General features: G+C 64.4%; 55 protein-coding genes, 1 tRNA gene and 3 pseudogenes (2 of these 59 running past the window's edge). 26 read left to right on the plus strand and 33 right to left on the minus strand.

Going from position 1 to position 55,420, the window contains the following annotated elements:
- The 5 genes in view from E5P3_RS21000 to E5P3_RS21020 are tightly spaced (at most 44 nt apart) and all read right to left on the minus strand, a layout consistent with a single transcriptional unit that may run on beyond the window.
- Positions 1–347: the 5' end (the start) of a CaiB/BaiF CoA transferase family protein gene (locus E5P3_RS21000; RefSeq protein ID WP_162587739.1), read on the minus strand. The gene continues 844 nt to the left of window position 1, outside the view; 347 of the gene's 1,191 nt are visible here — the first part of the coding sequence; its start codon is at positions 345–347; its stop codon lies beyond the left edge, outside the window.
- Position 348: 1 nt separating this feature from the next.
- Positions 349–1,299 carry a Bug family tripartite tricarboxylate transporter substrate binding protein gene (locus E5P3_RS21005; RefSeq protein WP_162587740.1) on the minus strand — a complete coding sequence of 317 codons (951 nt, stop codon included), beginning with the start codon at positions 1,297–1,299 and terminating at the stop codon, positions 349–351.
- Positions 1,300–1,343: 44 nt separating this feature from the next.
- Positions 1,344–2,123: an SDR family NAD(P)-dependent oxidoreductase gene (locus E5P3_RS21010; RefSeq protein WP_162587741.1), complete on the minus strand. Its 780-nt coding sequence runs from the start codon at positions 2,121–2,123 to the stop codon at positions 1,344–1,346.
- An 11-nt stretch (positions 2,124–2,134) separates the two neighbouring features.
- On the minus strand, positions 2,135–3,271 hold the full coding sequence (locus tag E5P3_RS21015) for a thiolase family protein (protein ID WP_162587742.1): 1,137 nt from the start codon (positions 3,269–3,271) through the stop codon (positions 2,135–2,137).
- 4 nt (positions 3,272–3,275) lie between these two features.
- Positions 3,276–3,632, minus strand: coding sequence for a Zn-ribbon domain-containing OB-fold protein (locus E5P3_RS21020; RefSeq protein ID WP_162587743.1), 357 nt, complete (start codon positions 3,630–3,632; stop codon positions 3,276–3,278).
- A 188-nt stretch (positions 3,633–3,820) separates the two neighbouring features.
- Between E5P3_RS21020 and E5P3_RS21025 the strand changes: the two genes are divergently transcribed.
- Both E5P3_RS21025 and E5P3_RS21030 read left to right on the plus strand, forming a co-directional pair.
- Entirely contained in the window at positions 3,821–4,963 is a 1,143-nt protein-coding gene (locus tag E5P3_RS21025; protein WP_162587744.1) for a PrpF domain-containing protein, read from the plus strand.
- Between the two features lie 67 nt (positions 4,964–5,030).
- Positions 5,031–5,810: an SDR family oxidoreductase gene (locus E5P3_RS21030; protein ID WP_162587745.1), complete on the plus strand. Its 780-nt coding sequence runs from the start codon at positions 5,031–5,033 to the stop codon at positions 5,808–5,810.
- A gap of 67 nt (positions 5,811–5,877) precedes the next feature.
- Here E5P3_RS21030 and E5P3_RS21035 read toward each other — a convergent pair whose 3' ends face one another.
- Positions 5,878–6,714 carry an AraC family transcriptional regulator gene (locus E5P3_RS21035; RefSeq protein ID WP_162587746.1) on the minus strand — a complete coding sequence of 279 codons (837 nt, stop codon included), beginning with the start codon at positions 6,712–6,714 and terminating at the stop codon, positions 5,878–5,880.
- Between the two features lie 220 nt (positions 6,715–6,934).
- Between E5P3_RS21035 and E5P3_RS21040 the strand changes: the two genes are divergently transcribed.
- The 6 genes from E5P3_RS21040 to E5P3_RS21065 all read left to right on the plus strand — a co-directional run bounded on the left by E5P3_RS21040 (position 6,935) and on the right by E5P3_RS21065 (position 12,691).
- Positions 6,935–8,965, plus strand: coding sequence for an FUSC family protein (locus tag E5P3_RS21040; protein WP_162587747.1), 2,031 nt, complete (start codon positions 6,935–6,937; stop codon positions 8,963–8,965).
- Complete coding sequence (locus E5P3_RS21045) at positions 8,965–9,168, plus strand: DUF1656 domain-containing protein (RefSeq protein WP_443083256.1); 204 nt, start codon at positions 8,965–8,967, stop codon at positions 9,166–9,168. Before E5P3_RS21040 ends, E5P3_RS21045 begins: the two co-directional genes overlap by 1 nt.
- Positions 9,169–9,209: 41 nt before the next feature.
- Entirely contained in the window at positions 9,210–10,193 is a 984-nt protein-coding gene (locus E5P3_RS21050) for an efflux RND transporter periplasmic adaptor subunit (protein ID WP_162587749.1), read from the plus strand.
- Positions 10,190–11,650 (plus strand): efflux transporter outer membrane subunit, encoded by a 1,461-nt coding sequence (locus E5P3_RS21055; RefSeq protein ID WP_162587750.1) that lies wholly within the window; start codon positions 10,190–10,192, stop codon positions 11,648–11,650. Before E5P3_RS21050 ends, E5P3_RS21055 begins: the two co-directional genes overlap by 4 nt.
- Positions 11,651–11,732: 82 nt before the next feature.
- A complete protein-coding gene (locus E5P3_RS36480; protein ID WP_443083290.1) occupies positions 11,733–12,077 on the plus strand; it encodes a LysR family transcriptional regulator in 345 nt (114 codons plus the stop codon).
- Entirely contained in the window at positions 11,990–12,691 is a 702-nt protein-coding gene (locus tag E5P3_RS21065; protein ID WP_443083257.1) for a substrate binding domain-containing protein, read from the plus strand. Before E5P3_RS36480 ends, E5P3_RS21065 begins: the two co-directional genes overlap by 88 nt.
- Here E5P3_RS21065 and E5P3_RS35830 read toward each other — a convergent pair.
- A pseudogene (locus tag E5P3_RS35830) lies at positions 12,669–12,886 on the minus strand (IS110 family transposase); the annotation flags it as partial. The gene E5P3_RS21065 and the pseudogene E5P3_RS35830 overlap by 23 nt on opposite strands.
- Positions 12,887–12,920: 34 nt before the next feature.
- Here E5P3_RS35830 and E5P3_RS21070 point away from each other — a divergent pair.
- A pseudogene (locus E5P3_RS21070) lies at positions 12,921–13,058 on the plus strand (IS5/IS1182 family transposase); the annotation flags it as partial.
- Between the two features lie 167 nt (positions 13,059–13,225).
- Here the strand turns inward: E5P3_RS21070 and E5P3_RS21075 are convergent.
- Positions 13,226–14,086 (minus strand): DMT family transporter, encoded by an 861-nt coding sequence (locus E5P3_RS21075; protein WP_162587753.1) that lies wholly within the window; start codon positions 14,084–14,086, stop codon positions 13,226–13,228.
- A 7-nt stretch (positions 14,087–14,093) separates the two neighbouring features.
- Complete coding sequence (locus tag E5P3_RS21080; RefSeq protein ID WP_162587754.1) at positions 14,094–14,978, minus strand: MurR/RpiR family transcriptional regulator; 885 nt, start codon at positions 14,976–14,978, stop codon at positions 14,094–14,096.
- Positions 14,979–15,053: 75 nt separating this feature from the next.
- Between E5P3_RS21080 and E5P3_RS21085 the strand changes: the two genes are divergently transcribed.
- Both E5P3_RS21085 and E5P3_RS21090 read left to right on the plus strand, forming a co-directional pair.
- Complete coding sequence (locus E5P3_RS21085; protein ID WP_162587755.1) at positions 15,054–15,950, plus strand: oxidoreductase; 897 nt, start codon at positions 15,054–15,056, stop codon at positions 15,948–15,950.
- Between the two features lie 253 nt (positions 15,951–16,203).
- Positions 16,204–16,632 carry a hypothetical protein gene (locus E5P3_RS21090; RefSeq protein WP_197893979.1) on the plus strand — a complete coding sequence of 143 codons (429 nt, stop codon included), beginning with the start codon at positions 16,204–16,206 and terminating at the stop codon, positions 16,630–16,632.
- 157 nt (positions 16,633–16,789) lie between these two features.
- On the opposite strand, the gene E5P3_RS21095 is transcribed toward E5P3_RS21090, so the two are convergent.
- The 8 genes from E5P3_RS21095 to E5P3_RS21130 all read right to left on the minus strand — a co-directional run bounded on the left by E5P3_RS21095 (position 16,790) and on the right by E5P3_RS21130 (position 25,309).
- The gene (locus E5P3_RS21095) at positions 16,790–18,448 is read right to left on the minus strand and encodes a long-chain-fatty-acid--CoA ligase (RefSeq protein WP_162587756.1); all 1,659 of its coding nucleotides are present in this window, start codon (positions 18,446–18,448) and stop codon (positions 16,790–16,792) included.
- 12 nt (positions 18,449–18,460) lie between these two features.
- Positions 18,461–19,390 carry a Bug family tripartite tricarboxylate transporter substrate binding protein gene (locus tag E5P3_RS21100; protein ID WP_162587757.1) on the minus strand — a complete coding sequence of 310 codons (930 nt, stop codon included), beginning with the start codon at positions 19,388–19,390 and terminating at the stop codon, positions 18,461–18,463.
- A gap of 128 nt (positions 19,391–19,518) precedes the next feature.
- On the minus strand, positions 19,519–20,670 hold the full coding sequence (locus E5P3_RS21105) for an acyl-CoA dehydrogenase family protein (protein WP_162587758.1): 1,152 nt from the start codon (positions 20,668–20,670) through the stop codon (positions 19,519–19,521).
- A 13-nt stretch (positions 20,671–20,683) separates the two neighbouring features.
- Complete coding sequence (locus tag E5P3_RS21110; protein WP_162587759.1) at positions 20,684–21,880, minus strand: acyl-CoA dehydrogenase family protein; 1,197 nt, start codon at positions 21,878–21,880, stop codon at positions 20,684–20,686.
- A 46-nt stretch (positions 21,881–21,926) separates the two neighbouring features.
- On the minus strand, positions 21,927–22,844 hold the full coding sequence (locus E5P3_RS21115; RefSeq protein ID WP_162587760.1) for an SDR family NAD(P)-dependent oxidoreductase: 918 nt from the start codon (positions 22,842–22,844) through the stop codon (positions 21,927–21,929).
- A 14-nt stretch (positions 22,845–22,858) separates the two neighbouring features.
- Positions 22,859–23,731, minus strand: a complete 873-nt coding sequence (locus E5P3_RS21120) for a MaoC/PaaZ C-terminal domain-containing protein (RefSeq protein WP_162587761.1) — start codon at positions 23,729–23,731, stop codon at positions 22,859–22,861.
- Positions 23,728–24,138, minus strand: coding sequence for a Zn-ribbon domain-containing OB-fold protein (locus tag E5P3_RS21125; RefSeq protein ID WP_162587762.1), 411 nt, complete (start codon positions 24,136–24,138; stop codon positions 23,728–23,730). Before E5P3_RS21125 ends, E5P3_RS21120 begins: the two co-directional genes overlap by 4 nt.
- 4 nt (positions 24,139–24,142) lie before the next feature.
- Positions 24,143–25,309, minus strand: coding sequence for a thiolase domain-containing protein (locus E5P3_RS21130; RefSeq protein ID WP_162587763.1), 1,167 nt, complete (start codon positions 25,307–25,309; stop codon positions 24,143–24,145).
- Positions 25,310–25,637: 328 nt separating this feature from the next.
- Between E5P3_RS21130 and E5P3_RS21135 the strand changes: the two genes are divergently transcribed.
- The 3 genes from E5P3_RS21135 (at position 25,638) to E5P3_RS21145 (ending at position 28,391) form a co-directional block, all read left to right on the plus strand.
- Positions 25,638–26,348, plus strand: a complete 711-nt coding sequence (locus E5P3_RS21135; RefSeq protein WP_162587764.1) for a GntR family transcriptional regulator — start codon at positions 25,638–25,640, stop codon at positions 26,346–26,348.
- Between the two features lie 118 nt (positions 26,349–26,466).
- Entirely contained in the window at positions 26,467–27,345 is an 879-nt protein-coding gene (locus E5P3_RS21140) for an alpha/beta fold hydrolase (RefSeq protein ID WP_162587765.1), read from the plus strand.
- Positions 27,342–28,391: a leucyl aminopeptidase gene (locus tag E5P3_RS21145; RefSeq protein ID WP_174263086.1), complete on the plus strand. Its 1,050-nt coding sequence runs from the start codon at positions 27,342–27,344 to the stop codon at positions 28,389–28,391. Before E5P3_RS21140 ends, E5P3_RS21145 begins: the two co-directional genes overlap by 4 nt.
- Positions 28,392–28,395: 4 nt before the next feature.
- On the opposite strand, the gene E5P3_RS21150 is transcribed toward E5P3_RS21145, so the two are convergent.
- The gene (locus E5P3_RS21150; protein ID WP_162587766.1) at positions 28,396–29,124 is read right to left on the minus strand and encodes an IclR family transcriptional regulator; all 729 of its coding nucleotides are present in this window, start codon (positions 29,122–29,124) and stop codon (positions 28,396–28,398) included.
- Between the two features lie 181 nt (positions 29,125–29,305).
- Between E5P3_RS21150 and E5P3_RS21155 the strand changes: the two genes are divergently transcribed.
- The 10 genes and pseudogenes from E5P3_RS21155 to E5P3_RS21200 all read left to right on the plus strand — a co-directional run bounded on the left by E5P3_RS21155 (position 29,306) and on the right by E5P3_RS21200 (position 38,940).
- Positions 29,306–30,271: a Bug family tripartite tricarboxylate transporter substrate binding protein gene (locus E5P3_RS21155; protein ID WP_162587767.1), complete on the plus strand. Its 966-nt coding sequence runs from the start codon at positions 29,306–29,308 to the stop codon at positions 30,269–30,271.
- A 31-nt stretch (positions 30,272–30,302) separates the two neighbouring features.
- A complete protein-coding gene (locus E5P3_RS21160) occupies positions 30,303–32,600 on the plus strand; it encodes a xanthine dehydrogenase family protein molybdopterin-binding subunit (RefSeq protein ID WP_162587768.1) in 2,298 nt (765 codons plus the stop codon).
- Between the two features lie 10 nt (positions 32,601–32,610).
- Entirely contained in the window at positions 32,611–33,453 is an 843-nt protein-coding gene (locus E5P3_RS21165) for a CoxG family protein (protein WP_162587769.1), read from the plus strand.
- On the plus strand, positions 33,453–34,316 hold the full coding sequence (locus tag E5P3_RS21170) for an FAD binding domain-containing protein (protein ID WP_162587770.1): 864 nt from the start codon (positions 33,453–33,455) through the stop codon (positions 34,314–34,316). The genes E5P3_RS21165 and E5P3_RS21170 overlap by 1 nt, the downstream gene beginning before the upstream one ends.
- Positions 34,313–34,825, plus strand: coding sequence for a (2Fe-2S)-binding protein (locus E5P3_RS21175; protein WP_232073247.1), 513 nt, complete (start codon positions 34,313–34,315; stop codon positions 34,823–34,825). The genes E5P3_RS21170 and E5P3_RS21175 overlap by 4 nt, the downstream gene beginning before the upstream one ends.
- Positions 34,822–36,042, plus strand: a complete 1,221-nt coding sequence (locus E5P3_RS21180; protein ID WP_162587771.1) for an FAD-dependent oxidoreductase — start codon at positions 34,822–34,824, stop codon at positions 36,040–36,042. Before E5P3_RS21175 ends, E5P3_RS21180 begins: the two co-directional genes overlap by 4 nt.
- Positions 36,043–36,046: 4 nt before the next feature.
- Positions 36,047–36,763: an isochorismatase family protein gene (locus tag E5P3_RS21185; protein WP_162587772.1), complete on the plus strand. Its 717-nt coding sequence runs from the start codon at positions 36,047–36,049 to the stop codon at positions 36,761–36,763.
- Between the two features lie 43 nt (positions 36,764–36,806).
- A pseudogene (locus E5P3_RS21190) lies at positions 36,807–37,603 on the plus strand (Bug family tripartite tricarboxylate transporter substrate binding protein).
- A 379-nt stretch (positions 37,604–37,982) separates the two neighbouring features.
- Positions 37,983–38,492: a hypothetical protein gene (locus tag E5P3_RS21195; RefSeq protein WP_162587773.1), complete on the plus strand. Its 510-nt coding sequence runs from the start codon at positions 37,983–37,985 to the stop codon at positions 38,490–38,492.
- A gap of 109 nt (positions 38,493–38,601) precedes the next feature.
- The gene (locus tag E5P3_RS21200) at positions 38,602–38,940 is read left to right on the plus strand and encodes a helix-turn-helix transcriptional regulator (protein ID WP_197893980.1); all 339 of its coding nucleotides are present in this window, start codon (positions 38,602–38,604) and stop codon (positions 38,938–38,940) included.
- A gap of 233 nt (positions 38,941–39,173) precedes the next feature.
- On the opposite strand, the gene E5P3_RS21205 is transcribed toward E5P3_RS21200, so the two are convergent.
- From E5P3_RS21205 to E5P3_RS21225, 5 genes are all read right to left on the minus strand, one after another.
- Positions 39,174–40,013 (minus strand): HpcH/HpaI aldolase/citrate lyase family protein, encoded by an 840-nt coding sequence (locus E5P3_RS21205; RefSeq protein ID WP_162587774.1) that lies wholly within the window; start codon positions 40,011–40,013, stop codon positions 39,174–39,176.
- Positions 40,014–41,195, minus strand: coding sequence for a CaiB/BaiF CoA transferase family protein (locus E5P3_RS21210; protein ID WP_162587775.1), 1,182 nt, complete (start codon positions 41,193–41,195; stop codon positions 40,014–40,016).
- Between the two features lie 271 nt (positions 41,196–41,466).
- Entirely contained in the window at positions 41,467–43,014 is a 1,548-nt protein-coding gene (locus E5P3_RS21215) for an AMP-binding protein (RefSeq protein ID WP_162587776.1), read from the minus strand.
- Between the two features lie 24 nt (positions 43,015–43,038).
- Positions 43,039–43,983: a Bug family tripartite tricarboxylate transporter substrate binding protein gene (locus E5P3_RS21220; protein WP_162587777.1), complete on the minus strand. Its 945-nt coding sequence runs from the start codon at positions 43,981–43,983 to the stop codon at positions 43,039–43,041.
- A gap of 160 nt (positions 43,984–44,143) precedes the next feature.
- A complete protein-coding gene (locus E5P3_RS21225; RefSeq protein ID WP_162587778.1) occupies positions 44,144–45,103 on the minus strand; it encodes a LysR substrate-binding domain-containing protein in 960 nt (319 codons plus the stop codon).
- Between the two features lie 143 nt (positions 45,104–45,246).
- Between E5P3_RS21225 and E5P3_RS21230 the strand changes: the two genes are divergently transcribed.
- Together E5P3_RS21230 and E5P3_RS21235 are read left to right on the plus strand one after the other, a co-directional pair.
- Complete coding sequence (locus tag E5P3_RS21230; protein ID WP_162587779.1) at positions 45,247–46,263, plus strand: polysaccharide deacetylase family protein; 1,017 nt, start codon at positions 45,247–45,249, stop codon at positions 46,261–46,263.
- A 16-nt stretch (positions 46,264–46,279) separates the two neighbouring features.
- A complete protein-coding gene (locus tag E5P3_RS21235; RefSeq protein ID WP_162587780.1) occupies positions 46,280–47,194 on the plus strand; it encodes an enoyl-CoA hydratase in 915 nt (304 codons plus the stop codon).
- A 544-nt stretch (positions 47,195–47,738) separates the two neighbouring features.
- On the opposite strand, the gene E5P3_RS21240 is transcribed toward E5P3_RS21235, so the two are convergent.
- The 10 genes from E5P3_RS21240 to thrS form a co-directional block, all read right to left on the minus strand.
- Positions 47,739–48,548, minus strand: coding sequence for a tyrosine-type recombinase/integrase (locus E5P3_RS21240; protein ID WP_232073250.1), 810 nt, complete (start codon positions 48,546–48,548; stop codon positions 47,739–47,741).
- Between the two features lie 194 nt (positions 48,549–48,742).
- A tRNA-Pro gene (locus E5P3_RS21245) sits at positions 48,743–48,819 on the minus strand.
- A gap of 26 nt (positions 48,820–48,845) precedes the next feature.
- A complete protein-coding gene (locus tag E5P3_RS21250; RefSeq protein ID WP_162587781.1) occupies positions 48,846–49,310 on the minus strand; it encodes a MerR family transcriptional regulator in 465 nt (154 codons plus the stop codon).
- Between the two features lie 64 nt (positions 49,311–49,374).
- Positions 49,375–49,746 carry an integration host factor subunit alpha gene (locus tag E5P3_RS21255; RefSeq protein WP_162587782.1) on the minus strand — a complete coding sequence of 124 codons (372 nt, stop codon included), beginning with the start codon at positions 49,744–49,746 and terminating at the stop codon, positions 49,375–49,377.
- Positions 49,743–52,181 (minus strand): phenylalanine--tRNA ligase subunit beta, encoded by a 2,439-nt coding sequence (gene pheT, locus E5P3_RS21260; protein WP_162587783.1) that lies wholly within the window; start codon positions 52,179–52,181, stop codon positions 49,743–49,745. The genes E5P3_RS21255 and pheT overlap by 4 nt, the downstream gene beginning before the upstream one ends.
- Positions 52,182–52,203: 22 nt before the next feature.
- Positions 52,204–53,280: a phenylalanine--tRNA ligase subunit alpha gene (gene pheS / locus E5P3_RS21265; RefSeq protein ID WP_162587784.1), complete on the minus strand. Its 1,077-nt coding sequence runs from the start codon at positions 53,278–53,280 to the stop codon at positions 52,204–52,206.
- Positions 53,281–53,410: 130 nt separating this feature from the next.
- Entirely contained in the window at positions 53,411–53,770 is a 360-nt protein-coding gene (rplT, locus tag E5P3_RS21270) for a 50S ribosomal protein L20 (protein ID WP_028253492.1), read from the minus strand.
- A 23-nt stretch (positions 53,771–53,793) separates the two neighbouring features.
- Positions 53,794–53,997 (minus strand): 50S ribosomal protein L35, encoded by a 204-nt coding sequence (rpmI, locus tag E5P3_RS21275; RefSeq protein WP_028253491.1) that lies wholly within the window; start codon positions 53,995–53,997, stop codon positions 53,794–53,796.
- 153 nt (positions 53,998–54,150) lie between these two features.
- Entirely contained in the window at positions 54,151–54,756 is a 606-nt protein-coding gene (infC, locus tag E5P3_RS21280; RefSeq protein WP_269474008.1) for a translation initiation factor IF-3, read from the minus strand.
- Between the two features lie 107 nt (positions 54,757–54,863).
- Positions 54,864–55,420, minus strand: partial view of a threonine--tRNA ligase gene (thrS, locus tag E5P3_RS21285; RefSeq protein ID WP_162587786.1) — the 3' end only. 1,351 nt of this gene lie beyond the right edge of the window; 557 of the gene's 1,908 nt are visible here — the last part of the coding sequence; the start codon falls outside the window, past its right edge; it ends in the stop codon at positions 54,864–54,866.

A 55,420-nucleotide genomic window follows, 5' to 3' on the forward strand; every position in this document is an offset into this window, starting at 1 on the left:
TGGTTTTCAGCAGAGACCGAGGCGTAGTCCAGCCCGAACCGGGCCATCACGCCCGGGCGAAAGCTCTCCACCACGACATCGGCTTCGGCGATCAGATCCAACGCCACCTGCCGGTGCAACGGCTGCTTGAGATCCAACACGATGCTGCGCTTGTTGCGATTGAGCGCAAGAAACGGAACGCCCTCGCCATGGACCCAGGGCGAGAGCGCACGCGAGAGATCGCCTGCAGGTGCCTCGACCTTCACGACATCAGCGCCGAGATCGGCCATGCACAGTGTGCAGGTCGGCCCGGCCATCACCTGGGTGAAGTCGATGACCCTCAAGCCCTCAAGAGAGTTTGCCAGCATCCTACGAACCCATTTGGATATGGTTGGCGCGGATGATCGGCTCCCATTTGGCTCGTTCCGCTTGCAGCATCCGTTGGTACTCGTCCTGTGTGACGGCCATAGGTTCGAGCCCCGCCGCGGTGAGCGTTTTCCGAACCTCGGTGTCCTGCAGGGCCTGGGTGACCTCCGTATGCAGGCGTCTCACGACGGCCTTCGGGACACCCTTCGCAACACAAATGTCATACCAGTAGCTTGCGTCGTACCCCTTCACTCCGGCCTCTGCCAGCGTCGGGATCTCAGGTGCCAGTTCGGAGCGCTTTGCGCTGCCCACGCCCAAAACCTTCAACTGACCGCTTCGGGCAAATTGGATTGCGGTCGACAACCCGATGATCGCAAGTGGTAGATGCCCACCGATGACGTCTTGAACGGCGGGAGCCGTGCCGCGATAGCCGACATGGGTCATTTGCAGTCCAGCCATTGAGGCGAGCAGCACTCCGGCCAAATGATGCGGAGTCGCAGGACCAGGCGTGCCATAACTCATACCCGGGTTCTGCTTGACATGGGAGACCAGTTCGGCCATGTCTTGCGCAGGAACCTTGTTGCTCGCGATCAGAACAATCGGCACGCTCGCCAGAGGGGCTACTTGCACCAGGTCCGTGGCGGCATCGAATGGCAACTTGCTATTCAGGAGATTCAGTAGCGATGTAATACCGGAGCCTGTCGTCAACGTGTATCCGTCAGGCTTGCTACGCAAGAGTTCGGTGTAGGCTAGTGCGGCTCCCGCTCCAGGCTTGTTCTCTACGACGATCGGCTGGCCCAACTGCGCACTTAACTTCTTCATCACGATTCGTGCTGCGAGATCAGTGCCCCCTCCAGCGGTGTAGGGGACGAGCAATCGGAGTTGCCGAGACGGATACTCCTGCGCGAACACTGATGCGGTCGATACTGGCCCCAGTGCCGCGACGAAGTTCATGAATGTCCTGCGTTTCACCACGGCTGTCACGTCGTTGGTTGGTATCAAACAGACGGACTGCTCAGGCTGCGGCCACCGCAGACGTAGAGAAGCTGTCCGGTGACGTAGCTCGAGCCGGGTTCCGCGAAGAAGCGGACGGCGCGACCAATGTCTTCCGGCTGACCGATCCGCTCCATTGGAACGGTCTTGTGAAGGCCCTGCCGCACCTCTTCTGTCAGCGTTTCAAACAGGGGGGTCTCGACGATGCCGGGCGCGATGGCATTCACGGTGATGCCCTTGCGCGCGTATTCGAGCGCCAGCGAGCGGGTCAGGCTGACCACGGCGCCCTTGGATGCGGAGTAGGCCGCCTGGCCGCGATTGCCCAGCCAGGCGCGGGAGCCAATGTTGATGATGCGCCCGAAGCGGTTCTCCGCCATCTGCGCCAGCACTGCCTTGGCGCAGATGAACTGGGAATGCAGGTTGATCTCGATCACCCGGCTCCAGAATGCGAGATCCATCTTGGAGACCAGTTTGTCGCCGCCGATGCCGGCGTTGTTGACCAGGATGTCAATGCGCGCATGGGTTGCCAGCAGTTGGGCTACGGTCGCCTCCACCTGCTCCATGGAGCTGACGTCGACCTTGAAGGTCTTCACGTCCACTCCTTCACTGGTGAGGATGCGTTCGGCCCCCTGCAGCGCCCCTTCGTCGAAGTCCCAAAGCGCAATGCGGCAGCCGGCCGACGCCAGTTCGCGGGCGATGCCAAAGCCAATGCCTTTTGCACCGCCGGTGACGACGGCAACAAGGCCCCGCAGCGAGGCGGGCGCGGTCGTGCTTGTCTGGTTCATGCTGCTTGCCTTCAGAGCGAAAGAATGTTGATCGAGCAGGCCGCGTGGTCCACTCCCCAGATGCCGCCGCCGGTCACCTGCGTGAGGCCTATCCGCGCGCCCTGCACCTGCCGCGCTCCCGCACGGCCTTGCAGTTGTTCACACACCTCCACGATTTGTGCAACGCCGGTCGCACCCGGGGGATGCCCCTTGGCGATGAGCCCACCACTCGGGTTGACGGGTACCCGCCCGCCCAGTGCAGGCGCGCCGCTTTGCAGGAAGCCTGCGGCGTCGCCACGGGCGCAAAGCCCCAGCGCTTCGTAATAGAGCAGCTCGGAAATGGTGAACGCGTCGTGGACCTCAAGAAGGCTCAGGTCCTGCGGCCCGATGCCGGCCTGCTCATAGGCGAGTCGGGCGGCGCGGGCCGTGATCTCGGCCTCGGTCATGTCCACCGGCGCGGTTTCGAACAGGCCGGACTGCACCACGGACGCCAGCACCCGCACCGGCTTTGCAACACCCTTCGGAGGTTGGGTGCTGAGCACGATCGCCGCCGCCCCGTCCACTACGGCGGGACAGCACTGCAGCAGCGTGAGCGGATCGGCCACGGGGCGCGAAGCAAGTACCTCCTCGCGCGTGGCCTGTTTCGCAAACTTGGCGATGGGATTCAGCGCCCCGTGCTTTCGGTTCTTGACCGAGATATCCGCCAACGTCTCCAGCTTCAGGCCATGGTCGTGCATGTAGCGCTTCGCGCGCATGGCGTACAGAGCCGGCATGATCATGCCGCGCCTGTTGTTCCAGTCCTTCTGGCTAAGCTGCAACGGCCCGCCGCCGAGGCTGCTCAGCTGGTCCATGCCGAACACCACCACGGTGTCGTACTGTCCGACCTTGAGCGCCTGCAAGGCGAGGTTGAGCGCGGTCGCACCGCTGGAGCAGGCGTTGTCCACGTTGTAGACCGCGCCGCCGTTGACATGCAGCTCACGCAATGCGCGCTGCCCCGGCAACGAGGCGCCGAGCGCGTTGCCGCAGTAGAACGCCTGCACCTCGGAGATCTGCGTGCCTGCGTCGGCCAGGGCGTCCAGAATGGCCGACTGCGCCATGGCCTCTTCGGTCAATTCCGGGAAGCGGCCGAAGTCGGTGATGCCCACGCCAGTGATCAGGGGTTGCTTCATGGCATCACTCCTGGAAAGCGTAGTCGGGCGTGCCGTCGGGCAACGTGAAGGGCACCACACGCAGGTGGCTTCCGATGGCGGGCGGCACGGTGTCGAACAACAGCCTTCCGAACGCGCGCACGCCCGGCTCGAAGTCGACCATGGCCAAACCGTAGGGCGGCTTGTCCTTGCCGGGGTGAACGACGGTGTAGCTGTAGAGCGAGCCGGTCGGCCCGAGCTCGATGTCTTCGACCGGCTGATCGTTGTGAACGAATTCGACCGGTGGGAATTGCGAGGGCTGCCCGGCAACGTGTGCGGCGATCAGCACCATGCCGCCAGCGGCTTCACGGAAATGAGATCCCGTTCGCTTGATGATCTTCAAAAGTTATCTCCTGTTCGCGCAGCGCTTGCTACGGCGACAGGAAGTATGGGTATTCATGACCAGGTGGTCATTGGAGTTCTGTTCGAAAAGCTTTAGTCGGGCTAAAGCGTGCAAGGCGCGCAATTCCACTAAAGGATGACCAACCAAACTGAAATGACGGCGGGCAGGTGGATATGCATACTGAGGCAATGAAAGAACAAATTCGCGTGCCGGTCACCATGATGCGCGGTGGCACCAGCAAGGCTGTTTTTCTCGCGCAACGCGACGTGCCCACTGACCCGCAGGCACGTCAGAGATTTCTTCTCGCACTGTTCGGTAGCCCGGATGTGCGCCAGATCGATGGACTCGGTGGCGCCGATATCTTGACGAGCAAATGCGCCATCATTGGCCCGCCCTCGCGATCGGACGCCGACATCGACTACACCTTCGTGCAGATCGGCATCGACAAGCCCACCGTGAGCTTCGAGATCGTCTGCGGCAACATTTCATCGGCTACCGGGGTCTACGCCCTGCAGGAGCGCTTGATCCCCGTGCAGGAACCGGTCACCACCGTGCGCGTGCACAACACCAACACCGGGAAGATCCTGCGGATGGCGGTGCAGTGTGCCGACGGCGAGCCGCGCGTGGAAGGCGACAGCGAGGTGGATGGGGTGCCCGGCACGGGCGCGGAGGTCGCATTGGACTACTCGGGCACCAGCGGGGCCACCACAGGCAAGCTGTTGCCCACCGGCCAGGCACGGGACTGGGTGCACGTGTCCAGGCTCGGTCGCGACATCCCCGTCTCGGTCGTGGACGTGGGCACAGCCTGTGTGTTCATCCGTGCGGCCGATCTGGGCGTCACCGGCAAGGAGTTGCCCGGCCAGCTCAGCCCTGACATTTACGAGATGGCCGAGGAGGTGAGGCGGTGGGCCGTCGACCGTTGCCATCTGCCCGCCGAAGGCATTCTCACGCCCTACCAGGTCCTCATCGGCGAAGCGCAAGACTACCGGACCATCGCCGACCGCGCCGTCGCGTCGTCAGAGATCGACTTCGTCGCGCGCATGGTTCTTCATGGTGGAGCGATGCACAAGGCATTCCCGGGCGGCGGCTCCGTGTGCCTTTCCGTTGCGGCGCAGATCGCGGGGACGATCCCCGCCGAAGCACGAGGGAGCCACGCGGGGCCGGCGCGCATCCGCATCGGCCATCCGAGTGGGGTGATCCAGATCTTCGCGAATGTGGAACACACCGCCCAAGACGATTGGACAGTGCGCGAAGTGCACTTCACGCGCACGGCCCGGCGCCTTTTCGACGGCACCGCCTACGTGCGGCGGGTCCTGCTCGAAGCCACCTGATTCCGTAGATGGAAACGGGCCCGGGAAGCGCATTGATGCGGATGAACACCATGACGAAAGCTTTTCCATGAACACCCAGGATCTCTTTTCCCTACAAGGTCGCACGGCGCTGATCACCGGCGGCTCACGGGGCATCGGCCGCATGATCGCCGAAGGGTTTCTGGCCCAGGGTGCACGGGTGTACATCAGCGCCCGCAAGGCCGAGGCCTGTGATCTGGCGGCGCAGGAGCTGGCCAAGAACGGCCACTGCGTCTCGCTTCCCTATGACGTGTCCACGATCGCCGGCTGCCAGGCCTTGGCCGCTGGCTACGCTCAGCACGAACCCACATTGGACATTCTGGTCAACAACGCCGGCGCAGCCTGGGGTGAAGACTTTGATGCCTTCCCCGAAAACGGCTGGGACAAGGTGGTGGACTTGAATCTGAAAACGCCCTTCTTTCTGACGAAGGCGCTGGCTGAACCGCTGCGCGCTGCGGCGCAAGCCCGTGTGGCGAAGGTCATCAACATCGCGTCAACCGATGGCATCGGGCTCAATCCCCAGGAAAACTATTCCTACGTCGCCAGCAAAGCGGGCCTGATACACCTTACGCGGCGCATGGCGCTGCGTCTGGCCCAGGACAACATTGCAGTCAGTGGCATCGCGCCCGGCGCGTTTCCCTCCGAGATGAACCGCAACGCGCGCGACCATGGGGACAAGTTGTCCGAGCACATTCCCGCCAGGCGCATCGGTACGGTGGAAGACATCGCGGGCGCGGCCATTTTTCTGGCCTCGCGCGCGGGCGACTATGTGATGGGCGCCACCGTGGTGGTGGACGGCGGCGTGACCCACGCCCGCGCCTACAGATAACTGCGCCAACGAGGTTCACACCCACTCCGACGTCCAACCAACGCCCACCGCGCCTGGCGGGCGCTTCTCAAGCTCCAGCCTGCAGCCGGTCGTTGATGTAAGTCACAGGGGGCTTGCCAAACGCCTTTTTGAACATGGTGATGAACGCTGACGGCGATTCATAGCCCAGGGAGTAAGCGACCTGTTGAACCGTAGCGCCCGCGGACAACTCCCGGAGCGCCACGATCATGTACAGCTGGCGCCTCCAGCGCCCGAAGCTCAGACCCGTCTGCGAAGTGCACAACCGGTTCAAGGTTCGCTCGCTGACACCCAGAGTGCGAGCCCAGCTCTGCAGCGTTCCCCGTTCCGCAGGATCCAGTGTGATGGCCCGCGAGATCCGGCGCAGCCGTGCATCCTTCGGCATCGGCAGCGACAGTTCTTCTCTCGGCATCAAGCTCAACTGCTCCAGCAGCACGCGGGCCAGCCGGTCCGTGGGATCTCCGGGCGCATAGCAGGCACCCAGCATGGCAAGGTGCTGGATCATTTCGCTGACCATCGGGCTCAGACGCAGCGTGCAACACTGTGTCGGCAAGGCGCCGCCATCGGCGCCAGGAGCCACCATCAGGTAGTAGATGACGGCATTGGCCGTGCTGTAGTTGCTGTGCGGCGTGCCGCCAGGTATCCACACTCCGGCCTGTGGCGGGACCATCCAGAGAGCGCCGGGGACGTCACAAGAGACAGCGCCGCGCAGCGCTATGACGAGTTGCGCCATCTCATGTTGGTGGACCGGAATTTCGCGTTCGCGCTCCTCCACATCGACACGTAACGCCAGTACCGGCACTGGAAGCTGGTAGTCCAGCCCTTTCGGCTCGGCCTCTGCATTACGAAGAATTTCCGCGATCGATTCTGGTTGTACGGGAGCCATTCGCAGCGCGATCCAAGTTCTGCGGCACGGCCGCGTGGACCGTCATGATGACCGAAAAAAGAAATCATTCGACCAAATATGTGATTTCCGGCGTGGCGCCAACCCCATACGATGAAGTCATGGAAATGATTCTTAACTGCAGCATCGCACGACGCAGGAGCATCCGCCACCGACGCATCGACAGAGCAAGGCACCGGCAGGTGCCGCAAGGGCTTCCGGCATGACAGGCCTGCCCCGCTTCACGCGCCCGGAACTATTGTTCTCCGCCAAGTGCTTCGCAGCAGCCACCCTGGCCCTGTACCTTGCCAGCAGTGCAGGCCTTTCCCGCCCCGTCTGGGCGTTGATGACGACCTACATCGTGGCCCATCCGCTCGCGAGCAACGTCCGGTCCAAGGCATTTTTTCGTCTGATCGGCACCCTGCTGGGCTGTGCGGCCACCATCGTCCTGATCCCGCCTTTGTCAGGTGCGCCGGAACTGTTGTCGTTGGCCCTGGCACTGTGGACCGGTCTGTGCTTGTACCTGTCGCTGCTGGATCGAAGCGCACGCTCCTACGTCTTCATGCTTGCAGGCTACTCGGCAGCGCTGATTGGCTTCCCCCTGGTGGAGGCTCCTGCGTCGATGTTCGACACGGCCATCGCGCGTGTCGAGGAAATCGGACTGGGGATCCTGTGCGCGAGTCTGGTGCACAGCATCGTGCTGCCGGTCGGCCTGGCGCCATCGCTGCTTGGCGTCATGGACCGTGCTCTCGGCGACGCCCGGCGGTGGATGGACGACCTGCTCGCTACATGCGAACGCAGTGCAAAAGGTTCTGGCGCAGAACGCGTTGCAGCGGATCGCCTCCGCCTCGCGCTGGACATTACCCAACTGCGGCTGCTGTCCACCCACGTGCCCTTCGACACCATTCACGTGCGCTGGACGGCCGGAGCCATCGGGACCATGCAGGACCGCATTTCGGCGCTGACGCCAACCTTGATGGCAGCGGAGGATCGGCTCTGCGCACTCGAGGATGCCGAAGGCAAGCTGGCAGACGATATCTGCTCAGCACTGGCTCAGTTTCCCAGAGGGCTGGATGCCGACGCCTCCGAAGCCGCGCTGGACGAGGTCAGGCTCGCACTCCAGGCCATCGCCCGAGGCCCTTGCGCAACCCCCTGGATTCGGGCATTGCGTATAGACCTCACCGCACGGTTGGAGGAGCTGCACACGCAATGGCGCGCCTGCGCCGCACTGCGCAGTGAGATCGGTGCCGGGCTGACCACGGGAACGTCGCGCCTGCGGCACACCTCCGCACTCGGACAACGGGTGCTACATCGCGACAGAGGGCTGGCGTTGCGCTCTGCAGCCACGGCCGTACTGGCTACCTGTGTCGCGTGCGCAATTTGGATCTCTACCGGCTGGCCTGGCGGATCGGCCGCAGCCATGTCAGCCGCCGTCTTCTGCAGCTTCTTCGCGACCATGGACGATCCGGTTCCCGCCATGCACAAGTTCGTTGCCGCCCTGCTGTGGTCGATCCCGGTGTCCATCTTCTACGTCCTCGTGGCGATCCCGTGGGCACGGAATTTCGAGATGCTGATGTTCAGCGTAGCCCCGCTTCTGCTTCTGGTCGGCTGCTATCTGGCGCGGCCCGCCAGTGCACTTGCGGCGCTGGGCATGTTCTTCGGCGTCGTGGGGACGCTTGCCCTGCACGACACGGCGAATGCCGACCTGGTGACCTTCATCCAGTCGAACGTTGCCCTACTCATGGGTGCGGTCGTCGCCACCCGCACGACCGCACTAGTGCGCAGCGTCAGCGCGGAATGGAGTGCACAGCGCCTGCGGCGAGCGACCTTGCTCGATCTGGCCGGACTGGTGTCACACCCCCGCCATGCGTCGGTGCGCGATGCCTTTGCCGGCCGCATGCTGGATCGCATCGCGCTCCTGATTCCACGAGCGGCTTCGCTTGGTGGACAGGCTGGTGAGACGGCTGCACGACAGGCGCTCCGCGAGCTGAGCATGGGTAGCGACATCGCGGCCCTCCAGCGGCAGCACGCAGGCCTTGCATCCAAGCACGTCACACGGCTGTTCGGCAGCCTGGACCGCGTACTGCGCGCGGAGCTTCCGGGTACGTCCATCGACCATGCGCCGTTGCTCAGCCAGATCGACGGCCTGCTGCTGGAAGCATTGCGCGCAGGTGGGTCCTTACCAGGCACATCCGCACTGGTCGGTCTGCGACGCAATCTATTTCCGACCGCGCCGGCCGCACTGCAGCCATGATGCAAACGAGCTTTCTGGGGCTGTCCCTGCCATGGCTGTTGTTGCCGGCCATCGGCGCGCTGTCGCTCTCCAGGCTGAGCCGGCACCTGCTGGCCTTGGCTGGTGTCTATCGGTGGGTCTGGCACCCACCACTCTTCGACCTGGCACTCGATGTCTTGACGCTCTATGCGTTGGCAAGACTCATCCAGATCTTCACTCGATGACCACTTCTTGATGCCAGCCTCCCGCTGCTCGAGCCCGTTCCATGAAACCTGATGTTCCCGCACTACCTTCCCGAGCGTCCCGTCTTGCACGCGCCGCCATCCGCCTGACCGTGACGCTGCTCATGGCGGCAGCTGCCGGCTTAGCCGGCTGGCAGCTGTGGAGCTACTATGAGCTGTCCCCCTGGACCCGCAACGGACGTGTTCGGGCCGACGTCGTGCAACTGGCGCCCGATGTGTCCGGCATCGTTTCCGAGGTGGCAGTCAAGGACAATCAGTTGGTGGCCGCAGGCACGCTGCTCTTCTCGGTGGAGAAAGCCCGCTTCAATCTGGCCGCGCAGCAGGCTGAGGCCGCTGTGGCCGCACAGGTCATTGCCATTGGCAACCTGCAGATCACGCTCGCACAGGCGCAACGTGAAAGCGCTCGCAACGCGGAACTCGGCGACCTGGTATCGCAAGAGGCCCGAGAGCAATCACGCCTGCGTGTCGACCAAGCAAAGGGCGCGCTGCGCTCGGCCGAAGCGGCACTGCGGCAGGTTCGGATCGCCTTGAACACTGCGCGCCTGAATCTTCAGCGGACTGAAGTGCGCGCGCCGGTCTCGGGGCTGGTGACCAACCTGGATCTGCGGCCAGGCACACACACGAATGCAGGCCACCCCGTCATGGCTTTGGTGGAGAGCGGGGCGCTCTACGTCGAAGGCTACTTCGAGGAGGACAAGCTGCCGCGCATCCGGGTCGGCGATCGGGTCCATGTGCGTCCTCTGGGCGGTGGCTTGGTTGAAGGCACGGTGGAAAGCATCGCCGCCGGCATTGCGGACCGGGACCGCAGTACCAGTGCAAACCTGCTGCCCAGTGTCAACCCGACCTTCAACTGGGTGCGATTGGCGCAACGCGTCCCCGTGCGGGTTCGGCTGGATCCGCTTCCTGCGGACACCCGGCTGGTCGCTGGCCAGACGGTCACGGTGGAAGTACTCGGAGAAGCGGGAACTGCGGCCGTAACGGTCTGTCCATGGAGGAGCCGCGGATGAGGGCCCAACCCCTTTCTATCGTCATCGTTGCTGCGGCGATTGTGTTGGTGGCTGGCTGTGCCCGCATGCCCGTTGGCCCGGACTACGCTGCCCCTGAGCCGCTGTCAGCGATGCAGACAGCGTCTGCAGGCCCGTTCCAATCGGGCGCTGGCGTGGCCGCCGATATCGCTCTCCCATCGGATTGGTGGCGGCTGTACCAGGAGCCGCAACTTGATGCCTTGGTCGAGGAGGCGTTCAAGCACAACACAGACCTTCGCCAGGCGGTGGCGAACCTGGAGCGGGACCAGGCGTTGGAGGCCGAGGTTCATGGGGCCGAACGTCCAACGGTGACGGTCAACAGCGGCCCGGGCTTCGGGCATGCCTCAGGTCTCGCGTTGCTGCAGAAGGACCACGAGCCACCCGGCCGTTTCACGTACAGCGCGGGCGTGAGTGTGTCCTACCAGCTCGATCTACTGGGACAGCTGCGACGGGCCATCGAGGCCGCCGAGGCCGGTACGGACGCCGCCCAGGCAGCCGTCGACCTGGTCCGAGTGCATGTCGCTGCCGGTACGGCGAAGGCCTATGCGCAGGTGTGTTCGAGCGGCTTGCGCCTTCGTAGCGCGCACACATCGGTGCGACTACAGGAAGAGGCCGTTCGCCTTGCTGACAGGCTGCAGCATGCAGGCAAGGTCGGGGACATCGACAGCGCACGTGCACGGGGACAGCTGGAGCAGCTTCGCGCCGCCATACCTCCGCTGCTGGCGCTACGCCAGGCTGCGCTGTACCAGTTGGCTACATTGACTGGAAAGGCTCCTCGGGACTTCCCAACTGCTGTCGCCGACTGCGAGCAACCGCCTCGGCTTGCTGGACTGCTTCCAGCGGGAGATGGCGCGGCCCTGCTGCGCCGCCGGCCAGACGTGCGGCAAGCAGAACATCGCCTCGCTTCAGCAACGGCCCGCATTGGCATGGCAACGGCCGAACTCTATCCCAAGGTGACTCTGGGACTGTCCGCAGATTCGGCGGGTTTTGCCGCGGGTTTCGGCAACCGCGAGACCTTCAGCTACAGCCTGGGTCCGCTCATCAGCTGGACCTTGCCAAACACCGGGGTGGGCCGTGCGCGCATCGCGCAGGCTGAAGCCGCGACGCGGGCCGCAGCAGCGCATTTCGACGGCACGGTGCTGACCGCGCTGCGCGAAGTGGAAACAGCCCTCAATGCGTACGCCCGTGCTCTCGACCGCCACACTGCACTGACGGCTGCTCGCGACCATCGCGCGACCGTGGCACGACAAACACGCGCGCTTTATGTCCATGGCAAGACGGCACAGCTCGCGGCGTTGGATGCAGAACGGACGCTTGCGGCCAGCGAAGCAGCGTTGGCCGCCTCTCAGGCACAGCTGGCGGACGACCAGTGCGCCGTCTTCCTGGGGTTGGGAGGGGGCTGGGAAGTCCAAGAAGCGTTGTCAGCAAGAACGCCCTGACCCGAACAAGCGGCACAGCCCAGGCAACGTTGGCCACGCACGTCGAAGTGGCGAAGGAAGATCTTTGGACCGTCTGCTGTCGATGAGGGTGTTTCAACGCGTTGTCGACGAAGGCGGGTTCGCGCTCGCAGCGCGATCGCTCAACATTTCGCCAACTACAGTCACGCGACTGATCGGCGACCTTGAGCAACATCTAGGTGCCCGCCTCCTGCAACGTACGACCCGGCGGATGGCCCTGACAGAGGCGGGAGAGAACTACCTAGAGCGGCTGCGGTTGGCTCTTCAGGAATGGTCAATGCCGAGGCTGCTGTGGCAGCCGACGTTACGGACCTGTCCGGTGTGCTTCGCGTCGTGTCGACGTCGACTCTCGCCACCAATCTGCTCGCGCCTGCCGTGCCGGCGTGGAGAAAGCAGCATCCACGGGTGAGCATGGAGATCATCGTGGACGATGCACCACTGAATCGGGCGGAGGAATTCGACGTGACATTCCTGGTTGGGGACGCCAACTTCAATGCCGACATCGTCGTGCGCCGGCTCTGGGAAAGCGATCGGATCCTATGCGCCTCCCCCCAATACCTGCGCGAGGCGGGAACGCCGAACGAAGCTCGAGATCTGGAGAACCATGTCTTCCTGCGCAATCCGTTCCGTCAGTCAGGTATGCATGGCGCAAGGCGCCTGCGTCTTCTGCCTGCAGGCCTTGCGCTGAAGGGCGGTCTGGTTGAAGTGGCGATCCAGGTTGGGCTTCCATCACCGAGTGTGGAGGTGCTGCAAAGAGCCGCGCTGAATGGCGCGGGCATTGCTCTGTTGCCACGGGTCCTGGTTGCTACGGAGTTGAGAGACGGCAATCTGATTCATGTGCTGCCAGACTGGGTTGGTCCCGGCTACACCCTGCAAAATCGGCACCTCGTGCCGGTACGTACCCGCGCGTTTCTGGATTTCATTCAGCGTCTGGAGAAGCCATCCCCTCGTGGCATGGCGAGCGATCTGTTTGCAACAGGAGCGACGGCACCCAGCACGCTCTCGGAATCCGTCCGTCCATGATCGAAATGGAGCGGGTGGCGTCACCGATCGATGCGACCAGCGCACTGGCGGTGATGGAGCCAATGCCCGGCCCCATGGCCAGCTTGCGCCTGAGATCGCTGCTGCGGTGCCAGGCGTCAATCTTGTCTTCGAGCTCCTCGACCTGGCGATCAAGATCTTGAGATGATCGAGCAGCCGCTGGACGAGCAGACGGAATCTGTAGCCTAAGAGGACGCGCAAGCGCGAGTTTTTGGAGGAGATGGTGCGCGTGGTGCCTTGGGACGCGCTGGTGCAGATCGTGGCACCGTACTACCCGAGCGCGAAGACCGGCCGCCCGCCGCTCGGCCTCGAGACGATGCTGCGCATCCACTACCTGCAGCAGTGGTTCCCCAATGCTCTGGATCGTTCGTCGCCTGGATGCGGGATGAGCGCGGCTTGCCGCAGTGCACAGTTGAGCAGCGGCAATATCGAACGGCGAATAGTGCAAAGTCGTAGCGCATCGGGTTGTCCGCTGCCGCCAGTGTCGCGAGGAGGCAGAACGTGGCAACGAGAGCATCAAAGACTGATCGCCGCGATTCCGGTCAGCACGACCACGGCACCAACGATGCGGCGCGCGAGATGGCTCTCCCGAAAGAGTATGTACGCGAAGAGGGAACCGATGATGATTGACGACTCGCGCAGGGGGGCGACAAGCGCAAGCGGTGCCGTCAGCATGGCGTTCAGCACGAGGATGTAGGCCAATGGGGAGAAGATGGCCACGACGAGAATAGGCACGGCATTGGTACGGAGTGCCGTGTAGATATGCAGTCGCTGTCGCAGTGCGCCCGGCGTCAGAATCAGGCTTTGCAGCAGAAGTGTTCCCGCGTAATAGCTAGCTGGCGTCAAATGCAGCGACGTGACCGCGTAACTGTCCCAGACGGTATAGCTGGCTATGGTGGCGCCTGTAGCGCCCCCCCAAAGCATGCCCTGGAGCGGGCGGCTACTTCCGCTTCTGAACGGGTTGCCAGCGACGACGAGGACGCCTGCGACGAACAGGAGCGCCCCGAAAAGCGCCACGAAATTAAGCCGCTCCCCCAGAAGAAGAATCGCAAACAGCATCGTGAGCACCGGCCCTGTGCCACGGGCGATCGGATAAACCACCCCAAGGTCGGCGCGATCGTAGCCAGCCTGCAAGGTCAGAGAGTACGCAATGTGCAATGCAGCCGAAACGGCGGCTGCCACCCCGAGCCGCCAATCCATCACCTGCTGTCCTTGCACCATGAGACCGATACCGATCGGAACCCACAGGAGCGTCGAAGCGCAACTGTAGGCCCAGACGAACAGCAAAGTGTTTCCCCGCTTGTACTTCGAGGCCAGGTTCCACACCGCATGCGCTACCGCTGCGGCAAGAACCATTGCGATGGTGCCGGGCTGCATCAGGGCATCAGGAAATGTCAGGCAGATCAATTCCCGCCCGCTCTGCCCAGCGGCTGCGCTCTTGATCGCGTAGAGCGAGGGCGGCGACCAACGCATCAAGAACGACGAGCTGGGCCAAACGACTCCCCGCAGCGGCCATCTGTGCCGGTAGTGGCGCGCCGCCGACGACAAGCGCGACGTCCGCGAGGGTTGCCAAAGGCGTGTCGTACTGATTGGTGACTGCGATCAGCGAGGCGCCGGCCGAGGATGCTGCATCGGCGACGGCTAGCGTTGAAGAGGTGCGACCAGTCGAGCTGACCGCAATGACGACGTCTTCTGCGCCTAGAAGCCGCGCCGCGATCATGGCCGACAAATGATCCGAGATGCCCACGGTCATCACGCCGATCGCACGCAGACGGAAGACCGCATCGGCGGCAACCGTCGAGGAAGGGCCAGCACCGAATGCAAATACCTGCCGCGCATGCTGGATCAAGCCGACGGCCTTGTCCAGCGCAGAGAGTTCGATGGCCCCACTGAGCGCAGTCAGTGCATCGGTACCGGCACGAATGGATGTTTCCAGCACGGAGCCCGACATCGCGCCCGCAGTGAGTACTTCAGGCAGAGAGAAGAACCGGGCTGTGCCGCGAGCACGAGCGATCTCGATCTTCAGTTCGGTAAAACCGCTGAACCCGAGCGCACGCGCGGCGCGGATCACGGTCGGCGGCGAAACGCCGGCCCGGGCGGCAACCTGTGCGGTCGTGTTCGCGCCGACAAACAAGGGATCGGCGAGCAAGAGATCGACAACTTTCGCCTCACTTGCGGCGAGATCGCCGCTTCGAGCTTGAATGCTGCCGATCCACTGCTGTAACCGACGCTCGCCTTCGGAAACTCCGTTACCTACATCGCATTTCATGTGTAATATATTACATTCCCCGCATGAGGGTCGCAACCGGCCCGTGGATAGATGCCGTTAAAGGAATCCACTTTCATGAACACTGAAATCAATGCAGCTGTCGCTGTCGTGGGTCCCGGTGCGATCGGCACCACGGTCGCGGCGATGCTGCATGAGGTTGGCCGCACGCCATCGCTGTGTGGACGGACTCTCCGCGATCACCTGACGTTGCTAGAGGGCAGCCACTCCATGACCGTTCCCGGCCCGGTTCGGACGAGCCCTAAGCAGATCACTCGCACGGCTGATCTTGTCTTTCTCGCGGTCAAGGCCACGCAGATCGAGGCGGCAGCAGAATGGCTCGCCGTGCTGGTCGGTCCAGAAACCGTCGTGTGCGTTCTGCAGAACGGGATCGAACAGGTGCAGAGGGTTGGCCCACACGCTCCACGCGGGCGCATCATTCCCGCTGTCGTGTGGTTTCCTGCACAGGCGCAATCCGATGCCTCGGTACGCCTGCGCGGGGACGTTCGCCTAACCCTGCCAGACACTGCAGCTTCCCGCGTCGTGGCCGAAGCGCTGCAAGGCACACGGTGCGCCGTGGACTTGGCCGCAGACTTCAGCGCTTTGGCTTGGCGCAAGTTGGTGCAGAACGCGGTAGCTGGGCTCATGGCGCTCACGCACCGTCGTTCGGGCATGTTCAGCCGCGCTGACATCGCTGAGCTAACCCTTGCCTATGCGCGGGAATGTCTGGCCGTGGCCCGGGCTGAAGGTGCCGAACTCGGCGACGAAGTGCCGCAGGAGATCCTCGAAAAATTCCAGGCGGCGCCGACGGACATGAGCACCTCCATCCTCACGGATCGAGAAGCTGGTCGGCCCCTCGAATGGGATATCCGCAACGGTGTCGTCGCACGTCGCGGACGGGCTCACGGCATTTCAACGCCGATAAGCGACGTTTTGTTGCCGCTCCTCGCGGCTGCAAGCGACGGTCCAGGCTGACCCTGCGGCCTATGCCCTCGCTATCGCTTATTTTCCTCCTCGCTCTTGGCGCAGGAGTCCTCAGCGGTGTTGTTGGTACAGGCTCGTCGTTGATCATGCTGCCAGCCCTTGTGACCTTGTACGGGCCACGAAGCGCGGTGCCCATCATGGCGATCGCCTCCCTGTTCGGCAATATCGGGCGTGTGATCGTCTGGTAGCACGAAATTCGCTGGCGGCCCGTGCTGGCCTACTCGCTGACTGGGGTCCCACCGCCGTGTTGGGCGCCCACACGCTGCTGACAATTCCACCCGCCATCCTGGACGTATTCCTGGCCGCCTTCTTCCTCGCGATGATCCCGCTGCGCCGCATCATCAGGCGCGCTCATATCCACCTGCGCATCTGGCATATGGCCTTCGCCGGGGCGCTGGCCGGATTTCTTACCGGATTAGTACTGTTCACCGGCCCGCTCAGCGTGCCGGTATTCTCCGGTTCCGGCATGAGCGGCGGAGCATTCCTCGGATCGGAGGCGGCAAGCGCAATCTTGCTCTACGCGGGCAAGCTCTGCACCTTCGGCGCATCCGGCGTGCTCATCCCCCGTTGTTTCGCGAGGACTCACGATCGGCCTTGCGTTGCTCGCTGGTTCGATGATCGCGAAGCGTCTCGTCAAGCGGCTCCAAACGCATACCTTCGAGCTTCTCATTGATGCCGCGCTCGTCGCGGGAGCGGCAGGAATGATCCTCGCCTGTTGACGCTCGCTGAAAACTGACCCACCGGGGTCAGTTCACCGCAAGCGTCAACACAGTGATGATCGACCGGACGCTCAAGGGCACGTCAGAAAGGGCGATCACAAACTATCTGGACTAGGGACTTGAGCGTGAGTTGGTTGCGGATGTCGCGCGCTCCTTGACTCGCTCGGCTTCCTGCAACTGGCGCCATGCGACCTTTCCTGTGGCCAGTTTAGGAAGCTGCTCCACGAAGTCCACCATCCGTGGATATTTGTAAGCCGCCATCCTGGCCTTGCACCAGTCGATGATGTCCTGAGCATGCACCCGTGCTTCGGCCGCGTCGTTCAGCACGATCACAGCCTTCACGGTTTCTCCGCGGTAGGGGTCGTTGGCGGCGATCACACAAGCCTCTCGGACGTCGGGGTGCTCATGCAGCAGTGCTTCGATCTCGGAGGGCCATACCTTGTAGCCCGAAGCGTTGACCATGCGCTTGATCCGGTCGACGATGAAGAAGTACCCTTCATGGTCCACATACCCAAGATCGCCACTGCGAAAGAACCGGTTGCCGTCCAGCTCGATGAACGCCTCGCGGGTCGCCTGCTCGTTGCGCCAATAGCCTTCGAACAGCTTGTCGCTGGAAATGGCGATCTCCCCCACCTCGCCCTGCGGCAACTCTTGCAGACTCTGTGTGTCAACAATGCGGACATCCGTGTCGAACAGGGGTACGCCTAGGCATTGGCGCTTGAAGTGCGCGGCGGGATTGCCAGTGAAGAGCATGCCTTCGGACAGTCCATAGCTTTCGAGATAGTCAAGCCCGAGGCGGGCCTTGGCGCGCTCGCCCACCGCCTGCGGCAGGCCGGCACCGCCGCCGCCGAGGCGCCGCAATGCGCTCAGATCGTGGCTTTCCAACTGTGGGCTGGCCAGAAAGTCGATCAGCATGGTGGGCGTCGTGTTCCAGTGCGTGACCCCGTACCGCGCCATCAGTTCGGCGGCCGCATTTCGATTCCACCGCGGAAGCAGAACGAGCGCCCCGCCGACGTAGATCGGCGTGTTCATCATGTTTTGCATTCCCGAGATGTGAAAGAACGGCATCACCGCGAGCACGACTGTCTTCGACTGCATTCCCATCCAGTGCGCAACCGTGTTGATGCTCGCCATCATCGAGCGATGCGTGTGCATGCAGCCCTTGGGACTTCCGGTCGTCCCCGAGCTGTAGAGGATCACAGCCAACTGTGAGGGATCGTGATCGACGGGCCGATTGGGTACGCGACCAGCGGCCGTCGCGGCAGCGAAATCATGCACCTTCTGTGGGTGGTCCTCTCCCCTGCCGCGGGCTGCTGAAGCGCCCGTCACGATCACCGCCGATAATTCGGAGAACTCCTCCATGGTCAGCAGCTCCCCTAGATTTTCGGCGCTGCAGAACGCCACCCGCGCCTCGCTGTCCCTGCGGTAGTGCCCGAGCTCGCCGTGCTTGTTCATCGGATTTACCGGGACCAGCACCGCGCCGAGTCGCAAGATCGCGTAGTACGCGATCACGAACTCCCGGCAGTTCTGCATGTACACCATGACCCGGTCGGCCGCCTTCACGCCCAGGTCCTGCTCCAGGTAGCCGGCCAGCCGGTCCACCTCTTCAAGCAAGCCGCTGTAGGTCAGGGAACCATGCAGGTCGAACAGTACCGCCTTGTCGGGAAAGCGTGTCGCCGAAACGAACAGATTGAAGTAGAGGTTCGTGGCCGGCGTGGTCAGCTGATGAGGAAGATGCTGAGGCCATGTGCGGACTTGGTACGGCGTCATTGAACCCTCACCTCAATCGACGGTGATGTTGAAATCCGTGATGGCCTTTGCCCATGTCTTCCGATCGCGGGCCACCCTCTGACCGAAGGCCGCTTCATCGCCGCCGGTGGGCTCCTGCCCCGTTGCCAGGATGCGCGCCGCGATGTCCTGACGCTGGACTGCCTTGACGATCAGTTGGGACAGCTGCTCTACGATCGCCTTGGGTGTCCCGGCAGGCGCGAAGATGCCGCAGAATCCGCTAGCGTTCATCTCGGGAAAGCCTGCCTCGATGAAGGTCGGCACGTCCGGCAACAGCACGGAGCGAATGGGATTCGCCACCGCGAGGATCCGGATCTTGCGGGTGTCCGCCTGCTGCTTGTACGTGCCGACCGCGCCCCACCCGCTGGTGATGTGACCCGCAAGAACGTCCTGCATCGCGGGCATCTCGCCGCCGTAGGGCACATGGACCAGCTTGATGCCGGCATGCTGCGAGAACTGCTCGGCCCAGATGTGTGCCGATGTCCCTTTCCCGTAGGAGCCATAGCTCAGCTTGCCCGGCTCGGCCTTGGCCAGCGCGACGAAGGACTTCAGGTCGGTGACCGGCACGTTGGCTCCCACCCCGAAGACCACCGGCGTGTTCGACACTTCGGCCACCGGCGCGAGGTCGCTCAGCCGGTAAGACGAGCTCTTGCGCAGCAGGTCGGCTTGCAGGACGCCCGTGTGCGTGATGAGCAGCGTGTGCCCGTCCGGCGCGGATTGCGAAACCGCCGTGGCCGCGATCATGCCGCCCGCCCCGGTCTTGTTCTCCACGATGACGGGTTGCTTCAGTTCCCTGGTGAGCTCCTCACTGAGAACCCGCGCGATCGTGTCGATGCTGCCACCCGGGTTGGTCGGCACGATGAGCTTGATGGGCCTGTTGGGGAAAGCAGGCTGGGCCGAGGCCAGCGTTCCTGCGGTTGCCATGACGGCAGCAAGAGCGAGGCCCTTGCAACTTGAGAAAAAGACGCGACGCTTCATGGAGATTCCTTTGCTGCTTCAGGTGGGGGAAATCAGTCGAAACCGTGAGGTGCGATAACAATCCGTACGCCACATCAGGGCGCGGGGCCGTCGCCGGCAAAAGCGGGTTGCTCGGCGAACCGGGCCAAGTGATGGTCGGTGTCGCCCAGCATCGACTCGATGACCGTGAGCCGCTTGACATGGTGGGAGACCGGCAGTTCGTCCATGAGCCCCATGCCGCCATGCAGTTGCACGGCCTGCTGCGCAATGAACTTCATGGCCTGGCCGACGCGAACCTTCGCTGCCGAAGCCATGCGTCTGCGCTCCTGCGGATCGATGTCGGCCGACAGCGTGGCCGCCGCCAGCATCGCCACGGCGCGCGCCTGGGCAAGGTGGATGACCATGTCGACCATGCGATGCTGGAGAGCCTGAAAGCTGCCGATGGCAACGCCGAACTGCTGGCGGGTCTTGAGATACGCCAGAGTCTCTGTGTTCAGCATCTCCATGGCACCGACGGCTTCGCCGCACAGCAGCGCGATGCCGTAGTCTGTTGCCGCCTCCAGCATCTCCCAGCCGGCGCCCTCGGCGCACAGCAGGGACGATGCCGGGAGCTGGACGTTCGACAGCTCGACATGGGCCGCGCGAAGACCGTCGATGGTGCGATAGTCCCGAACATTCAGGCCCGGGGCGTCGCGAGGCACCAGACAGAGGGAAATGCCGCCGGTGTCGCGCCGCGCACCCGACGAGCGGGCGGACACGACGAGCTGGTGCGCCTGCGCGCCGTGCGTCACGACCGTCTTCACCCCGTTCAGCAGATAGCCGCCGTCGCTCGCTTTGGCCGTCGTCGCGATGTCGAAGAGATCGTGCCGGGATTGCCGCTCCCCCAGGGCACAAGCCAGCTTGAGCCGACCGGCGGCGATCTCCTCGAGCCGTGCCTCGTGCCGGCCGGACAGCATGAGAAACTGCGCGCCCATGGCGGTGGCGAAGCACGGCTCGACCACCAGGCCGCGCCCCAGTTCCTCCATCACGATGAACATGTCGAGGGCGCTCCCGTCGAAGCCGCCAACCGACGCCGGCATCGCCAGCGCCGTCACGCCCAGTTCGGCCAGGGCGTCCCAGGCTTTGCCGGACACGCCTTCGTCGCCGTGCACGATCGCGCGGCGCTGCTCGAAGCCGTAGTCCTTTGCGATCCAGCGGCGCAGTGCATCGGCGAACTGCTGCTGTTCCTGTGTGTAGTCGAAGTTCATGTCGGCACGCTCCTCACAAGCCCAGCACCAGCTTGGCCACGACGTTCTTCTGGATCTCGTTCGAACCGCCGTAGATCGCGATCTTTCGATGGTTCAGGTACAGCGAGGCCAACGGGGCCGCGTCATCGTTGTCGGCGGCGCTGTGCATCCGCTCCCCGGTAAGAAACGCCGGGTCGAAAGGGGCGCCGTAGGGCCCCACTGCCTCGAGCATCAGCTCGGTGATGCCCAGTTGGATCTCGCTGCCCTTGATCTTCAGCATGGAGGCCTCCGGCGGGGGCGCCTTTCCGTGGCTCGTCTGGGCGATGGTCTTGCGCACGAGCATTTCGAGCCCCATGAGCTCGATCTCCAGCGAGGCCACCTTCGCGGCGAACACCGGATCGTTCAGCAGCGACTTGCCGCTCTTGTGCTGCTTGCGAGCGAGCTGCTTGAGAAGACCCAGCTCCCGCTTGGACCGGCCCACCGCAGCGATGTTCGTGCGCTCGTGGCTCAGCAGGTACTTGGCATAGGTCCAGCCCCTGTTCTCCTCGCCGATCAGGTTCTCGACGGGAACCTTGACGTTGTCGAAGAACACTTCGTTCACCTCGTGTTCCTCATCGAGCATGATGATGGGCCGCACGGTGATTCCGGGGCTGTCCATGTCGATGAGCAGGAAGGAGATGCCCTCCTGCTTGCGCGCCTGCGCGTCGGTGCGCACGAGGCAGAAGATCATGTTGGCGTACTGCGCCCAGGTGGTCCAGGTCTTCTGACCGTTCACGACGTAGTGGTCGCCCACGCGCTCGGCGCGCGTCTTGAGCGCGGCCAAGTCGGAGCCCGCGCCAGGTTCGGAGTAGCCCTGGCACCACCAGTCGTCGCAATTCAGGATGCGCGGCAGGTAGTGGCGCTTCTGCGCCTCGTTGCCGAAGGCCATGATGACCGGCGCCACCATGTTGACTCCGAAGGGCATGATGATCGGCGCCCCAGCGGCGGCGCATGCCTCGTCCCAGATGTGGCGCTGCACCGCCGTCCAGCCCGTCCCCCCGTGCTCGACCGGCCAGTTGGCGCCGACCCAGCCCTGCGCGGCTACGATGCGATGCCAGCGCACGAAGTCCTCGCGGCCGAGCCGTTTGTGATGGCGCACCTTGGCTTGCAGGTCTGCGGGCAGGTTCTGGCGCAGCCAGGCGGCCACGGTCTCGCGGAAGGCAAGGTCCTGCGGGCTGTAGTTCAGATCCACGTTTTCTCCGTCGGTTCGGTTCTTTTTGAGGGCGCGGCGCGACTGGCTAGATGGGCGGCCAGTTGAAGACGTCCGCCGTCTCTTCCAGCGGCGTCAGCGCACCGCGCATGGCAGGCAGCGCGTGCTCGGCGATGTCCCGCGGCGTCCAGCCGTCGGACCGGTGCACGGACTTCACGGCACGCGGCTGGCTCATGAGCATGATCTCGTTGCCGCGCACGGCGAATACTTGGCCGTTGACATCCGCGGCCAGGTCGCTGGCCAGGAAGACTGCCAGCGGCGCGACCTTGGCCGGCGTCATCAGTTGTTGCTTTCGCTCGGCCGCCAGACGCTGGGCCTCGGTGGTGATGGGCACGGAGGCGACCATGCGCCCCCAGGCAAAAGGCGCGATGCAATTGGAGCGGACGCCCGAGCGCTGCATGTCGATGGCAATGGTGCGCGACAGGCCGACGATGCCCATCTTGGCGGCCGCGTAGTTGGCCTGCGCACGGTTGCCGACCAGGCCGGAAGTGGAGGTCATATGGACGAAGGCACCACCTCCCTGCTCCTTGAAGAAGCCGGCCGCTGCGCTGCTGGTGTAGAAGGAGCCGTACAGGTGCACCTTCACCACGGCATCCCACTCTTCCTCGCTCATCTTGTGGAAGAAGCGATCCCGCAGGATGCCGGCGTTGTTCACGACGCAGTCGATCCGGCCGAAGGTGTCGACTGCCTGCTGAATCAGACGCTGTGCGCATTCGCGGGTGGCGATGGAGTCGGTGTTGGGCGCTGCTTCGCCGCCCGCTGCGCGGATTTCGGCGGCCACGGCTGCGGCCGGCCCGGTGTCGTTGCCCTCGCCGCTAAGCGATGCACCGATGTCATTGACGACAACGCGGGCGCCCGCCTGCGCGAGCTGCAGGGCGGTGTCGCGGCCGATGCCGCCACCGGCGCCGGTGACCACGGCCACCTTGCCAGACATGGATTCGTTCATGAATTCATCCTCGATCATTGAAAACGTGCCCGCCCATGGCTGATCACCACGGCGTTGCGTGCGACAACATGGCCTTCGAGCGCCACGTGAGCGCCCTCGTCCCACATCCGGAATTCGACCTCCTCGCCCGGGTACAGGGGCAAAGAGAAGCGGGCGTCCAGCCCGACCAGCCGCTCGGCGTCGCCATTGGCGAACGCGCGGATGGCTGCGATGGCGGCAAAGCCGTAGGTCGCCAGGCCGTGCAGGATCGGCCGCGAAAAGCCCGCGCGCTGTGCAACCCGGGGGTCGATGTGCAACCTGTTCCTGTCGCCGCACAGGCGGTAGAGCAATGCTGCATCGGCGCGCACGCTGCAGCGTTCGTGCCGGTCAGGCGCGCGGGTGGGCATGGCCTCCAGCGCGGGCATTGGCGCATCGTCCAGCGCCAGGTCATCCGCACCACTCGCAGAGAAGCCACCGTCGCCGCGGCAGAAGAACGCTTGCCACGCATGGCCATAGCGCTCGCCGCCTTCGGACTGGAGGGTCTTGCACACCGTGATCAATGCGCCCTTGCCCGCCCCTTTGTCGACGACGCGGGTCACGCGAGAACTGCCGACCACCCGGCCCTGCGCGGGCAGCGGCCGTTCCAGCGCAACGCGCTGTTCTGCGTGGACCAGGCGCGCGGAATCGATCTCCATCGACTTCTCGTCGCGCGCCCAGAAGCCGGGTGAGGCGATCACGCTCGCTATCGACGGCACGGCCACCTGGCCGACCTCGTCCACGAGCCGCAGCTGGCGCGCATCGAGCGGGTCTGACACGGCGCCGATAGCCAGCGCGTAGAGCGCGGCATCGTGGAGCGTGTAGTCATGAACAACGGTCCGGCTCCAAGCGCTGACTGCGTCGAGGTTCATGCGGCCGCGCCCGCGTCTTGCAGCACGAAGACTGGCACCCTGACCTCGCCGGCGCGCCCGAACGCCACCCGCACGGCAGCGCCGACGGTCAGCCGCCCGGGTGCCGCGTCCACGATGTTGCTGAGGACGCGGAACCCCTCCTCCAGCTCGACGAACGCCAGCACCTGGCGGTCCGAGGCTGGCCCGGTCACGGTGTAGGAGTAGATGCGGCCTTGGCCGCTTGCCTCGGCCCAATCCACCTCGACCGTGAAGCAGTGCGGGCAGCTGCGGCGCGGGTAGTAGTGGACCTTGCCGCAGTCGCGGCAGCAGCCGTAGAGCAGCCGGCCCTGGGCCGCTGCCGCAAAGAAGGCTTCGTTTTCGGGATTGGTGGCGGGCGCCGGCCACTGGCGGTCGTCAGAGAGAAACATGGGATCAATTCCGTCCGAGGATGAGCGTGGCGCTGCCATGGCGGGCACCTAGGTTGCCACCCGTGCCTTGCGCGAGGGCGATCTCGCAGCCGGGAACCTGCACCTTCGGATGCGCTTCGCCGCGCAACTGGCGCACCGCCTCGATCACCTTGGTGATGCCGCCGCGGTTGGCCGGGTGGTTGTTGCACAACCCGCCGCCGTCGGTGTTGAAGGGCAGGCGGCCGACGCCGGAGATCAGGTTCCCGTCCTGCACGAAGCGCCCGCCCTCTCCTTTGCGGCAGAAACCGAGGTCTTCGAGTTGGAGCAGCACGGTGATGGTGAAGCTGTCGTAGATGGATGCGTACTGGATGTCCGCCGGCGCCACCCGGGCCTCGGCAAAGGCTTGCGGGCCCGATTGCGCCGCGCCGGTGACCAGCAGGCCTTCGTCCCATCCGCCATATGCGCCGCGCACCGCTTCGCCGGCGCCCAGCACGTTGATCACGGGGCGCGCGAGGGTGCGGGCGATCTCGGGCCGGGTCACGACCAGTGCCCCGCCGCCATCGCTGACCACACAGCAGTCCAGGCGATGCAGAGGGTCTGCAACCAGCGGTGAATTGACGACTTCTTCGACGGTGACCGGCTGGCGCAACATGGCGTGGGGGTTGTACTGCGCATGGGTGGAGGCCGCGACCTTGATCCAGGCCAGCTGCTCTGGCGTGGTGCCGTATTCATGCATATGGCGACGCGCCACCAGCGCGTAGCCGGCCAGCGTGTTCATGCCGAAGGGTTGCTCGAAGGCCACGTCGGGCGAAGTCGCGCCGTATTCGCGCGGCTTGGCGGTGGAAGGGTCGGTGCGCGGCTTGCCGGCCAGCGTGATCAGCGCCACATTGCACTTGCCTGCCTCGATGGCCTGGGCGGCGTGCGCCACGTGGATGAGGTAGGAAGACCCACCCGTTTCCGTGGTGTCCAGGTGCTTCACCCGCAGGCCCATGTAGTCCAGCATGGACAGCGGCCCCAGGCCCGGCGCGTCGCCCGCGCAGAAATACGCGTCCACGTCCCGCATGGAAAGCCCCGCGTCGGCCAGCGCCCCGCGCGCGCACTCGGCGTGCAACTGGGCAACCGAATGATGCTCGGCCTTGCGCAAAGGATGCTCGAAGGCGCCGGCGATGCAGGCTTTTCTCTTGATCGTCATCGGCAGGCCCCCGAACGGTTGCCGCAAGCGTCCGGAACGCGAGCGCGCGCGTGCCCGGCCGGATGGCTGCGGAATGTCGGAGCCGCAAACACGGCGGCGCCAGGGAATGGCGAAGGCCAGGGTGAACCCATTTTTCGTTCTCGCATCAAAGTTCAAAGTTCTGCCTGAAAGAATGACGTTCTGTATTCAGGTTGTTATTCTGATCTGAACTCAGAGAAAAATGCAATAGGGTTAAGATCTAAAAGTCGTCACACAGGCCCCACACCGCCGCAGCGCGGGTGCTTGCCCTTCCGTTGCGCCGAGCCGTTGCCGTCCCACCCAAGTGAACATGTCCATCTCCGCCGCCCAAGATCGCCCGTCCGCCACCGAGAAGGTCAGCACCGCCGTCTACGATGCGCTTCGCTCCAAAGCCATCACGCACGCCTTCCTGCCCGGCGAGCGTCTGAACGAAGGCGAATTGGCCACGGAACTTCATGTCTCGCGAACACCGCTTCGCGAAGCGCTCAATCGGTTGACAACCGAAGGCTTTCTCCGCGCCGTGCCAGGAAAAGGCTTCTATTTCAAGGAACTCGACCCGAAAGAACTCTTTGATCTGTACGAACTGCGCGCGATGCTTGAACTCACCGCGGCGCGACTGGCAACCGAGCGGGCAAGCACGGAACAGATCGATTCGCTGATGGCGAGCACCGATGAAGCAGCCAACGGGATGGAGTGCTCAAAGACTGAACTGATCGCACAGGATGAGCAGTTCCACGAACGCCTTGTCGCACTGGCGGGCAACACGGAAATGTCGCGGGTCCTGCACAACATCAATGCGCGCATCCAATTCGTGCGCTGGATCGAGGTCGGCGAACCCACCCGCAGGGCCGCGCACCACTCCCACAAAGCCATCGCCCAAGCCTTGCAGAGGCGCGATGCCGAAGCCTGCGAGGCGCTGTTGGGCAAACACATTCGGCGACGGCAAGACGACATCATCGAAGCAGCCCACGCACGCATGGCCCAGTTGTTCACGGAGCGTGCGGCGCTTCACAGGCGCTGACGCTCAAAGCTGCGCCCGCCGAACCATTGACAATGAGAGCTGCATTGGAATAGAATTCAATTCTTCCAGAAAGAATATTGAGCTCAGTTCTTGCGCAGGCGTCGACCGAACCGTTCGCATGGTCGATGCAGCGCACGCGGCGCATCGTTGTTGGCTGTCAGGAAAAGCTTTGACTCTTACTTTGGGCGCCCACATCAGGGCCAATGGCATCCGCCAGCATTACCTGCATTGCCCGGGGGCCGGCCCGCGCGTGCTGATCGTTCCAGGCATCGTGAGCCCCGCCATCCTTTGGCGACATGTGGGTGAGTGGCTTCAAGCCACTCACGACTGCTTTGCGCTGGATGTACGCGGCCGGGGCCTGTCGGAGACGGGCGTGCACCTCGATTACGGCCTGGACGCCTGCGCGGCTGATCTGGTGGGATTCGTTCGCACCATGGATCTTGCCCCGCTGACCCTCGTCGGGCACTCGATGGGGGCGCGCATTGCGGCGAAAGCGGCTATCACCGCCCCGGAGTTGTTCGATTCACTGGTGCTGCTGGACCCCCCGACGAGCGGGCCTGGCCGCCGACCGTACCCAGTGCCCAAATCCCGCACGCTCGGGTTGCTGCGATCCGCGCAGCGTGCAGAAGCCCCCCCCGCCGTCCATGCCCCGGAATCACAGCCGTGGCCAGACGAACTGCTGCGGCTGCGCAGAGAGTGGCTTCCGACGTGTGACGAGCGGGCCGTGCATGCCGCCTATGACGATTTCCATGCCCAGGATCTGTTCGCCGACTTGGCCGGGACGCAGATGCCCGTGTCGCTGATTGCGGCGGGCACCGGCGACGTTGTGTCTGATGCGGACATCGAGGAGATGCGCCGCGTGCACGCTGGCCTGCGGGCCGTTCGGCTGGCCGGCGTCGGCCATCAGATGCAGGCAGAGAACTTTGCCGCGTTCAGGCAAGCGCTGGGCGCGATGTTGAACAAGCAGGAACCCGAAACCGAAAGAGGCGATTCATGAAAGTGGATGCGGAAATCTTGGAACTTTTCACGCGCGAGCTAGCACTGTGCGGCGTGAAGGCAGGCGAGTCGGTGGTCGTGCTCACCGCCGACGATGAGTGGGCTGAGAACGCGCACGCCTTCATGGCGGCGGCAGGGCAATTGGGCGCGACGACCTTCAACCTCAACGTGCGCCGCGGCCAATCCAATGCGGTGGGCGTACAGGGCCGCCATCCGCTCGTGGGCAACGCGCTAGCGATGCAAACGCTCAAGTCGGCGACCATGGTGATCGACATGGTCGGCCTGCTCTTTTCGCGCGAGCAGGCGGAGATTCAGGCCGCCGGCGTGCGCATCCTGCGCGTGATGGAGCCCTTCCACGTGCTCAAGCAGATGTTCCCGACCGAGGACCTGCGCCGCCGCGTGGAGTATGCCAAGGGCCTGCTCGAGCGCGCCCGCCAGCTACGTTTTACCTCGGCCGCGGGGACCGACATCGTCTACCGGCTCGGCCAGTACCCGGTGATCTCCGAGTACGGCTACACCAACGAGCCGGGACGCTGGGACCATTTCCCCTCGGGCTTCTCGTTCACGCAGGGCGACGACGGGGCGGTGGACGGGGTGGTGGTGCTGCAGCCAGGCGACATCCTCTGCGCGTTCAAGCAATACGTGCAGTCGCCGGTGACGCTGCGCGTGGAAAAAGGGATGGTGGTCGACATCTCCGGCGACGGCCTGGACGCGCAACTCATCGAGAGCTACATCGACAGCTTCCACGATCCCCGCGCCTACGCGATCTCGCACATCGGCTGGGGACTCAACGAAAAGGCGCGCTGGTATCAGTTCTCGGTCACGCGCCAGCTCCCGGCCGAGCACGTCATGAATGCGCTGTCGTTCTACGGGAACGTCCTGTTCTCGCTCGGGCCCAATCTCGAACTCGGTGGTACCAACGACACCGCTTGCCACCTCGACTTGCCGATGCGCGGTTGCAGCCTCTGGCTTGACGACACGCAGATCCTGCGCGACGGGGATGTGATCCATCCCGAAATGCAAGTTCAGGCTTCGACGCAGCCCTAAGCCGTCATGGCGGCGATCCAGCTGCCTGGTGCTCGAGCCGTGCTGGATCGCCTCCAAGGCGACGCGTCAGGTCGGCTGCTGCACGCAACACGGCTTGCTTCATGCCGGGTAGATGATCATTCGAAAAACGCGCCGCAGGCCCTGATATTGCCAGCGCACCGCGCAGGCTGTCTCGCGGGCCGAAAACCGGTGCTGAGATCGCGCCGATGTCGGGCTCACGCTCTCCCACAGTCACGATGCAGGGGTTGGTCGGAAAGCTTTCCGGCGGCGTGACGGTGCGATCAAAGCCTGCAAGCACGCGGCCGGCGGCACCCCGGTCGAGCGGCAGCAGGTCACCTGTGCGGATGTGATCGCGGATCGAACGTGGCGAATCCACGCGGAAAAGGCAAACGCGAAGATTGCCTTCGCGGGTGAAGAAGGAAGCGCCCTCCTCCGTTTCCTGCACCAGGCGGCGCAGGATCGGCGGCACATGGTCATCCAGCCTCAAGGACGCCTGGTAGAGCCCGCCCCAATGCAACAGCATTGAGCCGAGTTGGTAGCTGCCGTCGTCCAGCCGCACGATGCAGTGTTCTTGCACCAGCGTGCTAATGAGCCGAAGGATCGTGCTCTTGTACATCCCCGTGCGCAATGCGATCTCGTTGAGGCTCAACGAAGTGTCGCTCGTATGGAACGCGTTGAGGATGGCAAACGCTCGCTCCACAGCAGCGACGCCGCTGGCCTTATCGGACGGCAAACCAGACTTTCGTTCTGTTTTTGATCCTGGCGACATGAATGGCTCAGTTAGGCAAAGAAAGTTCTTGACATTATATCGTACTCTCTAACAGAATATCATTCTTCTAGACAGAACTTGTTGCCAGTTTGCAGCGGTGTGAGAGCACCTTTACTTTCACCTTTCCTTCAAGGAGTCGAGCCCCATGCGTCTATGGAAAAAGTGGTTGGCGGCCTTTTGCGCCATTGGTCTTGCAACTGCCGTGCATGCACAGACCTTTCCGAACAAGACGATCACGATCGTCGCGCCGTATCCGCCGGGAGGAGCGACTGACCTCTATGCACGGGCTGTCGCTAATGGCCTCGCAGAGTGGGGGCAGGCGACTGTGGTTGAGAACCGCGCAGGAGCCTCCGGAATCATCGGCGCTGAACATGCATCGCGCCAGCCCGCCGATGGCCACACGCTGCTCATCGGTGCCTCGTCGATGTTCTCGGTTCTGCCCTTGCTGAGCGAGCGCATGAAGACGGTCTACAAGCACATCGAACCGGTCTCGCTGCTGGGCCTGAATCCCTCCTACGTGGTGGTGCCGCAGACGTTGCCGGTCAACACGATCCAAGAACTGATCGCCTATCTCAAGGCCAACCCCGGAAAGTTCGGCTATGCCTCCGCCGGCATCGGCACCTCGCAGCACGTCTTCATGGAACTGTTCAAGCAACGCGCCGGTGTGGATGTGTTTTCCGTCCAGTACAAGGGCAGCGGCCCGATGGTGGTGGATCTGATCGCCGGCCGCACGGTCATGGCGATCGAGCAGGGTCCCGCCGTTCTCACCCACATCAAGTCCGGAAAGCTCAAGGCGCTGGCCGTGACGACCGCGAAGCGGTCCATCGCCCTGCCCGATGTGCCCACACTGTCCGAAACGGTGCTGCCTGGCTTCGAGGCGGTGACCTGGTTCGCGCTCTATGCGCCTGCGGGAGTGCCGAAGAACGTGACCGACAAACTGGCCTCGCAGGTCGCCAAGACCATGGCATCGGCCGCGGTGAAGACCAGTCTCGGCGCAGTGGGGGTGGAGCCGGCATCGAGCACGCCCGCCGAACTCGTCAAGCGGCAGGCCACCGAGACAACTATGTGGCAGGAAGTGATCACGCGCTCCAACATCAAGCTCGAAGACTGAGACAGGCTCATTGGTGCCCATGAATACCGCGATGCAAGAACCGCTGCTGCCGCTCCAACAGGAACCGCGTGCCGACTACCTGCAGAAGGTGACCGGCACGGCAACCTATGCCAGCGATGTGGAGGTCACGGGCATGCTGCACGGCAAGATTCTGCGCAGCACGGTACCTCATGCGTTCATCCGGAGCATCGATGCGAGCGCTGCGCTGGCCATGCCAGGCGTGGTGGCCGTACTCACCGGAGACGACCTGAAAGACCTGCCCGGGACCGCGATCCGATGGGGGCTGTCGATGCGAGACCGACCGGTGATTGCCATCGGCAAGGTGCGCTACGTGGGCGACCCAGTGGCGGCGGTCGCGGCGGTCGACGAAGCGACCGCCGAAGAAGCGCTCGATGCCATTCTGGTCGACTACGATGCGCTGCCCTTCGCCACCACGGCCGAGGAGGCGATGGCGCCGGGCGCCGCTCTGGTCCACGAGGACATGGAAACCCTCAAGGATTTCTACTTCCGCGGCGAGGCGACGCCCGTGGCGGGGACCAACCTGTTCCAGCAGTACCACTACGAGAGCGGAGACGTCGAGCAAGCCTACGCGCAGGCACACCGCGTCTTCGAGGACAGCTTCAAGTTCCCGATGGTGTTCCATTTCGCGATGGAGCCGCACGTGTGCATCGCGCACTGGAAGCCCGGCTCGCTGGAGATCTGGAGCGGCGGACAGACGCCCACGGCCATCCAGCGCGTGTGCTCCGAGATTCTTGGGGTTCCTCTGGCCTGCGTGCGCGTGCACTCGCCTTACGTCGGCGGCGGATTCGGCGGCAAGGCATCCGTCAAGATCGACCCGCTGGTCGCTGCGCTCTCCTGGAAGGCGAAAGCGCCTGTGCGCGTGTGCCTTTCCATCTCCGAGTCCATGCTGACCTGCCGGCGCCTGGACGCCGAGGTGTCACTGAAGACGGCGGTGGACAGTCAGGGGCGCATTACCGCCAAGTCGGTACGCGCGGTGCTCAACGGCGGCGCATACGCAGACACGGGACCGGCCATCGCGATCAAGGCGGCCATCCGGGCGATCGGCCCGTACCACATCCCAAACCTGAAGCTGGAGGCCATCGGCGTCTATTCCAACACCGTGCCCGGCGCGGCCTTCCGTTCCATCGGCGGCCCACAAGCCGTGTGGGCGACCGAGTCGCAGATGGACATCATGGCCGCTGCGTTGGACCTCGATCCGGTCGCCTTCCGCATGGCCAACATGGCCGACAAAGGCCAGACCATCAAGCCGGATCTGCGGCCGCTCGACGTCGACATGCGCAACTCCCTGCGCCAGGCGCTGCGGGCGCTCGAAGAACTCCCCGAGCCCAAGCACTCCGGCCGCCGCGGACTGGGCGTCGCCGTGGGCGCCACCGATCCCGGCATCATGCCCATCGGCGGTGCCATCGTGCGCTTGCGTGCCGATGGGTCGGTCAATGTTTCGGCCAATACCGTGGAGATTGGCCAGGGCAGCCGGGGCGTCCTGCGCATCATTGCAGCCAAGGCCCTCAAGCAGCCGCTGCGAATGATCGCCGTGGCCGAGCCGGACACGCTGCAGGCACCCTACGACTGGGGCACGGGTGCGAGCCGCTCCACCGTGATCATCGGCCTGGCCGTCCAGATGGCCTGCGACGAGGTGATCGGCCAAGTCGTTGAGACTGCGGCCGCGGTCTTGGGCGGGTCGCCGGAGGACTACCGGCTCGAGGAGGGCCGCGTCGAAGGGCCGGGGGGCGGCGTTCCTTTTATCGAACTCCTGCGCCAGTTCAATGGCATGGCCGCAGGTGAATTCCTCGGCGTAGGGCGCGTCAATTCCACCACCAAGAACGGCGCCTTCAAGCAGGCGCCGCTGTTCTGGGAAACGGGCGCGGGCGCCTGCGAGATCGAAGTCGACGAAGGCACCGGCGCCATCAAGGTGCTGCGTGTGGGCGGCGCTGCCGACCTGGGTTACGTGGTGAACCGCAAAGCTGCGGAAGGCCAGGACGAAGGCGCCATGGTCATGGGGCTCGGCCACACGCTCTCCGAAGAGTACGTTTACGAAGATGGTCAGGTCGTCAACGGCACGATGTTCGACTACAAGGTTCCGATGTTCGAGGACGTGCCTCAGCACATGGGCACCGCGCTCATCGAAAGCGGCGATGGCCCGGGGCCTTTCGGCGCGCGCGGCGGCGGCGAAGGCGCCATCCTTCCTGTGGCACCCGCCGTGGCGAACGCGCTCTACCAAGGCTGGGGCGTGCGGATCAAGGAGTTGCCGCTGACTCCCGAACGCGTCTGGCGCGCGCTTCAGGCCGCCAAGATCGAAAAGCAAGACTGAGAAACACACCATGGACTTTCGAATCGACACCACGCTCCCGGCCACTGCGGCTCAGCTGTGGGCCATCTTCTTCGATGTGCAGCGTGTCGCGGCACTCATTCCCGGTTGCGAGAACGTCACCGAAGTCGAGCCGCTCAAGGAGTTTTCTGCGGTACTCAAGCAGAAAATCGGACCGTTCAAGCTGGAAGTGCCGACGCGCATCGTGCTGGAGTCACACACGCTGGAGCGGCAGGTGGTGCTTGCCGCCGCCGGCCGCGACAAGTTCACGGGGACGACCATCGACGTTCGCATGAAGGTGGACCTCGATGAGCAGAACACGAGAGACACGCCCTCGTGCCGCCTGGGGATCGATGCGCAGATGCAGGTGGCGGGCCGCCTGGCATCGCTGGGCTACCCGGTCGTCAAGAAGCGTTCCGAAGAACTCTTCTCGGAGTTCGAGAAGCGCCTGCGCAATGAGTTGGTTCAATTCGACCCGGCCCGAGTGCTCGAATCGGCAGCCCCCGTCGATGCGGCAACGGGCCAGGAGCGTCCTGCAGCCGCAACGCCGGCCCCCGCCGCCCAGGTACCGGCCCCAGTGGCGGGCTCTGCCGGCGTGCCGCCGGCCTCGCAGGTCGCGGCTGCTCCCTACGCCCCGCCCACCCAGATGCCGCCATGGCAGCCGGCGCCGCCAACGCCTGCCCCCTATCGGCCGCGGCGCGTCGAGCTGGTGCTGGTGTGGCCGCGCGTGGGCATCAGCCTGGCGGTCGGCTTCACGGTGGCGTTCGTTGCGGCCGCGCACGGTCAATCCGACTGGTGGTGGATCGTGGCTCCGGCACTTGGCGCAGCCGCAGGACTGGCACCGAGACAAGACTGATGCGCCCGCCCCGTTTCGAATTGCACCGGCCAACTGCGTTGGCACAGGCGATCGCGCTGAAGGCCGAGTTCGGCGATGCCGCGGCTTTCCATGCCGGCGGCACCGAACTGCTCATCGCACTGAAGGCGCGCGTCCTGAGCTACGAGCACGTGATCGACATCAAGCGCGTGGACGAGCTGCGCGGCATCCGGTTGCGAAGCGATGGCACCTTGTCGATCGGCGCGCTCTGCACGCACCACGCCATCGCCAACGATCCGCTGGTGCGCGAGCTGCTGCCGGGATACGCGCACCTCAGCGACCATGTTGCGAACATCCGCGTGCGCATGGCCGGCACGATCGGCGGCGTCTTGTGCTTCGGCGAGCCGCATGCCGACGCGCCCACGATGCTCTGCGCGCTCGACGCCTGGGTGGTGTTGGCCGGCCCGCAGGGCCAGCGGGAAGTCCCGTCGCGCGAGTTCCAGGAGGGCGAGTTCGCCACCGTGCGGCAGGACGACGAGATTCTGGTCTCGATCGAGATCGCGCCGCAGTCGCCCGGCACGCGCAGCGCCTATCGCTGCTTCGGACACACGGAACGGCCCGCCGTCGGCGTGGCCGCGGTCTGGTCGAGCGACGGATGGCAGCGGCTGAGTCTGTGGGCGGGTGCGATCACCGCGTCGCCCACCCGGCTGGCGCAGGCCGAAGAGGCTGCGGCCCGGCTCGCGCCGGACCTGCCGCCCGAGGAAATCTGGCGCGCGCTGGCACCTGCGGTGACAGCCGATGCGGCGGGCATCGATGCCCATGACGATCTGCACGGCGGGGCCGATTACAAGCGCCACCTCGTCACCGTGCTGGCCCAACGCGCCATCGAGGCTTGCCTGCCATGAACCCGGAACGAAAAGCCATCCCGATCACGCGCGTGGACATGGTGGTCAACGGAGCCGCAGTGTCCATCGACGTGGAGCCGCGCGAGATGCTGGTCGACGTCCTGCGCGACCAACTTCACCTCAAGGGCACGAAGCGCTCCTGCGACGTGCAGGTCTGCGGCGCCTGCACCGTGCTGGTGGACGGCATGCCCACCTCCAGTTGCACGACGCTGTGCGCAGATGCGCACGAACGCAAGGTCACGACGATCGAAGGCCTGGCCCGGGGCAAGGTGCTCGACCCGGTGCAACGGGCCTTCATCGCACACGGCGCACTGCAATGCGGCTTCTGCACGCCGGGAATGATCCTAGCCGTCAAGTCGCTCCTCGCGGCCGACCCGAGCCCGTCGGACAAGACCCTGCGCCACTACCTGCGCGGCAACATCTGCCGGTGCACGGGCTACGTCAAGATCATTGAGGCCATTCATGACCTCGTTCATCACCCTGAGAAATACCAATCGGAGAACGCATGACAGATAGCAAGCCAGGGGCACGCAAGCCCCATGTGATCATCGCCGGCGCCGGCATGGGCGGGCTCACGCTTGCCGCCGCGCTGCTGCAAAAAGGATTCGACGTCGACGTGTACGAGCAGTCGACGGAACTGCGCGAGGTCGGCGCGGGACTCTGGATCTCGGCCAACGGCAGCAAGGTGCTCGAGAAGCTCGGCCTGAAGCAGGCCATCGAAGCCATCAACCTGCCGCCGAAGGACCGTGTTGTGCGCTTTTGGAAGACAGGGGAGGCGCACTCGGTCTACAACCGAGACGCGGCCGACTCCAAGGCCGACCACACCCTCGTGCAGGTCCTGCGGGCCGAACTGCAGCGGGTGCTCTACGAGAACGTGATCCGGCTGAAGCCCGATGCCGTGCACTTCGGCGTGCGCTCCATAGGCGCGGAAACCGTGGACGGCCGCGCGCGCTTGCTGCTCGACGGAGGCGGCGCCGCCGAAGGCGACGTGGTCGTGGGCTGCGACGGCGCGCACTCGCGCGTGCGCCAGTCCCTCTTCGGCCCCGCGCCGGCCCGCTACACGGGCGCCAATGCGTGGCGCGGCCTCGCGCCCATGAGCAAGCTCAAGCCCCAGCACCGCCAACCGCTGGCGTCCACGTGGATCGGCCCCACGGCGCACGTGACGACCTACCCCGTGCAACGCAACGGCGAGGAGTTCGTGAGCTTCTCCGCGCAGGTGGACAGCCCAGACTGGCAGACCGAATCGTGGTCGGAACGTGGTGAGCTTTCCGACGCGCTGAAGGACTTCGAGGGCTGGCACCAGGATATCCTTGACCTGTTCATCGAATCGGAAAATCTGTTCCGATGGGGCCTGTTCGTGCGCGACCCGCTAGACGCTTGGTCCAAGGGCCGGGTCACGCTGGTGGGCGACGCCTGCCATTCGATGACGCCGTACCTGGGCATGGGAGTCAACATGACCATGGAGGATGCTTACGTCCTCGCACGCAGCCTGGAGGCGTCGCCCGACGACATCGAAGCGGCATTGAAACGCTACGACGCCGCGCGCGTCGTACGCACGAACAAGACGAAGGCGAGTTCGCTGGACATGCTCGGCATCTTCCACAGCCCGGATCTGGAGCGCATCGAGACCGCGCGCCCGTATATCGAAAAACAATGGTCTCCGCAGGCTGTTCGCGAGCGATATGACTGGCTGCTGACCTACGACGCCACGGCCGTGGAGATCTGACGCCATGACAGACTGCACCAAGAATTCGCCTCGCCCATGGGACGGCATCATCCCTGAGGAAGAGCAGGCCATCTATCGCCAAGCCGGCTGGGGTGCGCCCAGCGGCATTGGCCGCCGGCCGGCGCTGCTCGTCATCGACGTGCAGTACCGTTCCATGGGCGACGCACCGATGCCGATCCATCAAGCCATCGACCACATGTCTACGAGCTGCGGCGAGTACGGCTGGCGTGCCGTACCTCACATCGCCCAGCTGATCACGGTGTTCAGAGATCTGCAGGCGCCAGTGCTCTACCCCTACGTTGCCCCCAAGGGCGAACACAACCGCGGTCAGTTCGAAGCGAAGGTGCCGGGCGTGATGGACGTGCCCGAGCGTGGCTACGATTTCGTCGCGGAAGTCCAGCCGCGCCCCGGAGACATCAAGATCCCAAAGTTCCAGGCCAGCGCCTTCCATGGAACGGCGCTCACCAGCTACCTCATCGGCCTGGGCGTTGACACGCTCGTGGTCACCGGTTGCACCACGAGCGGCTGCGTGCGTGCAACCGTAGTCGATGCCTGTGCGCTCAACTTCAAGGTCGTGGTCCCGCAGGACGCCGTCTACGACCGCTCGCAGACATCGCATGCCGTGAACTTGTTCGACATGGCGAGCAAGTATGCCGACGTCATGCCAACGGACGAGCTCGCGCAGCGGCTGTGCGCCGAGCTCGACCCGCGCCAGACCTGAGGGCGTTCGGGTCGCCACGCGCCGAACCATCGGCCGCGCCACCATGCACCGTCGCCATTTCATCTCACACGTTACCGCGGCCGTCCGCGCTAGCAGTGGCGCTGCGCGCGTTCGCCCAGTCTCGATGCCCCACGCAACCGATTCGCCGGATCGTCCCCTACCCTGCGGGCGATGGCCCCGACACCATTGCCAGAGCCCTGGCGGAGAGCATGCGGGAGGGGCTGACCCAGCAAGTGATCGTCGACAACCGCCCCGGCGCGGCGACCAACATCGGTGCCAGCGCGACCGCCAATGCCAAGCCGGACGGCTACACCATCATGTCTGCCGACAACGCCCTGCTGGCGTTCAACGAGCATCTTTTTAAGGCGCTGCCCTTTAGTCCCGAGAAGGACTTCACGTACATGGACGGCATCGGCCGCTTTCCGATCGCGCTGGTCGTGCACCCGGGCTTTCCGGCCAAAGACTTTGAGGAGTTCCTTTCGTTTCTGAAGGCCAATCCGGGGAAGGTGAACTTTGCGTCTGCGGGCCTTGGCTCGCCCCACCATCTCGCTATGGAACTCTTCAAGAACCGCACGGGCACGACGATCACCCATGTGCCCTACAAGGGCACCGCGCCGGCGTGATGGGCGGCCAGGTTCCGGTGATGTTCACCGACCTGGCAGCCGGCCTGCCGGTCATCCAATCAGGCAAGGTGCGTGCCCTGGCCCTGGCGGCGACCCGACCCGCCGCTCGCTGCCGAAGTTGCCGACGGGAGCGCCCGAGGAATTCCGCAAGCGGTCGCGCGCGGAGTGGGCACGTTGGGCCCGGGTGATTCGGGCCAACCATGTGGTCCTCATCTGAGCCGGGGAACTGCGGTCGACACGACATCGCGGCTGACGCACAGCATCGCTATGGCCGCAGAGAAGGCGCGCGCCCGACGCCGCGAGACGCGAGCGAATCAGTTGCCTCGCGCCATCGCGGTTGGCCAATCCCTGGCGAGCTATCACAGGGCCCTGGATGTGCTGTCGTGCCGGAAGGAATGTCCAGCGGTCAACCTGAGGACGACGCATTGCGCACATGGATCGCACTCGTGCGAAGCAGCCTAGAGGACCCTGTGCATGAACTGGCCGACGCGTTGCGCGCCGAAGCGGCGCAGCCGGAGCGGCCACTTTGGTGGCCGGAGTAAGGCACGTATCCAGACCACATCACCCCACACTCGCAGAAACGATCGGAACCGAACATGGCCGAAAACTCCCGAATCCTTGCGCACGTTCTCATCGAAATGAACCCACTCGCGAGCCAGAGCGCGGGGGCCACCAAGGCCGCACTGCGATCGGCAATTCAGGTGGGATTGAATGCCCAGGTTCTGGAGCTGAGCGTCTACCCGATCGCCGCGGAAGATGGTGCGCGCCCTGTGCAGACAATCCCGCACTCGGAACCTTCCGATCATGATCAGGTTGTGGAAGAGTATGTGCACAGCGGCATGCAAGTGCGGATCTATCGCCATGCAGGGCGCAAATCGCCGCCCAGCCACAACGCCGTGGTCTTGAACCCGAGCGTCAAGAATCCCAGTGGAGCGTTTATCGAGGCGAAGTCCTACGGCGAGCTGAAGCAAGCCGCCGAAGCACGAGCCGAGCGCAAGGCAAAGGTCGTTGAGAGGGCATGGGCCATACACCCGCTTCGGGCAGAGAGCTCGAACGCCCGCTATGCACTAAAACACCCATCTCCGGCTTCCACGCCTACGCTGTAGTGCGCCTCGCATCGCCATGGCGAGTTGGTGCCAGCAGACATCCCTGGCAACCTATGGACGTCCCGCAACGGCATTGGATGCGCTGCGGACGTACCGAAAGGCAATGCCCATGCGATCCCATACCGACAACGAACCGAGCGCGCGCGTCGCCGCTGACCATGGCGCTCAACGAGCCCTCCAGGCGGCTCATCTGCTGCAGGAGGCGCTCACGCTCCTTCGCGGTGGCGCAACGATGCCGCCGATGCAGACGGCAAAGCGCGCCTCCGACAGGCTTCTGCGGCTGCCCGATGTCGAGCGCCTCACCGGGCTGCGCAGGTCGGCCATCTACGAACAGATGCGCAAGGGCATCTTTCCGCAGTCGGTGAAGGTCGGACAGCGCACCGCGGCATGTCCGGAGAGCACCGTTCAATCGTGGATCGCGGAGCGGATCAACGGGCGCACGACTTGACTCGATAACCCGGAGCGAGCCGTCCGGACGGCGCAAACTGCTCTTGGCAAGCTGTCAGGACAGCGCATTCTTCACACCAGCGGACAGGCCTCTCCCGGCGACTGCTACTCCTCGCACGGAACTGGTGCTGCCGACCCCAAGCAGGCCTTCATCACGGCAGCTTGAATGTCAGCACTGCAGCGCAGCTGCCGGATTTCTTCGGTAGAGGCGACCTGAGAGGACTCGGCCTGCGTCTACCTGTAACAACGAGCCAACACCTTTCGTGCTTGCAGCACCACGGGCGCATCTACCATCCGTCCGAAGAGGCGAAACGGCTTGCCGCCGGCCGCGCGATCGCCGTCCAGGACGCGGCTCGCCCAATCCGCGAGTTCGGCGCTGGGCGCAAGCACCGCATGCACACTGCCCACTTGACGGGGATGGATGCACAGTTTGCCGCCGAAGCCGAAGGCAACCGCGCGCCTGACGTCGCGCGCGAGCCGCTCTTCGTTGTCCAGGTCTGTCGTCACGCCGTCGACGGCTGGCGCGAGGCCCGCGCGCGCAGTCGCCATCGCAATGGCAAAGCGCATGGGCGCGAGCTCATGTTCGTCCTCGCCGGCCGCGATGCCCGTGTCGGCCATGAAATCCAGGTGACCGAAGGCAAGGCGCAGGACGCCTGGCGCGCGCGCCATCTCATCCAGCGTCGCATGGCCGGCCGCGCTTTCCACCAGGGGCACGAGCCCGACATCGGGCGCAACCGCGCGCACTTGCGCGAGGTCGTGCGCAGATTCTGCTTTCGGTACGATCAGGGTGGCAGGCCGATGCGCGAGGCTCGCGAGCCAGGCAAGATCTTCGCGACCGGCGTCCACTGCGGGCGAGTTCAGCCGGACGGCCACCGCGTCGAGCCCCGGCACCTGCGCGAGCCATTCGCCGGCAGCGGCGCGGGCCAACGGCTTGTCCTCCAGTGGCACGGCGTCTTCCAGGTCGACGACGACGAGGTCGGTGCCGCTCTTGAGGGCCTTGTGGAAGAGGTCGCTCTGATGCCCGGGCACGAAGAGAAGACTGCGCGCAAGAGCAGCCGGATGTCTGGCGTCCATTCAGACGACTTTCTCGGCATGCATCGCCGCAATGCGTGTGTCGTCCCACCCCATCTCGCGCAAGATCGAGTCGGTGTGCTGGCCCAGCGCGGGCACATCGTCCATGCGTGGCTCGAAGGCGTCGGTGCGGCCCGGCGGCAGCAACGCGGGGATCGGGCCGACTGGCGTACCCACTTCGCGCCAGCGGTTGCGCGCCCTGAGCTGCGGATGGGCCCACAGGTCGGCGAGCGTGTTCATGCGTGCGTTGGCGATCTGCGCGTCGTCGAGGCGGCGGGAGACTTCGTCGGCGCTGAGCACCGAGAAGGCCCGAAGAATCACCAGCTTGAGCGGGTCGCGTTCGGCGTGGCGGCGCGAATTAGAGGCGAAGCGCTCGTCCTGGGCAAGGTCGGGCTGGCGCAGTACCGTCTCGCAGAATTGCACCCACTCGCGCTCGTTCTGCAGGCCCAGCATGACCGTGCGTCCGTCTCCAGCTTCAAACGGTCCGTAGGGGTAGATCGTGGCGTGCGAGGCGCCCGCGCGCGGCGGCGGCGGGGCGCCATCGAAAGCGTAGTAGAGCGGGTAACTCATCCACTCGGCCATGCTCTCGAGCATCGACACGTCGATGCGAATGCCCTGGCCGGTGTGCGAGCGCTGGAGAAGGGCCGCGAGGATCGAGCTGTAGGCATACATGCCCGCCGCGATGTCCGCCACCGAGCAACCTGCCTTTGCGGGCTCGTCCGGGGTACCGGTCACACTGAGAAAGCCGGCTTCGCTCTGGATCAGGAGGTCGTAGGCCTTGCGGTCGCGATAGGGCCCGTCGTCGCCGTACCCCGAGATGTCGCACACGACAAGGCCAGGGTGCTTCGGGTGCAGGGTTTCGTACGAGAGGCCGAGCCGCGCTGCGGCGCCAGGGGCGACGTTCTGCACCAGCACATCGGCACGCTCGAGAAGCCTCGCAAGCACCTCCTGCGCGGCCGGGTGCTTGAGGTCGAGCGTGAGGCTTTCCTTGGAACGGTTGGTCCACACGAAGTGCGATGCCAGCCCCTTGACGCGCTCGTCGTAGACGCGCGCAAAGTCGCCGGTTCCCGGTCGCTCGATCTTGATCACGCGCGCGCCCAGATCGGCCAACTGGCGAGTGCAGAACGGCGCGGCGATTGCGTGCTCGAGCGCGACGACGGTTATTCCATCGAGAGGGCGTTGCATGGTCATTTCTGGGGCGTCGGATGCGCGCTGCGCCAGGGGCGGGCTGGGCAACATGCGCGCGGATGGGAGAGGCGAAGCTGCGCCGCCCGCTACAAGCGCCGGCTCGCGCAGTTTGCGGTGCGTGGCGTCGTTCCCGATCGGACTTCTCGCGCGCGCCGCGAAACGCCCTCAAGCAGGTCACTCTTGGGCAAGTCTTTGAAGGAGCGGCGGGAGCGGCCGCCTGGGCCAGTTCCGGTGCACCCAGGGTCACGGAATGCCTGGCCACGACGTGTCAGATCAGCCTTGTCTCCCGCTCCCAATAGGGCGCACGCAACTTCTTCTTGTCGATCTTCCCGAATGGCGTCGTGGGCAGTGCGTCCGCAAAGATGATTTTCTTCGGCGCGATCAACGATCCCTTGCGCTCCCGGACATAGGCGATCAAGTCAGCGGCCTCGGCTTCGGCGCCGGCCCGCAGCACGACAAACGCTGCGACGGCTTCACCCCACGTCGCATGGGGCACGCCGATCACCGCGGCCGAAGCGACTGCTGCATGGGCGGCCAGAACGTCCTCGACCTCTCGCGGATAGACGTTCGAGCCTCCGGACACGATCATGTCCTTCTTCCGGTCCACGATCGACAGGCGGCCACGCGGATCGACAAAACCTATGTCCCCCGTGTGCAACCATTCACCCGCCAGGGCCTCCTGGGTGGCTTCAGCCTGCTCAAGGTAGCCTTGCATCACCGACGGGCTTCGCACGCAGATCTCACCGATGTCGCCAGCGGCGACCGGCTCGTTGCTGTCGCCAAGAATCGCGATCTCGGCCGTCGCCATGGGGTAGCCGCATGCTGACAGCGACAACGGGTCGTCGAGATCATGGTCGCCGCGCCGCAGAACCGCGATGGGGGTGCATTCCGTCTGCGCGTAGACTTGAGAGAAGACCGGGCCAATGCGTTGAATGGCTTGTCGCAGACGGTCCGGCGCAATGACGGATCCCGCGTAGACGACCAGTTCGAGACTGCCAAGGTCAAACGCCTCGAGGGGGGCCTCCAGAAGCTTGTAGATCATCGTGGGCACCATCAAGGTCGCACTGATGCGTTCGCGCTGGATGGTCTCCAGGACCTGCCCTGCGTCGAACTTCTTCATCAGATGGACGGTGCCTCCGCGCATCAGCGTCGGTGCGATCAACTGCCCTGTGACATGGCTGATCAGCGCGATGGCCAGGTACTGCACGCCGTCCGGCAGCTCCAGTTCGCTGTTCATGGCGATGGCCATGAGCGCGACCTGACCCGCCTCTCGCACGATGGCTTTCTGGCGGCCGGTCGTGCCTCCGGTGAAGTTCAGCGTGCCGATGTCGGTGGCGCTGGCTCGCTCCATGGGTTCGGGGTGGTCGTGTGCGGCAATGAGCGACAGCAGGTCGGCACCGGGGCCTCCTTTTCCGACGCAGAAAACGGAAACGTCAGGAAGCGCCAGGGCGATTTCATGGGCCCGGGCTTCGAATGCGTCGCTGTCGATGATCAAGACCGACGCGCCCACGTCGGTGATCTGGGAGATCTGAGAGTCCAGCGAACTGAGCGGATGCAGCCAGCTGGTAGCAGCGCCGAGCCCCTGGACCGCGACGGACGCACACCAGGTTTCGTACCGGTTTTCCGTCAGCAACGCGACGCGCGTGCCCCCGCGAACCCCCTGGGAACTCAGCACCGCCTGAACTTTCCCCATGAAGCCGATGACGTCTTGGTAGCGGACCGCCACTTCACCTTGGCGAAAGGCGATGCGGTCCGGGTACCTGCGCAGGGCACGCAGTACCAAAGAGAAGAAGGTGGGAGGTTGATGCAGCTTCATACGACCGGAAATCTCGATCAGTTCTCAGTCCAGCCTGATCTTGCTGTGCGAGATCAGATCTGACCAAAGTGCCTGCTCGCGTCCCAGATATTGCGCGAAGGAATCCCTCGAGCCGCCCACGGGTTCGAGGCCCAATGCCTCCAGACTGCGCTTGCGGAATGCGGCATCGGCCAGGATCTTGTTGACCGCGGCATTGACGCGGTCCAGGACCGCGGCCGGCGTGCCCGCCGGGGCCGTCATACCGATCCAGTTCTCGCCGGAAAAGTCGAACTTCTGTTCGCTGATGGTCGGGACGCCAGGGAAGAAGTCGGAGCGCTTTTCGCCCATCACGGCGATGGCCCGTAGCTTGCCGGAATCGAGGTATTGCGCCACGGCGACGTGCGCCAGCATCGCGGACTGCACATCACCCGCCAGCAGGGCCTGCATCAGGGGCGCCGACCCGTTGTACGGCACGTGGGTCAGGTGGGTTCCGAACACACGGTTGTATTCGGTCAGGAACACGTGCGAGGTACTGCCGGTGCCGAAGGTCCCCCAGTTGATCTTGCCGGGGCTCGCCTTGTCCAAGGCAGCCAGTTCGGTGAGGTTCTTCGCACCGACACTGGAGGAGACGACGATCGCCGCCACCATGTTCGCCATGCGGACCACGGGAACGAGATCGGCCTTCGGGTTGTATGAAAGCTTCGAATACAGCTGTGGATTAAGCGACATGATGTCGCCATTGCTGATGCACAGCGTGTAGCCGTCGGCCGGGGCTTTGGCACACCGGGTGGTCCCGATGATCCCATTCGCTCCAGCCCTGTTGTCGATCACGACGGGCTGCCCGAGCTCCTTGCTCAGAGCCTCGGCCATGGGGCGGGCGAAGTTGTCCAGCACGCCGCCAGGTGGATACGGAACGACCAGCTGCACCGGCCGCGAGGGCCACGCCTGGGCGAACCCGGTTTGCAGCGTCACAGCGAGGGCCGCCGCCATGGCGACCTTTGCGCCCAATCTGAAATTCATTGTCGTCTCCAGTTCTTGAAGTTGTCAGCAGGCGCACGTCGCCTTCAGGCCCGAATAATCGCGAGGGGCCGGCTTCCTGGCAATTCACGATTGGAAAAGAGCAGTTTCGCCCTGCTTAATCCGCCACCTGTCAGCTGGCAGCGCTTTGGCTATCGCGCGCGTCTGCGCGCAGCATCTCGACGAAGTCACGGACGAAGGGGGGCAGTTCTTCCGAATTCCGGATGCAGATGTACTGCGGCCGGATGGACCACTCGTCCTCCAGCTCGACGATGCGGATGTTCATGGACTTCGCATGGCGCACGGCCGGCAGGTGGGTGAGCACACCGACGCCGATTCGTGCCTGTACCATCCGGCACAAGGCCTCGAAATTCCCTACCTGGGCGCGAAGACTGATGTGTCGCCTGAGCATTTCGGCCTGCTGCTGCAAGAACGCGTGCAGGGTGCTCGTCTGGGATAGTCCGACGTGATCGAAGTCCAGCGTCTCCTCAAACGACACGGCCCGCCTGTCGGCCAGTGGGTGTCCAGAGGGAACGGCGAGCACCATGTGGTCCGTGCGGTAGGGATAGATCTCCAGCCCCGAAGTGCCGACGTTTTCCAGGATCACGCCGACATCGACCACGCCCTCCGCAACCGCGCGGACGATGTCGCTCGACAGGCGCTCGCGCAGGTCGATGCTGGTTCGAGGCCGGGTTGCAAGAAAGCGTTCGATCACCGAGGGCAGAAACTCGCTGATGGCCGTCGTGCTGGCCATGATGCGCAAGCGTCCGTCGACGCCCTCGGAGATATCGAGCATCTCGCCGCGCAGCTGTTCGATCTGCTCCAGGATCAGCCGCGAGTGCTTGATCATCGTCTGGCCCGCGCTGGTCAGCGTCAGACCCTTGCTGGTGCGGTTGATCAGGCGCGTGCCGACCGATTGTTCCAGCTGCTTGATCCGATTGCTCGCAGCCGGCAGGGAGGTGTGGACCTGTTCGGCCGCACGCGTGAGGCTGTTCGTGTCAGCGATGCGCACCATCAGGCGCAGGTCGGCCAGATCGAAGTGGACCGAGCGCCTGGGGCCGACCTGCTGTCGGGGTGGGGTGCTGTCTACCATCGAAATGACGAAATTCCGGCTGCGTCTTCACCGTTCGACTGCCGCCGCTTTTCCATGATGAAAGTCATCTTTCGGTTTGTTGAATAGACCTGCGAAGCCGCAACAACGATGCTCGGCGATCGTCAACCAACTCGCCGCGAATCATGCAAAGCACCCCCGGCATCCGCGAGCCACATGTGCCCGTCTCACCCCTTGGCAGACTGAAGATCGCCATCACGATCGACGACATGCTGCTGCTCCGAGGCGTCCCGATGGCTCCCGGGCACAGTGTGCCATCAAACATTCGAGCCATGATCGCGGCCCTGAAGGCGCATCGCGTGGCCGGGGTGTACCAGTTCTCCAATACCGCCCCCTTGGAAGATGACGAGAGCCTGCTCAAGGTTTTCGACCTGTGGGTCGAGAGTGGCCACCATGTCGCCAATCACACGCACAACCATCCACCGCTCAACTGGTTGGACGCGGACACCTACGCGCGCGACATCGAACAGGCTGAGAAATACCTGGGCCGCTACATCAACCAGGCGCCGCGACGCTGCTTCCGGTTCTGCATGGATCTCTGGGGCGACACGGCGTGCAAATGCGATGCGATCCTGGACAAGCTCGAAGGCATGGGCTACACGCCGATCCCGGTGAGCATCGGCTTTCACGACATTCGCTGGAACGCGGCGTACTGCCGCGTTCTGAAGCGCGGATCAGCCGAGGACGTGGCCCAGATCCGCGGCGCCTACGTCGAGAGCGCGCTGCACGAGCTGCGCACCCATGCAGCGAATGCGAGAGCGGTCTTCGGTCGGGATCCGATCCACATCTGGCTGATCCATGGCACGTCCATCGCCGCTGACTGCCTGGAGCAGATTCTGGATGGCTTTCGGGCGGCGGAGGTCGACTTCGTGTCACTCGATGAAGCCATGGGCGACCGCATGAACGCCGAAATTCCTCCGCGTGTGAGCCCCGAATTCATCTTTCAGGTCGAGAAGTGGGCGTTGGCGCTGGGTGTTCCGGTCACGGACCGGATGCCGTCGATCCTGGAAGACATCGAGAAGTTGTATCCCGCCCCCGGCGAAATGCAGGCGGAGATCACTTCGCGCATGCGAGAGCACATCGCATCCGCCACGGGAGCCGAGATCCGGCCCATACCTCTTTATCCCGACCATCAGCGTTGAACCAGCAAAGACTTCCATGCAGTCCACATCCTTCGACTCCAACACCTACGACGGCGTGCGCTATGAGCACCTCACGCCGGACATCGTGAACATCGCGATGTCGCGACCGGCCGTGCGCAACGCGCAGAACATGGAGATGACCTATGCGCTGAACGCAGCGTTCGACCGCGCTGCGCAGGACGACACAGTCAAGGTCATCATCCTCTCAGGCGACGGCGATCACTTTTCGGCCGGGCACGACATGGGGGGCGACCACCACAGAACCTGGCGTGACTTCCGCACGGTGGGTACCTGGGCTGCTTTCGACGGGCCCGGCGTCGAAGGTCTCTATGGACGCGAAAAGGAGATCTACCTGGAAATGTGTGAACGCTGGAGAAACCTGGCCAAGCCGACGATTGCGGCGGTGCAGGGCTCCTGCGTGGCAGGCGGACTGATGCTTGCCTGGTGCTGCGACCTGATCGTCGCGGCTGAAAATGCCCGGTTCCGCGATCCCACGCTCGAGTTCGGCGTGGCAGGCGTGGAATTCTTCATGCATCCCTGGGAACTGGGCGCCCGCAAGGCCAAGGAATGGCTGATGACCGGAGATTGGCTGGGCGCTCAGGATGCGAAGCAGTGCGGCATGGTCAACCAGGTGTTCCCGACAGAGGCTTTGATGGAAAGCGCGCTGGACCTCGCCAAGCGAATCGCCAACAAGGGTAGCTTCGTGCTTAAGGCCGTCAAGGAGTCCGTGAACCACGCGCAGGATGTCGGCGCGCGTCGCAACGCCATGATGCACGCCTTCGGCCTGCACCAGCTTTCGCACCATCACAACAAACAGCAGTGGGGATTGCTGGTCGATCCAAAGGGGATCCATCCAGCACTTCGCGAAAAGATCCGCGTCCGGTTCAATTTGCCGGCATTGCTCGGGACGGGGGACCGGACAACCTCTTGACCGGCTGATGTCGAAGCGCACTTTATGCAGCGTCACGCCAACGCGCGACGTCTGGGCTCGAAAATGCGCTAGAGCAGATCGGGAGGGCCGTACTTATAGCTGACGGAGGCCGTTCTCATGCGGCCACTTTCAACGCAACCGCTGGAGAACCTGCTTTGGTAGCTAGTACGTCCAGATAGCTGCCCACCGCTGGAGCATCACAGCGCGCTGCTTGAGGTATTGGGTACGGTTATTGGCGCGCCCATTGGCATCTTTGACGGCATGCGCTAACTGGGCTTCGATCACCAATGGATCAATCTCCAGCACTTCCGCCAACAGGGTCCGGGCTGTCGCTCGGAAGCCATGAACCGTCTGCACGGTCGGGCCGTACCCCAAGGTCAGGAGCGCTGCACGCAGGGCCCGAGATCGGCCGCTCATGGCTAACGTTCGCCCGGGAAGACCAGCGCACTGTGGCCCATAATCGGGTGCAGTATGCGCAGCAATCCACAGCCTGCCTGAGGCACCATGTGCGGATCACCATGTTGCTTACCATCGATGCGCCGCTTCATCCGCGCAGCGGGCACGGTCCAGAGCGCCCCGTCGAGATCGATCTCGGCCCAGGCCGCCGCTCGCAGTTCGTTCGGGCGCTGAAAAGCATGGGCGCCAGTTGAAGCGCCGTACGCACGATGACTCCGCCCTGGTAGCCCCGGATGACGCGAATCAGCGTTCCCAATTGGGCCGGATCGGTGATCGCCGCGAAGTGCCGCTTCTTGTGGGGCGTGAGGGCCCCCTTGAGATCTGCTGTGATATCGCGCGGCGCTCGCGCAGTCGCCACCGCGTAGCGCCACACCGCGCGTGCCGTCATCAGTACGCGCCCGGCAACGTCGAGAGCGCCACGCTCCTCGACACGGCGCAGGGCCGCTAACAGCTCGCTGGCCTCGATTTCGCTGATGCGACGAGCAGCGAAGTACGGAAACAGATCCTTTTCCAGGTTGCGCTTCTCGCGCTTGGCGTAGTGGCCGCTCCAGCGCTCATGGTGCTTGTCGAACCACTCGAGCGCCGTCTCTCGAAAGGTATCGCCGGTGTTCACGCCCGCCTTGAGCTTGACCACCTGGCGCGCCTGTATGGCATTGATTCCGGAAGCCTGCTGGGCTTTGGCAGCGTCGCGGGCCTTCCTCGCCGCCGCAAGGCTCACGTCGGGATAGGAGCCCAAGGCGAATTTTTTCTCGACCCCCGCGATCCTGAACTTCCAGAACCACCGACGAGAACCCGAGGCCGAAACCTCCAGATAGAGGCCGCCTGCGTCGGCGTAGCGTGCCTGCTTTCGGTCAGGCGGACAGGAGGCATTGCGGCATGCGGCATCGGTCAACGGCATGGGGTACCCCCATGGGAGTGGGGGTACAAAACCGCCATCCCAGGGGGGTCAGGCGGTTTGTACCCCCTTTTGTACCCCCACTTGGCGCTGGCAGTCACTGGATTTCAGTGTATGCCTCCGGACGCCGCTTGCCCTGTTTCCCCAATGAAAAAGGGCGTCCGGTGGATGAAACCGGACGCCCTTGGACGTTTTGTTGGTCGGTGTGAAAGGATTCGAACCTTCGACCCCTTGCACCCCATGCAAGTGCGCTACCAGGCTGCGCCACACACCGAAGCTCGCGATTATAGCCTGCAGCTTTCAGTGGTTCGGACCCAGCAGCTCGCGAATTTCATAGAGCTCGCGCTTAAGGCGCAGCAGCTGCGACAGCTCGACGGCCGGGCCGGCGCTGCGGGACGCATCGAAGTCTTCCTGGAGCGCGGCGTCGAACTCCTCCTGGTCGATCTCGACCGCCTCCACGCCTTCGAGCGGCACCTCGCCGGCCTTACGGCGATCGCGCTCCGACTGCACCATCTCCTGCAGCTTGTTGCGCGCCCCGCTGATGGTGAAGCCCTGGTCGTAGAGCAGGTCGCGGATGCGGCGGATCATCAGCACCTCGTGGTGCTGGTAGTAGCGGCGGTTGCCGCGCCGCTTCATCGGACGCAACTGGGTGAACTCCTGCTCCCAGTAGCGCAGCACATGCGGTTTGACCCCACACAGTTCGCCCACCTCACCGATCGTGAAGTAACGTTTGACGGGGATGGGCGGCAGGAGCGTTTTCTCCATTGAAATCAAGGCGGTGCGAGAACAACCTTAGAGATTACTCCACGGCAGGCACAAGGGCCAAGCACTATTCGGTGCCGAGGCTCCATTCCACGTCCTGCGAGCCCTCGTCGCCGGCGCTGCCCTGGATCTGCTCCTTGAGCTTGGCGCTGGCATGGAAGGTGGCGACGCGGCGCTCGCCGATCGGAATGGCCTCGCCGGTGCGCGGGTTGCGCCCGGGGCGCGGCGCCTTGACCCGGATCTGGAAGTTGCCGAAGCCCGAGATCTTCACATCCGTGCCCTCGATCAGGCTGCGCGCGATCAGGTCGAAGAAGGCCTCGACCATGTCCTTGGACTCGCGCTTGTTGAGGCCGATCTGCTCGAACAGGAGATCGGCCAGGTGCGCCTTGGTCAGTGCCGGCGTTTCCAGGGCTTCGAGCGTGAAATCCATGAGCTTCATACCCGCAGATGCGCGCCGAGCCGCGCGCTCAGTTGTTCGAGGATCGCGGCGACTGCCGCTTCGACCTGCTCGTCAGTCAGCGTAGCGGCGTCGCTGTTGAAGCGCAGGCGCACGGCCATGCTCTTCTCGCCGTGTGCCAGGCCGCCGGGGCCAACCGGCGCATCGCGGGCCACCGGCGGGCGATAGATGTCGAACAGCACTGCGTCGCGCAGGAGCACCGGATCTGCGGCCGCGCGGATCGTGCGCATGAGCGCGTCGTGCGTGATGGCTTCCGCCACCACTACGGCAATGTCGCGCTCGACCGCCTGGTGCTTGGGCACCGGCCGAGCTACGGGCACCGGGCGCGCGATGACTGCATCGAGCTCGAGTTCGAAGAGCACAGGGGGCTGCGGGAACTCCCATTGCTGGCGCCAGCGCGGATGAAGCTCGCCGATCACACCCACCGGCCGGCCGTCGAGCAGCACGCGCGCGGCACGGCCCGGATGCAGCGCCGGATGCTCGGTGGCCTCGAACGCGGCAACGCGCGGCGCCAGCAGGGCCTCGACGTCGCCCTTGACGTCGAAGAAGTCGGCGCGCTGCGGCTTGCCGTCCCAGCGCTCGGCCTCGGAGTCGCCCCAGGCCAGGCCGGCCACGCGCATCGGCTGATGCACGCCCTTGACGGTGCTGTCGGTGGTGGCGACCGTGTCGTCACGCAGGAACACGCGCCCCAGTTCGAACACGCGCACACGCGGCGCGCGGCGGTCGAGGTTGAACTTGAGGACCTGGAGCAGCGAGCCGATCAGCGAGGAGCGCATCACGCTCATCTGGCTGGCGATCGGATTCAGCAGCTTGATCGGGTTGGCGTTGCCCGCAAGCTCCTCTTCCCAGTGCGCCTCGACGAAGCTGAAGTTGATCGTCTCCTGATAGCCCAGCGCGGCGAGGCGATGACGCACGCCAAAGTTGCTGCGCTGCGACTCGGGGCGCGCACGGGCGGTGATCGGCGCCAGCGGAGGCACGGTGGGCAGGTTGTTGTAGCCGACGAGGCGCGCAACCTCCTCGATCAGGTCTTCCTCGATCAGCAGGTCGAAGCGGTGCGGCGGCGGGGTGACGACCAGCGTGCCTTCACCCTCCTCGACGGGGAAGCCCAGCCGACGCAGGGCGTTGCGACACTCCGCCTGGGTCAGCGGCATGCCTATCACGCGCGCGGCACGTTCGACGCGCAGCGTGACGGGCCGGGCTTCGGGCTGACGCAAGGTCTGGTCGTCGATCGGGCCAGGCTGGCCGCCGCAGATCTCGACGATCAGCTGGGTGATGCGGTCGATGATCTGTACGGTGCGGCTCGGATCGACGCCGCGCTCGAAACGATGGCCCGCGTCCGTCGAGAAGTTGAAGCGGCGCGCCCGGCCCTGGATCGCCTCTGGCCACCAGAAGGCGGCCTCGACGTAGATGTTGCGCGTCTCGTCGGAAACGGCGGTCGCATCGCCACCCATGATGCCGGCCAGCGACTCGACCTGGTTGCGCTCGTCGGCGATCACGCCGACTTTTTCATCCAGCGTCACGGTGTTGCCGTTGAGCAGCTTGAGCTGTTCTCCCGCCCTGCCCCAGCGCACGACCAGGCCGCCCCGGATCTTGTCCAGGTCGAAGATGTGGCTGGGCTGCCCATACTCGAACATCACGTAGTTCGAGATGTCGACCAGCGGCGACACGCTGCGCTGTCCGCAGCGCGCCAGGCGCTCGACCATCCAGGCCGGCGTGGCGGCCTTGGTGTCGACACCGCGGACGATGCGGCCCGAGAAGCGGCCGCACAGGTCGGGAGCCTCGACCTTGACCGGCAGCTTGTCCGGCACTGCGGCGGCCACCGGCGGGATCGGCGGCGTCTTGAGCGGGACGCCCGTCAGCGCCGCGAGCTCGCGCGCGATGCCGTAGACGGAGAGACCGTGCGCGAGGTTCGGCGTGAGCTTGAGGGTGAGCAGGGTGTCGTCGAGCTTCAGCAGCTCGCGCACGTCGGCGCCGACCGGCGCGTCGGCCGGCAACTCCAGCAGGCCGCCATGGTCATCGCTGAGCTTGAGCTCGCGCGCCGAGCACAACATGCCCTGGCTCTCGACGCCGCGCAGCTTGCCGAGCTTGATCTGGAAGGGCTGCCCGCCTTCGCCCGGCGGCAGCTCGGCACCAACCAACGCCAGGGGCACCTTGATGCCTGCGCGCGCATTGGGGGCGCCGCATACGATGTTCAGCAGCGTGCCCTGCCCCGCGTCGACCTGGCACACGCGCAACCGGTCGGCATTGGGGTGCGGCGCTGCCTCCTTGATCTCGCCGACCACCACCTTGCTGAAGGGGGGAGCGGCCGGCCGACGCTCCTCGACCTCGAGGCCACCCATGGTGAGCGTCTCGGCCAGCGCCTCGCTGTCGATGGGCGGGTTGCAGAACTCGCGCAACCAGGACTCGGGGAATTGCATCTCGCGTTCTCGTTCTGTCTGTTTATTGGAATTGGCTCAGGAAGCGCTGGTCGCCATCGAAGAACAGGCGCAGGTCGTTCACGCCATAGCGCAGCATGGTGAGCCGGTCCGGCCCCATGCCGAAGGCGAAGCCGATGTAACGCTCAGGGTCCAGGCCCATGTTGCGCACAACCTGTGGATGCACCTGGCCCGAGCCGGAGACTTCGAGCCAGCGGCCGGCCAAAGGTCCGGTCTGGAACTGGATGTCGATCTCGGCGCTGGGCTCGGTGAAGGGGAAGAAGCTGGGCCGGAAGCGCAGCACCAGGTCATCGGTCTCGAAGAAAGTACGGCAGAAGTCGGTAAAGATGACCTTCAGGTCCTTGAAGCTCACGTTCTCGCCCAGCCACAGGCCTTCGCACTGGTGGAACATCGGCGAGTGCGTGGCGTCGCTGTCGACGCGGTAGGTCCGGCCAGGGGCGATCACGCGGATCTCTGGCGCCTTGACGGTGCCGGTGGTGTCGGCCGCAGCGGCCGCGAACTCGGCCGCGTATTTCTTGAAGTGCTGGTGCGCGTAGCGCACCTGCATCGGACTGGTGTGCGGACGCAGGTTGTAGGGAATGCCGTCCTCGCCATTGATGTCGACGTAGAACGTATCCTGCATCGAGCGCGCAGGGTGGTTCGGCGGATTGTTGAGCGAGGTGAAGCTGTGCCAGTCGGTCTCGATCTCGGGGCCATCGGCGACGTCGAAACCCATGCTCGAGAAAATGGCCTCGATGCGTTCCATCGTCCGGCTCACCGGATGCAGGCCGCCACCCGCGCGACGGCGGCCGGGGAGCGTCACATCTAGCGCCTCGGCGCGCAGCTGGACGGCGAGCTCCTGGTCGGCGAGTTGCTGGCGGCGCTCGGCCAGCGCCGCCTCTATGGCCTGCTTGGCCACGTTGATCGCGGCGCCGCGCGACTTCTTCTCGTCGACGGGCAGCGCGGCCATGCCCTTCATCAGCTCGGTGATGCGGCCGGCCTTGCCGAGGAACTGCGCCTTCGCATTCTCGAGTTCGGCCGGTGCCTTGGCTTCGGCGAAGGCTGCACGTGCGGTATCGACCAGGGAGTCCAACTCGTTCATGGAAATTCTTGAGCGTGAAAGAAAAAGAAGCCGGTGATGCGAATAAAAAAGGGCTGGAGCCCTTTCAAGCGCCAGCCCTTGTACCGTGGGCGCAGGCCGCCTCTCGAGGAGCGGCAACCTGCTTGCGAGATCAAGCAGCCAGCTTGGCCTTGACCTGCTCCACGATGCCGGCAAAAGCGGCCTTGTCGTGCACGGCGATATCGGCCAGGACCTTGCGGTCGATCTCAATACCGGCCTTGCGGATGCCGTTGGCGAACTGGCTGTAGGTCAGGCCCAGTTCACGGGAAGCGGCATTGATACGGGCGATCCACAGTTGGCGGAACACGCGCTTCTTGGTACGGCGGTCACGGTAGGCGTATTGGCCCGCCTTCATCACCGCCTGCTTGGCGATGCGGAAGACGTTGCCGCGGCGGCCGCGGAAACCCTTGGCAAGTGCGAGAACCTTCTTGTGGCGGGCTCGGGCCGTAACACCACGTTTAACGCGAGGCATGTGTGTACTCCTTGTTCGTCGTATTAGATGCCGCTACCGGGCAACATGGCGGCCATCGAGACCATGTTGGTCTCATGCACTGCCGTTGCACCACGCAGGTGACGCTTGTTCTTGGTGGTCTTCTTGGTCAGGATGTGACGCTTGAAGGCTTGACCGCGCTTGACGGTGCCACCGGGACGAACGCGGAAACGTTTTTTCGCGCTGCTCTTGGTCTTCATTTTGGGCATGTAAATGCTCCTTTCGTTTGTGCTCGTGAGGCGCCGGGGATGATTCCCACGGACTTGTTGGCCCCGAGACACTTCTTCATCCCGCCGCTGCCTGCGCCCGAAGACGCTGGCAGCGCCGAAATCCCTTCGAACCTTCTGCTACTGCTGCCGGGCTCAGGCCGCGGCGGGCGCCGTCGTCGCCTCGGTGGGCGGCTTGGCTGCACCACCGCCGCCCTTCTTGCGGCCTGGCGCGATCATCATGATCATTTGCCGGCCCTCGAGCTTCGGGAACTGCTCGACCACGATGCTGTCGCCCAGGTCGTCGCGAATGCGCTGCAACAGCGCCAGGCCGAGCTCCTGGTGCGTGATCTCGCGCCCTCGGAAGCGCAGCGTGATCTTGCATTTGTCGCCTTCGTCAAGAAAGCGCCGGATGTTGCGCATCTTGATGTTGTAGTCGCCTTCGTCGGTCCCGGGCCGGAACTTGATTTCCTTGACCTCGATGACCTTCTGCTTCGACTTCGCCTCGGCGGCCTTCTTCTGCTCGTGGTACTTGAATTTGCCGTACTCGATCAGGCGACAGACCGGCGGATTGGCCGCCGCGACCACTTCCACCAGATCCACGTCTTGCTCCCCGGCCAGCCGGAGGGCCTCGGCAAGACTCACGACACCCAATGGCTCGTTATCGGGCCCGATCAGGCGGACTTCCGGGGCCATGATCTCCCGGTTCAGGCGGTGTTGGCGTTCCTCGCGGTGGCGGCGGTCGCGAAATGCAGTAGCGATGGTCGGATCCTTCAATTAATTTGCTACAAAAACTGTAGCGAACACCCTCGAGTCCACGCCCACAAGCAGCCTGATTGATCGAAATCAGCCTTTGAACCCGTTCAAATTCAAAGCTTGTGTTGAATGTCGTGAGCGATCTTTTGAGAGAACGCTTCCACCGACATGGCACCGAGATCAAGATTGCCCCGGGCGCGCACCGCGACGGCACCTGCTTCCTTTTCCTTGTCGCCGACGACAAGGATGTAAGGAAGCTTTTGCAACGAATGCTTCCGTATTTTATACGTAATCTTCTCGTTGTGCAGATCGAGCAAAACTCTAAGCCCTTGATTTAGCAGCGTTTTCGCAACTTGAGATGCGTAGTCAGCCTGCCCTTCGCTGATGTTGAGCACCGCAACCTGTACCGGCGCCAGCCAGGCGGGCAGCGCGCCCGAATGGTGTTCGATCAGCATGCCGATGAAGCGTTCCAGACTTCCGACGATGGCCCGATGCAGCATCACCGGATGCGCCCTGCCGCTCGACTCCGTCACGTACTCGGCACCCAGGCGCTCGGCCATGTTGAAGTCCACCTGCATCGTCCCGCATTGCCAGTGGCGGCCGATGGCGTCGCGCAGCGTGTACTCGATCTTGGGACCATAGAAGGCGCCTTCGCCCGGCGAGATGACGA

Source organism: Variovorax sp. RA8, assembly GCF_901827175.1.
In the GTDB taxonomy this organism is placed as follows: Bacteria; Pseudomonadota; Gammaproteobacteria; order Burkholderiales; family Burkholderiaceae_C; genus Variovorax.

What these genes read in the sequence shown, in the direction of transcription:
- E5P3_RS21130 (WP_162587763.1), bottom strand. Translation starts at nt 25,309, where the DNA reads ATGACGATCAAGAGAAAAGCCTGCATCGCCGGCGCCTTCGAGCATCCT.
- E5P3_RS21145 (WP_174263086.1), top strand. Translation starts at nt 27,342, where the DNA reads ATGAAAGTGGATGCGGAAATCTTGGAACTTTTCACGCGCGAGCTAGCA.
- E5P3_RS21225 (WP_162587778.1), bottom strand. Translation starts at nt 45,103, where the DNA reads ATGGTAGACAGCACCCCACCCCGACAGCAGGTCGGCCCCAGGCGCTCG.
- E5P3_RS36480 (WP_443083290.1), top strand. Translation starts at nt 11,733, where the DNA reads ATGAGGGTGTTTCAACGCGTTGTCGACGAAGGCGGGTTCGCGCTCGCA.
- E5P3_RS21025 (WP_162587744.1), top strand. Translation starts at nt 3,821, where the DNA reads ATGAAAGAACAAATTCGCGTGCCGGTCACCATGATGCGCGGTGGCACC.
- E5P3_RS21105 (WP_162587758.1), bottom strand. Translation starts at nt 20,670, where the DNA reads ATGAACTTCGACTACACACAGGAACAGCAGCAGTTCGCCGATGCACTG.
- E5P3_RS21140 (WP_162587765.1), top strand. Translation starts at nt 26,467, where the DNA reads ATGGTCGATGCAGCGCACGCGGCGCATCGTTGTTGGCTGTCAGGAAAA.
- E5P3_RS21215 (WP_162587776.1), bottom strand. Translation starts at nt 43,014, where the DNA reads ATGAAGCTGCATCAACCTCCCACCTTCTTCTCTTTGGTACTGCGTGCC.
- E5P3_RS21010 (WP_162587741.1), bottom strand. Translation starts at nt 2,123, where the DNA reads ATGAACCAGACAAGCACGACCGCGCCCGCCTCGCTGCGGGGCCTTGTT.
- E5P3_RS21205 (WP_162587774.1), bottom strand. Translation starts at nt 40,013, where the DNA reads ATGGACGCCAGACATCCGGCTGCTCTTGCGCGCAGTCTTCTCTTCGTG.
- E5P3_RS21040 (WP_162587747.1), top strand. Translation starts at nt 6,935, where the DNA reads ATGACAGGCCTGCCCCGCTTCACGCGCCCGGAACTATTGTTCTCCGCC.
- E5P3_RS21235 (WP_162587780.1), top strand. Translation starts at nt 46,280, where the DNA reads ATGCAGTCCACATCCTTCGACTCCAACACCTACGACGGCGTGCGCTAT.
- E5P3_RS21230 (WP_162587779.1), top strand. Translation starts at nt 45,247, where the DNA reads ATGCAAAGCACCCCCGGCATCCGCGAGCCACATGTGCCCGTCTCACCC.
- E5P3_RS21240 (WP_232073250.1), bottom strand. Translation starts at nt 48,548, where the DNA reads ATGCCGTTGACCGATGCCGCATGCCGCAATGCCTCCTGTCCGCCTGAC.
- E5P3_RS21165 (WP_162587769.1), top strand. Translation starts at nt 32,611, where the DNA reads ATGGACTTTCGAATCGACACCACGCTCCCGGCCACTGCGGCTCAGCTG.
- E5P3_RS21125 (WP_162587762.1), bottom strand. Translation starts at nt 24,138, where the DNA reads ATGTTTCTCTCTGACGACCGCCAGTGGCCGGCGCCCGCCACCAATCCC.
- E5P3_RS21015 (WP_162587742.1), bottom strand. Translation starts at nt 3,271, where the DNA reads ATGAAGCAACCCCTGATCACTGGCGTGGGCATCACCGACTTCGGCCGC.
- rplT (WP_028253492.1), bottom strand. Translation starts at nt 53,770, where the DNA reads ATGCCTCGCGTTAAACGTGGTGTTACGGCCCGAGCCCGCCACAAGAAG.
- E5P3_RS21210 (WP_162587775.1), bottom strand. Translation starts at nt 41,195, where the DNA reads ATGCAACGCCCTCTCGATGGAATAACCGTCGTCGCGCTCGAGCACGCA.
- rpmI (WP_028253491.1), bottom strand. Translation starts at nt 53,997, where the DNA reads ATGCCCAAAATGAAGACCAAGAGCAGCGCGAAAAAACGTTTCCGCGTT.
- E5P3_RS21080 (WP_162587754.1), bottom strand. Translation starts at nt 14,978, where the DNA reads ATGAAATGCGATGTAGGTAACGGAGTTTCCGAAGGCGAGCGTCGGTTA.
- E5P3_RS21115 (WP_162587760.1), bottom strand. Translation starts at nt 22,844, where the DNA reads ATGAACGAATCCATGTCTGGCAAGGTGGCCGTGGTCACCGGCGCCGGT.
- E5P3_RS21180 (WP_162587771.1), top strand. Translation starts at nt 34,822, where the DNA reads ATGACAGATAGCAAGCCAGGGGCACGCAAGCCCCATGTGATCATCGCC.
- E5P3_RS21135 (WP_162587764.1), top strand. Translation starts at nt 25,638, where the DNA reads ATGTCCATCTCCGCCGCCCAAGATCGCCCGTCCGCCACCGAGAAGGTC.
- E5P3_RS21220 (WP_162587777.1), bottom strand. Translation starts at nt 43,983, where the DNA reads ATGGCGGCGGCCCTCGCTGTGACGCTGCAAACCGGGTTCGCCCAGGCG.
- E5P3_RS21075 (WP_162587753.1), bottom strand. Translation starts at nt 14,086, where the DNA reads ATGCAGCCCGGCACCATCGCAATGGTTCTTGCCGCAGCGGTAGCGCAT.
- E5P3_RS21250 (WP_162587781.1), bottom strand. Translation starts at nt 49,310, where the DNA reads ATGGAGAAAACGCTCCTGCCGCCCATCCCCGTCAAACGTTACTTCACG.
- E5P3_RS21185 (WP_162587772.1), top strand. Translation starts at nt 36,047, where the DNA reads ATGACAGACTGCACCAAGAATTCGCCTCGCCCATGGGACGGCATCATC.
- E5P3_RS21175 (WP_232073247.1), top strand. Translation starts at nt 34,313, where the DNA reads ATGAACCCGGAACGAAAAGCCATCCCGATCACGCGCGTGGACATGGTG.
- E5P3_RS21045 (WP_443083256.1), top strand. Translation starts at nt 8,965, where the DNA reads ATGCAAACGAGCTTTCTGGGGCTGTCCCTGCCATGGCTGTTGTTGCCG.
- E5P3_RS21050 (WP_162587749.1), top strand. Translation starts at nt 9,210, where the DNA reads ATGAAACCTGATGTTCCCGCACTACCTTCCCGAGCGTCCCGTCTTGCA.
- E5P3_RS21085 (WP_162587755.1), top strand. Translation starts at nt 15,054, where the DNA reads ATGAACACTGAAATCAATGCAGCTGTCGCTGTCGTGGGTCCCGGTGCG.
- E5P3_RS21095 (WP_162587756.1), bottom strand. Translation starts at nt 18,448, where the DNA reads ATGACGCCGTACCAAGTCCGCACATGGCCTCAGCATCTTCCTCATCAG.
- E5P3_RS21170 (WP_162587770.1), top strand. Translation starts at nt 33,453, where the DNA reads ATGCGCCCGCCCCGTTTCGAATTGCACCGGCCAACTGCGTTGGCACAG.
- E5P3_RS21100 (WP_162587757.1), bottom strand. Translation starts at nt 19,390, where the DNA reads ATGGCAACCGCAGGAACGCTGGCCTCGGCCCAGCCTGCTTTCCCCAAC.
- E5P3_RS21030 (WP_162587745.1), top strand. Translation starts at nt 5,031, where the DNA reads ATGAACACCCAGGATCTCTTTTCCCTACAAGGTCGCACGGCGCTGATC.
- E5P3_RS21255 (WP_162587782.1), bottom strand. Translation starts at nt 49,746, where the DNA reads ATGAAGCTCATGGATTTCACGCTCGAAGCCCTGGAAACGCCGGCACTG.
- E5P3_RS21005 (WP_162587740.1), bottom strand. Translation starts at nt 1,299, where the DNA reads ATGAACTTCGTCGCGGCACTGGGGCCAGTATCGACCGCATCAGTGTTC.
- pheT (WP_162587783.1), bottom strand. Translation starts at nt 52,181, where the DNA reads ATGCAATTCCCCGAGTCCTGGTTGCGCGAGTTCTGCAACCCGCCCATC.
- E5P3_RS21160 (WP_162587768.1), top strand. Translation starts at nt 30,303, where the DNA reads ATGCAAGAACCGCTGCTGCCGCTCCAACAGGAACCGCGTGCCGACTAC.
- E5P3_RS21120 (WP_162587761.1), bottom strand. Translation starts at nt 23,731, where the DNA reads ATGAACCTCGACGCAGTCAGCGCTTGGAGCCGGACCGTTGTTCATGAC.
- E5P3_RS21055 (WP_162587750.1), top strand. Translation starts at nt 10,190, where the DNA reads ATGAGGGCCCAACCCCTTTCTATCGTCATCGTTGCTGCGGCGATTGTG.
- E5P3_RS21195 (WP_162587773.1), top strand. Translation starts at nt 37,983, where the DNA reads ATGGCCGAAAACTCCCGAATCCTTGCGCACGTTCTCATCGAAATGAAC.
- E5P3_RS21155 (WP_162587767.1), top strand. Translation starts at nt 29,306, where the DNA reads ATGCGTCTATGGAAAAAGTGGTTGGCGGCCTTTTGCGCCATTGGTCTT.
- E5P3_RS21035 (WP_162587746.1), bottom strand. Translation starts at nt 6,714, where the DNA reads ATGGCTCCCGTACAACCAGAATCGATCGCGGAAATTCTTCGTAATGCA.
- pheS (WP_162587784.1), bottom strand. Translation starts at nt 53,280, where the DNA reads ATGAACGAGTTGGACTCCCTGGTCGATACCGCACGTGCAGCCTTCGCC.
- E5P3_RS21200 (WP_197893980.1), top strand. Translation starts at nt 38,602, where the DNA reads ATGCGATCCCATACCGACAACGAACCGAGCGCGCGCGTCGCCGCTGAC.